Genomic DNA, 43,126 nt, shown 5'->3' with positions numbered 1-43,126 from the left:
CGTCAACGTCCTCTGGGCCCTCCTGCGCGACGGACGCTGCTATGAGCTCACGCCACCCGTCACCCTAGCCGCTTGACAAACAGCATTAGGAATCGTTACCACCGATTACGGGACAGAGCCGTTGACCGTACAGACCCCTCCCTCCCAAGGAGGCCGTCTACGAAAACATCATCAGGCGACGCGTCGACGAGCGGGAGTACATCGCCACCAACCCGGAGTTCGTCACCCTGCTCGGCATGGTGGCCGACCCCGCTTGGCGAGCACGACGGGCGCCTCGCCGATGGGTGAACCTCAGCCAGCACCGGCGCACGATCAACACTGTCTATGCAGAAGCCGAGCATCGGCTCAACATCCCCTCTCTCCGCGAGAAGCGTCACTCCCACACCTTCTCCAACGACGCCCTCTTCCGCTGGACCGACTCATTGGGTAGATCACTGATGCTGGTGATGACGCCGGAGGACCACAACGCCCTACGAGATGATTCCCAGTGGAACTGAGAAGCCCCAGGCCAGAGCCCTTCGGTCGGACAGAACTACTGGGACGGCCGCACCTCACGTCCGAACCGGCTCACCGCTGTTCAGATCCACTGGGCCCTCCACGCTCCGAAGCGTCCCGGCCGAAATGACAAGGCGCAGATCAGGGGCACCTCATCGACTCAGATCTCTTGGGAACGGACAGCAGCGCTGAAAGCCCCTGAAAAGTCCCTGGGGGACAGACGTTGCTGGCGCCTCTGTGTTGGTCCGGGTCGATGGGGCATAGTCCTGTTGCTCCACCCCTGCTGCCGGATGTGTTGTTCACTCCGGTGGGCAACGGCATGGACTGCTTGGCGGACGTCTTCGAGTGCCTGCCGGACGGTGCGACACCGCGGGGCGCTGCGGCCCCGAGCAGCACGCCGTGCTTCATGTCGAGGCACCCGCAGAAATGCTGCTCGAAGCCCTTCTCTCGCACGGTGAGGTTCCCCCAAGGACGGTGGGGGCGTCCCACCTTGGTTGTCAGAGCAGGTGCAGGTTGGGGGCCTGTGCGGCGTTCGCGTACTCAGGCAGTTCAACGACCGTTACGCCGACGTCTTCGAGGATCTCGGTGCCTTCGGCGCCGGCGACGAAGGTGTCAGGCTCGCTCCAGGCGGTGACGACGCGGCGGAGGCCGGTGTCCCGGATGAGCTGGGCGCAGGAGCGAGGGCGGGAGGCTCGCTTGGCACAGGGTTCCAGGGAGCTGTAGATCGTGGCGGTGGCGAGCCGGGCATCCTCGGCGGAGAGCTTGGCGAGGGCACCTTCCTCGGCGTGGTCGTGGGGATCGCTCTCGCGGGAGTAGCCGCGGGCGAGCTCGGTCCCGTCGGCCGCGACGATGACCGCCCCCACGCTGAAAGCGGTCGTCGAAGGCGGGCAGAGGGCGGCTAGCTCGCAGGCGAGGGCGAGCCAGTTCCGGTCTGCGGTGTTGGGCTTGCGGCCGGCGCCTGGGGCACCGGCTGAAGGGGTAGTACTCATCGAGGCTCCGTCGAGGTGTCCTTGGGGGCGTACCTCAGGAGTACCACGTCGCCGATCTGGCGGGCCTCCAGAAGTCGGAGGCGGGCGGCGGGGCCGCCGGGATAGCCCGCTGGGCCGAGCATCCGTACCGCATCCGGCTGGCCGACCAGGAGCGGGGCGATGACGAGCTGGAGTTCGTCGGCGAGCGCTGCTTCAAGGAGTTGTGTGTGGATGGTGCCGCCGCCTTCGACCATGAGTCGCTTGACGGCGTATGCGTCGCCGAGGATGTCGAGCGCGGCCGGCCACACGGCCTCGGCAGGGACGCCCTGAACGGTGGCCAGGTCACCGAGGTTGGCCCGAGCCTTCGCGGTGGCCGCGTCGCCGACGGCCAGGACGAGCTTGTCCCCGCCGTGGTGCCAGAACCGCCAGCCGGGGTCGAGATCGCCCGTACCGGTGATGGTGACCTTCAGCGGGTACTCCGGCTGACCGGCGGCGACCCGGGACGCCCTGCGTTCTTCCGAGTTGACGAGGAGGCGGGGGTTGTCGGCGCGGAGTGTTCCGGCGCCGACGAGGATGGCGTCGACGCCGGCTCGTACGGAGTCGACGCGCTCGAAGTCCTCCTTGTTGGACAGCAGGAGTCGGTCCTCGCCCGGGCGGGTGTCGAGGTGGCCGTCGATCGATACAGCTGCGGACAGCAGGACGTACGGGCGAGACACGCTATCTCCAGAAGGTGTGCACAGGTGGGTCAGGCGGGATGCAGGACGATGCGGTCGAGCGAGGCTCGGAACTCGGCGACGCTGTCCTCGCCGGCTGCGGGGGCCAGTGCCTGGTCGAGCCGGTCGAGCTGACCGAAGATCCGTGCGGAACCGGTCTCGGCGGCGATCCCTACGGCCTGCCCACCGATTCGGGCAGCCAGGGTCATGTTGCCTGTGCCCGCATGGGCACGGGCAGCACGAGCGAGGTAGACACCGCGGTCCCGGCGGTATGTGGGCGGAAGCGCTGCGATGGCGCTGTCAAAGCCTGCTGCGGCCTGCTCATAGTCGCCGAGTGCGGCGAGGGAGCGGGCTCGGGAGGTGCTGATGTACGCCGTATCGAGCCAGGAACCCCAGACGCCATCGGCGCCCGCGCGTCCGAGAAGGGTGAGTGCGGTGTCGTAAGCCCTATGGGCTTCACCGCCTTCACCGAGTACGGCATGTGCATGGGCCTCGTGCAGAACGGCGATGACTTCGAGACGGCTCCCGGGCCGGGCGGTGCGTCGGGCGGCGGCGGCGAGACCGAGGGCGTCGGCAGGATGTCCGGTGTCGACCGCAAGCTGGGCCTTACGGCCGAGGATGTACGCGGTGAGATCAGTGTCGCCGGTGATGTGGGAAGCGTCGAGTGCTTTCGCGGTATGACCGTGGGCGGTGCGTTCGTCGCCGATGTCCTGGGCGAACCAGCCTGCCAGTTCTTCGTATCGCGTCTCCAAGGCGAGGAGCTCGACGGCGTCGGTGCCACGGGCGGCTCGGCGTCTTGTGGCAAGGGAGATGAGGTGTTGTTGCAGCGCGGGCAGCACGTGCCGGGGACCGATGAGGTTGTCGGTCTGGATCATCACCCGGCGGAGCTGCGCGAAGTGCTCGAAGGGAGACCCCATGTCCGCGAGTTCGGTGCCAGCCGCCGCCGTTGCGGCCGGGATGGCTGTCGCAGCCAGGCCAGCGAGCCCGGAGGCGAGAACAACACGGCGGGGCACGGGCACGAAGAGGATCCTTCCGTGGATTCGGACGGGGACGACGACCGTGTCCGTGTCGTCTCCAAGAGAGCCTGCCTGCCCGAGCGTGCTCACGGCCAGGGTCCCCAGGTTGCTGGCCCCATGGCCCCGTGTATTGGCCCCATGAGTCACTGTCTCGGCTCTGGACACAAGGACAGTGCCGTCCTGGGGAGCCTCGCGCTCCGCCCCGTCCCAGCAACGAACCAATGCACCAGCGGCATCGAGGACCTCGTCGAGGACGATGGCCGCGTGCCGCGGGACGGGACGCTCAGCGCGCTCGAAGCGCCCGAGATGGGAGCGGTCGATCAATGCCTTGCGAGCGAGGAGGCCGCGTGGTCGACCAAGGTCAGCCGGATTCCCAGGGGCGCCAGGTTCGACTCCGTGTGGTGCCAGACCTCAGCGACTTCCTTCTCACCGGCCCGCGATGACACCGACACAGGGGAGGTGACCTCCTTGGGCAGCGCCCGGGCTCCCGGCAGGGCTTCTGTGTCCCCGACGTCGTACACGAGCATGTAGGGCCCCCGGGGCTGGAAGATCAACAGCGGTTGGGCGCCGGGTCTGAGTACCCGCCGGTACTTCGACTTCCACTCCGAGGAGGACAGGACGTAACGCGCGCCCGGCCTCTGGATGTGGACCACCATCGCATTGAACGGGGCGTACCGTTTGAAGCGTCCGACGAACTCGAGCATCTGCACGTAGTCGGCGGACGAGCGATAGCGCTGGGCACCTCGGACGAGATCGTCGATCGACGCCTTGGCTAGGTCCGCCTGAGAGACCTCGACCTCCTCGTCCCAAGGAAGATCCAGCCCGTACTGCGCGATCACCGGTTCTTCGTGCTCCAGCGGAATTTCACGCAGCCGCTTCCAGGTCGCGAGCTGTTCTCCGGCCCAGCCGGGTTCGACCATGTGCGCGAAGGACAGCAGCCCGGTGACATGAGCGTCCAGCTCGGCCAGATCTCCGAACTTCTGATGATGGCAATGCTGCACGACACCGAACGACGCGGCTCCTCGCACATGCATGGTGATGCGGCGCTTGTACGCGCGCGTCAGGCGAGGAGTGGGGCCGTCGACGACGATGCCCAGTACGCTCCGGCGAGCACCGGGGCGAGCCACATAGGTCTTCTTCGCGTTGAGTCTCATGCCCAGCGGTTCCAGGGCCCTCTTCACCTCGGCGACGAGACGGTCCACGCGGTCGTGGGGCACGGGACCACGGCTGGAGAAGTACATGTCGTCGCTGTAGCGGGTGTAGCGCAACCCCAAGGACTCGGCCCGGTGCGAGACGACCTCGTCGACGTCGCGCATGACGATGTTCGACAGATACCCACTGGTGGGAGCGCCCTGCGGCAGGAAGCCCTCGCGGGTGTGCTTGTGGACCAGGGCGGGCCGGCGGACGGAGAAGTGCTGCCCGGTGGTCTCCAGGTACACGTCGCGGTGTCCGGTGCCACGGTTCGTCCAGGTCTGGTTCGACGCAGGCGGTGACACGGTGACCAGCCGGGCCGTGGTGTACGCACCGAGGGTGCGGCCGACACGGCGCAGGCCGATCTCCGGGCAGCCGTCGTCGTCCTCCACGAGTTCGATCCGGTACTCAGGTCCCGCCGTGCGGGGCCACGCGTCCTTCAGGGCCGCGTGGACATGCCGCTCCCGGATGCTCCCGAAGAAGTCGGCGATGTCCAGGCGGATCACGGTGTGGGCCCGCAGATGGACTGCCGCGCAGTCCACGACCGAGCGGCCCCGTCGATACGCGAACGCTGCCGGGTGTGGCTGGAACCTGGCTGGAAGAGTGCCCAGACGGGCCAGGATCTCCTGCTGCATCCACGACAACCGGGGGATGGGGGCGTGCAAGGTCCGAAGTCCGCCACGAGGTTTGGGTATCCGGTGCTCGGTGTACGGGTAGATCGAGCCGCTGACCACCGCCTGGAGGAACTCCGCGGGGCTGAGATCCGCGAAGTCGTCTGCCGTCGTCATCGAACCGCCCCGTCCCCCGTCGGTGAGACGCAGCCGACGAGCCTCACCTTGAGCTGTTCCACCGCCCCTGCACGGGCGGCCGCTGTATCCCTCCGCCACCCTGTGACAAGCACAGGGCTCGACCCCTAGCATCCGGTGTGATCAGCACCCAGACGTCAGGACCGGAGGGCCCATCGCAAGGGATGGGTTCCTGAGACCCGTCGACTGCGCTGAGGAAGATCGTAGCTGCCCGAAGTATCGAACCCACCGGTTCAGGTCACCTGACGGCGCACCGAACCTGCCGGTCCTGCTGCAGCGTTGGGCAGGAGGAAGGCCGTCAGTGGTCGTGGGCTCGGAGGGCTTCGTAGATACGCGTTGCCGGTCTTGTCGTCCGAGCAGCAAACCCCACCAGGCGTGGCCACACACTGTTCAAGGCGCGCCGACAACTCGGCCCGGACGGACTTGCCGCCGGGTGGGTGGGGACGCATTCCCACCGGTCGGAGAGAGCGGCGACGAGCAACAGGCCACGTCCGCCCGTGCGGTCGGCGTGACACGACCGACATCGGACGGTGCGAGGCCACTTCGGCGACAACCCTCCGTGAAGGCTGACGGATACTCAGACATCTCTGACGTACCGTCAACCACTCAAGATCATATTGCACGTGCGTTGCACAAGGTGCTGAAAAACAACAGTGACCAGTGGAGGGCTGTGAAGGTAGGTATCTGCAGGTCAGCTGGCATATTGAGGTGTCGTGCCCCTTGCCCCCGAGGGGCACGACATCGCGACGGTCAGATGTCCCGGAAGATCTCGATCTGCGCCCCCACGGAGTTGAGCCGCTCCGCCAGCTCTTCGTAACCGCGGTTGATCACATACACATTGCGCAGTACGGACGTTCCCTCCGCCGCCATCATGGCGAGCAGCACCACCACGGCGGGCCGCAGCGCGGGCGGGCACATCATCTCGGCGGCGCGCCACCGGGTCGGGCCCTCGACCAACACCCGGTGCGGGTCCAGGAGTTGCAGCCTGCCGCCCAGGCGGTTCAGGTCGGTGAGGTAGATGGCCCGGTTGTCGTAGACCCAGTCATGGATGAGGGTCTGGCCCTGGGCCGAGGCGGCGATGGCCGCGAAGAAGGGCACGTTGTCGATGTTGAGCCCGGGGAACGGCATGGGATGGATCTTGTCGATCGGCGCCTCCAGCTTGGAGGGCCGGACCGTGAGGTCGACCAGCCGGGTGCGGCCGTTGTCGGCGGTGTACTCCGTGGTGCGGTCACAGTCGACGCCCATTTCCTCCAGCACCGCGAGCTCGATCTCCAGGAACTCGATCGGTACCCGGCGGATCGTCAGCTCGGACTCCGTCACCACGGCGGCGGCCAGCAGGCTCATCGCCTCGACCGGGTCCTCGGAGGGGGAGTAGTCGACGTCCACGTCTATGTGCGGGGAGCCGTGCACGGTCAGGGTGGTGGTGCCGACGCCGTCGACGCGTATGCCCAGCGCCTCCAGGAAGAAGCACAGGTCCTGGACCATGTAGTTGGAGGATGCGTTGCGGATGACGGTCGTGCCGTCGTGCCGGGCGGCGGCCAGCAGCGCGTTCTCGGTCACGGTGTCCCCGCGCTCGGTCAGCACGATGGGACGGTCGGGCGTGACCGAGTGGTCTATCTGGGCGTGGTAGAGCCCCTCGGTCGCGGCGATCTCCAGGCCGAACCGGCGCAGTGCGATCATGTGCGGCTCGATGGTCCGCGTACCGAGGTCGCAGCCGCCCGCGTACGGGAGCTTGAACGAGTCCATCCGGTGCAGCAGCGGGCCGAGGAACATGATGATGGAACGGGTCCGGCGGGCGGCGTCCGCGTCGATGGCGGACATGTCGAGCCGGGCGGGCGGGACGATCTCCAGATCGGTCCCGTCGTTGATCCACCGGGTCCGCACGCCGATGGAGTTCAGCACCTCCAGGAGGCGGTAGACCTCCTCGATACGGGCCACCCGACGCAACACCGTGCGGCCCTTGTTGAGCAGTGTGGCGCAGAGCAGGGCCACGCACGCGTTCTTGCTCGTCTTGACGTCGATGGAGCCCGAGAGCCGACGACCGCCGACCACTCGCAGGTGCATGGGCCCGGCGTAGCCGAGCGACACGATCTCGCTGTCGAGTGCCTCACCGATGCGCGCGATCATCTCAAGGCTGATGTTCTGGTTGCCACGCTCGATGCGGTTCACGGCGCTCTGGCTGGTGGCGAGCGCCTCGGCGAGCTGACTCTGTGTCCATCCCCGGTGCTGACGGGCGTCACGTATGAGCTTGCCGATGCGTACGAGGTAATCGTCTGACATGGCGAAAGGTTATCTCAGATATGAGATGAGACCTGCGGTGGGGTGTGGCATTCGGGTGACGGCAGGGCGTGGAGGCACGGAAGTTGTGCGGCCGGTCGCGTGTGAAGAGTGCGGCGACCGGCGCACCGTGCGTTCCATGGTTCACCCGGACCGGCGTGACGGCGAGCGGTGTACGTCCGTCCGGGGAATGGGGGATGGGGGATGCGGAGTGGGGAGTCAGCCCTCGAAGCCGCCTTCGGTCAGGATCCTGTCGATACGGGCGCGATGCGCCTTCTCCCAGTCGTCGAGGGATTCGCCCGCTTCCTTCGCCAACTTCTGCCGGGCATCGAGGAGTACCTGCGCCCGGCGGGCACGGGGAGTGACCACGACGCCCTCCTCGTCGGCCACCACGATGTCGCCGGCGTCGATGGCCACACCGCCGCACCGCACCGGACCGTTGAGCGGTCCGACTGCCTTCTTGGCTCCGGGGATGGGGACGACCCCCCTGGCGAAGACGGGAAAGCCCATGTCGCGCACTTCGGCGAGGTCACGGATCACCCCGTCGGTCACGAACGCCGCGATCCCCCGCCGCTGTGCGACGGCGCAGACGTTTCCTCCGGCGAGTGCGTAGTCCACGTCCCCCGCTTCGACGACGACGACCGAGCCGGGCGCCGCGCGGTGGATGGCCGCGTGAAGCATCAGGTTGTCGCCCGGGGGGCACCGCACGGTGAACGCCGGACCGGCGACGCGTGGCATCGAGGGCCACAGGGGGCGGATACCGAGGTCCATGACCTGTTCTCGCCCGAGGAGATCGGCGAGGGTGGTCGGAGAGATGTCCTTGAACTCGATGACGTCGTTCATGTTCCTCCTTCGTCCGGGCACCCGTCCCGGCAGCGCCGGCGCGTCCATCGGAAGACCGGAGGGGGAGGAGTGCGGCGGCGAGACTACCGAATGGCGGGGCGGGGCAGGGCCGTGGCGGCGAGCGCCAGGACCAGGCCGATCGCGCCCAGGACCGCCGCGATCCACAGTGACGACGTGTAGTCCCCGCCCGCGGAGAGTGCCGCCCCCGCCAGCAGCGGTCCGCCCGCGTTGCCGATGTTGAACGCGGAAATATTGGCCGCCGATGCGAGGTTGTCGGCGCCCCGGGCCGCCTTCAGGACCCACGTCTGCAAGGGCGGGATCACCGCGGCCCCCACCAGGCCGAAGAGCAGGAAGCCGACGACCGCGGCGGGCTTGCTGTGCACGGCGGCGAGCAGGAGTGCGGAGACGGCCGCGACTCCGGCGAGCGCCCCGTACAGCGTGGGCAGCAGCGCCCGGTCCGCGAGCCGCCCGGCCAGCGAGGTGCCCACGACCATCCCCATGCCGATCAGGACCAGCATGAGGGGAACCGTACGGCCGTCGAAGCCGGTGACCCTGGTGAGCAGGGGCGTGATGTACGTCAGGACGGTGAGGAACGGCGCCCAGCCGAAGGCGGTCGCCGCCAGGGCGAGCCAGACCCTGCCACGCCGGAAGACCGCCAGCTCCCGGCGGAAGTCGGTTCCCCGGTCCCGGGGTATCGGCGGGACGAGGGCCGCGATCGCGGCCAGCAGCACCGCGCCGATCGCCGTCACCGCCCAGAACGCGGCCCGCCAGCCGAGCGCCTGGCCCAGTGCGGTCCCGCCGGGCACGCCGAGCACATTGGCGAGGCTCAGCCCCATGAAGACCGTGGCGATCGCGCTCGCCTTGCGCTCCGGCGCGACGAGGCCCGCCGCGACGACCGCGGCGGTGCCCACGTAGGCACCGCCCGCGAGGGCGGACAACACCCGTCCGGCGAGCAGCACTTCGTAACCGGGGGCGAGCGCGCTGAGCAGGCCGGCCGCCACGAAGAGACCGACCAGCCAGAGAAGCAGCCGCTTGCGGGGGGCCTTCGCGCCCAGAACGGTGAGGAGCGGGGCGCCCACCACCATGCCCAGGGCGTAGCCGGGGACGAGTAGGCCCGCCGTGGGCAGCGAGACGCCGAAGTCCGTGGCCACCTCGGGGAGCAGTCCGGCGATGACCACCTCCGTGGTTCCGACGGCGAAGGCTCCCAGGGCGAGGGCCGACAGCGACGCGGTGCCCGCTCTTCGAGCACGGGCACGGGCGCGGGCGCGGGTGGGAGCGGGGGGTGCGGGGGCTTCGGCCCGGGGCGGGGCAGCTGAGAGATCGTTCGTCACGTTTTCAGGCTCGCGCCGCCGGGCGCCGGGAACAGCCCCCGTCCTGGCAACGATCGGTAAGCCCGGTTTACCGATCGGCCGTCGTCGCCAGGTTCGCCGCTGGCGGTACCGCGGTCTCCGGCTTCGGTCCCGTGGCCAGTTCCGTGGCCGCCGCGACGAAGGCCCGCACCCGGGCCGTCTCGCCCGCCGTACGCCACACCAGCCCGTACTCCACCGGTTCCGCGTCGCTGAACGGCAGGTACACCACGCCTCTCGGTGCGTAGTGTGCCGCGACATCGGCGCCGACGGGCGAGATGCCCTGTCCCGCGCCGACCATGGCCAGGGTCTCCTGCATCGTCGCCGCGGACCTGCCACGTCTCACCGGCTGCCCGCTCGGGGTGTGCGTCGGCGCGAAGTGCTTCTGCCAGTAGTCCGGTACGTCGCCGGAGCACCCGAACACCCGGTCCCGCGCAAGGTCCTCCAGCGATACCGAATGCCGCTTGGCGAGCGTGTGATTGGCCGGGACGGCGAGCATCCGGTTCACCCGGAGCACGACCGGGCCACGGGTCAAATCGGACTCCGTGACCGGAAACTGGGTGACCAGGACATCGACCCGGCCGGTACGGAGCGGGCCGAGCAGATCGCTGAGCTGAGTCTCGTGGATCCGTACCTCCGTGTCCGGGTGGAGGCGGCCGAAGGCCCGTATCGCGTCCATCACGAACTCCCCGGCCGCGCTGCCCAGATATCCGACCGGCAGCACCCCCGCGACGCCCCGCGCTTCGGCCTGCGCCCGCGCCACCCCCTGCTCGACACGCCGATAGCCGGGCTCCACCTCTTCGTGCAGTCGACGGCCGAGCGGGGTGAGACGCACGGTGCGGCTGGTCCGTTCGAAGAGGGGGGCGCCGATGCGGCGCTCGAGACTCCGGATCGTCTGACTGACCCGGGCCCGCGAGACATGCAGCCGCTCGGCCGTGCGGCCGAAGTGCAGCTCCTCGGCGAGCACGAGGAAGCTCTCGATCTCCAGTCTTTCCAGCATTCGCCCGACGGTACCCGTCGGGCGGACCGACGCGCGGGCCCGTCCGACGGCAGAGAACGGCCCCGCCCGCGCATGACCGTGCGGCAGTGATGTACTAGAGTTATCTCGACATCGAGATATATGCCGAAGGCGCACCACGGTCCGCCACTCGGTAAGGGTTACCTAACTAAGCCTTACCTCAGCGGATGGTCGAGGAGCCGTAGGCGGCACCACGCGGCGCCCGCCGTAATGAGGCGCGGCGCGGAGTACGCGCACACTGATGAAGGAGACTGTCGTGTCGGCGAACAGCTTCGACGCCCGCAGCACGCTGCGCGTGGGCGACGAGTCGTACGAGATCTTCAGGCTGGACAAGGTCGAGGGCTCCGCGCGCCTCCCATACAGCCTGAAGGTGCTGCTGGAGAACCTGCTCCGCACCGAGGACGGCGCGAACATCACCGCCGACCACATCCGGGCGCTCGGCGGCTGGGACTCCCAGGCACAGCCCAGCCAGGAGATCCAGTTCACCCCGGCCCGCGTGATCATGCAGGACTTCACCGGTGTGCCGTGCGTCGTGGACCTCGCCACCATGCGCGAGGCCGTCAAGGAGCTGGGCGGCGACCCGGCCAAGATCAACCCGCTCGCCCCGGCCGAGCTGGTCATCGACCACTCCGTCATCGCCGACAAGTTCGGCACCAACGACGCGTTCGCGCAGAACGTCGAGCTGGAGTACGGCCGCAACAAGGAGCGCTACCAGTTCCTGCGCTGGGGCCAGACCGCCTTCGACGAGTTCAAGGTCGTCCCCCCGGGCACCGGCATCGTCCACCAGGTCAACATCGAGCACCTGGCCCGTACGGTCATGGTCCGGGGTGGTCAGGCGTACCCCGACACCCTCGTCGGCACCGACTCGCACACCACCATGGTCAACGGCCTCGGCGTGCTGGGCTGGGGCGTCGGCGGCATCGAGGCCGAGGCCGCGATGCTCGGCCAGCCGGTCTCCATGCTCATCCCGCGGGTCGTCGGCTTCAAGCTGACCGGCGAGCTCCCGGCCGGCACCACCGCCACCGACCTCGTGCTGACCATCACCGAGATGCTCCGCAAGCACGGTGTCGTCGGCAAGTTCGTCGAGTTCTACGGTGAGGGCGTCGCCGCCACCTCCCTCGCGAACCGCGCCACCATCGGCAACATGTCGCCGGAGTTCGGCTCCACCGCCGCGATCTTCCCGATCGACGACGAGACGCTGAAGTACCTGCGTCTGACCGGCCGTGACGAGCAGCAGGTCGCGCTCGTCGAGGCGTACGCCAAGGAGCAGGGCCTCTGGCTGGACCCGGCCGCCGAGCCGGACTTCTCCGAGAAGCTGGAGCTGGACCTGTCGACGGTCGTCCCGTCGATCGCCGGCCCGAAGCGCCCGCAGGACCGCATCATCCTCGCGAACGCCAAGCAGCAGTTCGCCCAGGACGTGCGCAACTACGTGTCCGAGGACGAGGAGTCGGGCAAGGAGTCCTTCCCGGCCTCCGACGCCCCGGCCTCCACCAACGGTGTCCCGTCGCGTCCGACCATGGTCACGGCTCCCGACGGCACGTCGTACGAGATCGACCACGGCGCCGTCACCGTCGCCGCGATCACCTCCTGCACCAACACCTCGAACCCGTACGTCATGGTCGCCGCGGCGCTCGTGGCGAAGAAGGCGGTCGAGAAGGGCCTGACCCGCAAGCCGTGGGTCAAGACCACCCTCGCCCCGGGCTCGAAGGTCGTCACCGACTACTTCGACAAGGCGGGCCTGACCCCGTACCTCGACAAGGTCGGCTTCAACCTCGTCGGCTACGGCTGCACCACCTGCATCGGCAACTCCGGCCCGCTGCCGGAGGAGGTCTCCAAGGCGGTCAACGAGCACGACCTGGCCGTGACCTCGGTGCTCTCCGGCAACCGCAACTTCGAGGGCCGGATCAACCCCGACGTCAAGATGAACTACCTGGCGTCCCCGCCGCTGGTCGTCGCGTACGCCATCGCCGGTTCGATGAAGGTGGACATCACCAAGGACGCCCTGGGCATCGACCAGGACGGCAAGCCGGTCTACCTCACCGACATCTGGCCGTCCGAGGCCGAGGTGAACGACGTCGTCGCCAACGCCATCGGCGAGGACATGTTCAACAAGTCCTACCAGGACGTCTTCGCGGGCGACGCCCAGTGGCAGGCGCTGGCCATCCCGACGGGCAACACCTTCGAGTGGGACCCGCAGTCCACCTACGTGCGCAAGCCCCCGTACTTCGAGGGCATGACGATGGAGACGACCCCGGTCGAGGACATCACCGGCGCCCGGGTGCTCGCCAAGCTCGGCGACTCGGTCACCACCGACCACATCTCCCCGGCCGGTGCGATCAAGGCCGACACCCCGGCCGGCCAGTACCTCACGGAGCACGGCGTCGAGCGCCGCGACTTCAACTCCTACGGCTCGCGCCGAGGCAACCACGAGGTCATGATTCGCGGCACCTTCGCGAACATCCGCCTGCGCAACCAGATCGCCCCGGGCACCGAGGGTGGCTTCACCCGCGACTTCACCCAGGACGGCGCGCCGGTGTCGTTCATCTACGACGCCTCGCAGAACTACCAGGCCGCGGGCACCCCGCTGGTCATCCTGGCGGGCAAGGAGTACGGTTCCGGCTCGTCCCGCGACTGGGCCGCCAAGGGCACCGCGCTCCTCGGCGTCAAGGCCGTCATCGCCGAGTCCTACGAGCGCATCCACCGCTCGAACCTCATCGGCATGGGCGTCCTCCCGCTCCAGTTCCCGGAGGGCGCGACCGTCGAGTCCCTCGGCCTGACCGGCGAGGAGACCTTCTCCTTCACCGGCGTGACCGAGCTGAACAACGGCACCACGCCGCGCACGGTCAAGGTCTCCACCGACACCGGTGTGGAGTTCGACGCGGTCGTCCGCATCGACACCCCCGGTGAGGCGGACTACTACCGCAACGGCGGCATCATGCAGTACGTGCTCCGCAACCTGATCCGCAAGTAGGCGTCAGGCAGTCGGCGGAGCCGAAGGGCCGCACTCCGGGTATCCCGGGGTGCGGCCCTTCGCGTCGCACGGCGCCCGGAGGCGCCCCTTCAGCGTGATGGCCCGCACGAACGTCGCCCGGCCCGCAGCCGGGAAAGCCAGGACCCGGGCCGTCGGCCGGCTCGGCGCCGCGCACGGGGACGAAGCCGGGGACCCTGCCGGCAAGGGGAGACGGGGCCGCCGTACCCGGGAACGACGTACCGGCCGCTCCGTGCCGGGCGCGCGGGATGCGATCGTGGACCGGGTGGTTTGCCAGTCACGCAGCACGAACAGCACAGAGACACGAACAGCACAGAGAGCGGATGACACCCATGGGCGAGCTGATCCTGATCCGGCACGGCGAGACCGAGTGGTCGCGGTCCGGGCAGCACACGAGCCACACGGATCTGCCCCTGACTCCCCTCGGCGAACGACAGGCCCGCGCGCTGGCCCCGCTGCTCGCGGACCGGCGGATCGCGCTCACCCTGGTCAGCCCCGCGGTACGCGCCCGGCGCACCGCGGAGCTCGCCGGGCTCGCCGCCCCCCGTGTCACCCCCGAACTGCGCGAATGGGACTACGGCGGCTACGAAGGGGTGACCACCGACGAGATCCGCCGCACCCGACCCGACTGGAATCTGTGGACGGACGGGGTCGCCCCCGGACCCGAGGCGCACCCCGGCGAGACACCCGCCGAGGTCGGTGCCCGAGCCGACCGGGTGCTGGCCGAAGTCGCCAAGGCGGCGAACCGCGACACGGACGGGGACATCGCGCTCGTCGCCCACTCCCACTTCCTGCGCGTACTCACCGCCCGTTACCTCGGCCTGACTCCGGCCGAGGGCACGCTCTTCCAGCTCGCCACGGGAGCGGTCTCGCGGCTCGGCACCGAGCACGGCAATCCGGTGATCACGGCGTGGAATGTGACATTGCCCGAGAGTCTGTTGCCCCGGGCCGTTCCGGACACCCCGGAGCGGGACTGACCGAACGGCGGGCTGCGCCGCTCCGCACGTCACCGGCCGCCCGGCACACGGACGGCCGGTGCCTCGGAGCGAGACGCCGGCCGACCGCGGGACCCGGAGCGGGCCGGGGGATCAGGAGAGCAACTCCACCTCCGCGAGGCTCCCTTCACCCGCGAACACCAGGCGGTAGTGCGCGTACGAGCCCGGAGCGCGCACCGAGAACACCCTCGTCTGCCTGTCCCAGGCGAACGACTGGGACGACCGCTTGTCGAGGTCCTTCCACGTCGTGCCGTCCGACGAGCCCTGCAGGACCCAGCCGGTCGGGGCCTTGGCCGCCGCGCTCGAAGTCAGCGTGTACTGGGCCGCGTTCGTGGCCGAGGGCACCGGCAGGTCCACCGAGCCGACCGTCGCCGAGGTGGCCGAGGTGTTGTCGAACAGGGCGCCCGCGCCCTTCAGTACGTCTGCCTTCGGCGTCGCCACGTTGTCGTCCGTGGTGATCGAGACCGGCGCGGCGTCCTTGCCCGTGCCCCACGACGAAGGATTCGCACCCATGTCGAAGTCCAGGACACCGCCCTTGGCCAGCAGGTCGTGCGGCAGTGAAGTCGAGGTCCACTTCTTGCCGTTGACCTTCAGGCCCTGCACGTAGATGTTCTTCGCGCTGTTCTTCGGCGCCCTGACGACCAGATCGCGGCCGTTCCCCAGGTGCACCGTGGCCTTCGTGAACAGCGGCGAGCCGATCGCGTACTCGCCGCTGCCCATCACGAGCGGATAGAAGCCGAGCGAGGAGAAGAGGTACCAGGCCGACTGCTCGCCGTTGTCCTCGTCACCGTGGTAGCCCTGTCCGATCTCGCTGCCCGTATAGAGGCGGCCGAGTACCTCACGGATCTTCTCCTGGGCCTTCCAGGGCTGCGAGGCCGCGTCGTACATGTAGGTCACATGGTGTGCGACCTGGTTGCTGTGGCCGTACTGCCCCATCCGTACGTCACGCGCCTCCGTCATCTCGTGGATGACACCGCCGTAGGAGCCGACGAACTCGGGGCCCGCCGTCTCCGGAGTGGTGAAGTAGGTGTCGAGCTTCTTCGCCAGGCCGGCACGCCCGCCGTAGAGATTCGCCAGGCCCCGGCTGTCCTGCGGGGCCGTGAAGGCGTAGCCCCAGCCGTTCGTCTCCGTGTAGTCGTAGCCCCAGACCCGGGGGTCGTACTGGTCCGCGGGGAGCCGCCAGTCGCCCTTGGCGTCCTTGCCCTGGAAGAAGCCCACCTTGCTGTCGAAGAGACCGACGTAGTTGCGGGCGCGGTTCAGGAAGTACTCGGACTCCTCCTTGTACCGCTCCTTCTTCGTCTTCTCGTAGAGCGCCCGGCCCATCTGCGCGATGCCGTAGTCGTTGAGGTAGCCCTCCAGTGACCAGGACAGGCCCTCGTGCGTGGAGGTGTCGGCGTAGCCGACGAACGGGGACGTCTGCATGCCCTTGCGGCCGACGCCCGAGGACGGCGGGACCACGGTGGCGTTCTTCAGCGCCGCCTCGTACGCCGCCTCGGCGTCGAACTTCACGCCCTTGACGTAGGCGTCCGCGAACGCGACGTCCGAGGAGGTGCCGGTCATCAGGTCGGAGTAGCCGGGAGACGACCAGCGGGAGATCCAGCCGCCGTCCTTGTACTGCTGGACGAAACCGTCCACCATCTCGCCGGCCTTGTCCGGCGTGAGGAGGGAGTAGGCGGGCCACGTCGTGCGGTAGGTGTCCCAGAAACCGTTGTTGACGTACACCTTGCCGTCGGCGATCTTCGCGCCCGTGTGGGTCGGGGTGTCGGAGCCGACCTGCGGGGAGAAGGGGCTGGCGTACTTGTCCTTGCCGTCGACCTTCTCGAAGCCCGAGTTCGGGTACAGGTAGAGGCGGTACAGGCTGGAGTAGAGGGTGGTCAGCTGGTCGGCCGTGGCGCCCTCGACCTCCACCTTGCCCAGGATGTCGTCCCAGGCCCGCTGCGCCCGGTCCTCGACCCGCCCGAAGGAGCGGGAGGCGGGGATCTCGGCCGCGAGATTCCGCTTCGCCTGGTCGACGCTGATCAGCGAGGTCGCCAGGCGCAGCTCGACCGTGCGGTCCTTGCCGGCGTCGAAGCGGAGGTAGCCCGTGACGTCGTCGCCCCCGCCGCCGGACAGCTTGCCGCTCGCCGTGACCGGGGCGTCGAAGACGCCGTGGACGAAGAGGCGGGTGGCGCCGGTCGAGCCGCCGCTCTTCACATCGGAGAAGCCGGTGAAGGAGCTGCTCTTCGGGTCGAGGGTGAGCCCGCCGTCGTTGGAGACGTTGTCGAAGACGATGCTCGCGTCGTCACCGGGGTAGGTGAATCGCATCCGGGCCGCGTGGTCGGACGGTGTCATCTCCGCCTTGAGGCCGTTGTCGAATGTCACACCGTAGTAGTGCGGCCTGGCCGTCTCGTTCTGGTGGTGGAACGGCAGGGCCCGCGCCTTGCGGGAGGCGTCCGGGGTGCCGGAGACCGCCGACGGCATCAGCTGGAAGGTCTGCCGGTCGCCCATCCAGGGGCTCGGCTCATGGCTGGCGCTGAAGGCCTGGAGGGTGGGCAGGTTGTCGTCGTTGTTGCCGCGCGCGTAGTCGTACAGCCAGCTGGTCGATCCGGCGTTGGTGACCGGGGTCCAGAAGTTGAAGCCGTTCGGGAGCGCAGTGGCGGGGAAGTTGTTGCCGCGCGAGAAGGAACCGCTGGAGTTGGTGCCGCGGACCGTCGACGCGTAGTCGGACAGGTGCGGGCGGCGCTTCTCGGGCGCCTTCGGGGCGATCTTGATGTCGTCGATCCAGCCCTGGAACTTGGACGGACCCTTGGGGGAGTCGTACGCCACCAGAATCCGGTCCACGGTCCTGCCCGCGGCGACCGTCCCGATGGCCGAGTCGACCTTGTTCCACTGATTGACGTAGAGCCGCTTGGCATCGGCCTGGCCCTGCGGGGTCAGCAGGCCGCCGTTGCTGTCGGTGGCCCGCAGGTCGCTGAGGTACGTGCCGTCCGTGAACGCCAGGTCCACCGAGACATGCGTCGCCGGGTAGGAGAGATCCGTCTCGCCCATCTGGGGATAGATCAGATAGGAGAGTGAGGTGTCACGGGTGACAGCCGTGTTCACATCGAAGATCTTGTTGTACGAGTAGGCCCGGCCGTCCGCCTTGTGCGTGCCGGCGTACCGCAGGGCCTTCCGGCCGGTGAAGCCCGCACCCGACTTGGCGGTGGGGGAGCCGGACGGGCCGCGGTCGATCTGGCTGCGCATCGATTCCGGCGCCGGGGCCGAGGTGTCGCCGTCGGAGAACTGGACGTCGGCGAGCTGGGTCGCGTCGGAGGCGCCGTTGTTCTTCGTGATCCGCAGACGGAAGTGCTGGTAGGCCGCGTCCGATGTGACATCGTACGACTTCGTCTGGAACCGCTCGGTGAAGCTCTGACCGGTCCGGGAGTCGAGGTCCTTCCAGTCCTTGCCGTCCGTGGAGCCCTGCAGGGTCCAGTCCTTCGGGTCGCGCTCGTCGTGATCGTTGGCCGAGGTCAGCGCGTAGGTCACGACCTTGACCGGTTCGACGAGGTCGAACTCGACCCAGCCGGTGGGTGCGAAGGTCAGCCACTTGGTGCCGGACTCCCCGTCGACCAGGTTCTCCTTCACCTCCCCGCCGCCGGTGTTCTCGCCACTTGCACGGACGTCCGTGACCTTGTCGGTGACATTGCCCGGTATTCCAGTGGAGAATCCGCCGTCGACACCCGATGACCGCTTCTTTCCGTCAGGGCCTGCTTCGACGGTGTTGCGCCAGTCCGGTTGCTTTTCGTCCGCTTCGAAGGACGAGCTGAATGTCCGTTCACCCGAGGCGCTTTGGCGCTTTTCGCCTGTCCCGGCCGACCGCGCGGCGGCCGCGGTGGGGGCTGTCACGACCAGAACGAGTGAAGCCGCGACCAGTGCGGCCGTACGGCTTTGTCTCCTGCGAGAACCATGTCGAGGCTGCATGCGGAGCCATTCCTCCCGAGGAAGTGCGCTTGGACAACGTTGTCAGGGAGATGCGCAAGGTCCAGTAGGGAGCCAAGTGGCGTGATGTGTCAAGGGTGTTGGGCGTGAATCGCCAGTCGAATCGACCGTAATGCGGAAATCGTTACACCTGGAGCGGGGCGCACGGGGTCCAGGTATCCGCGAGGTCTCAACTCGGGAAAGACTGCTGCTCAACCTTGCATTCGATCTTGCTCAGTTGGCTGCAAGTGGACTATACCTGTCGGCGTCTGCACAGCCGTTTCCGGCGCTGCGGACAAGGGGGACACGGGGGAACGGTCACGGGGGCACCACAAGTGCATCCGCTGCCCGATCTCCCGAAGCCCCCCACTGCACATGGCTAGCCTGAGATCAGCACTACCCAAGCGCAACTGACCGCGGTGGCGGGGCCCTTCGCCTGAGGCGAATTTCGACGGGCGACCGGTACACACCGCCTGAGTCCTGGAGAAGGCGAGGACTTGAGCATGGGATCCACCTCCGCCCACAAGAATGAGGGCCTCGGCCGTCGCGATGTGATCAAGCGATCTGCCGCGCTCGGCCTGCTCACCGTTCCGACGATGGGCTTCCTGTCGTCGTGTGCGAGCAGCGACAGTGGCAGTGACAAGAAGGTCGAGAAGGGCAAGGTCAGCAAGACGAACCCGCTCGGGGTCAACGAGACGGCCCCCCTCGAAGTGGTCATCTTCGACGGCGGCTTCGGCCAGCAGTACGCGATCGACGCGGAGAAGAAGTACAACGCGGCGTTCCCGAAGGCCCCGAAGGTCAAGCACGTCGCGACCCAGAAGATCCAGTCGCAGCTGCAGCCGCGCTTCAACGGCGGCACCCCGCCGGACCTGATCGACAACTCCGGTGCCGAGCAGATGGACATGGGTGTCCTGGTCGGCAAGAAGCAGCTGGCGGACCTGACGCCGCTGATGGACGCCCCGTCCATCGACGACCCGACCAAGAAGGTCCGCGACACGCTGCGCCCGGGTGTCCTGGAGATGGGCCAGTTCGACGGCGACCCGGTCTGGATCATGTACTACGCGTACACGGTCTACGGCGTCTGGTACTCGCAGACCGCGCTCGACAACCTCGACGCGCAGTACCCCGAGAACTGGGACGACATGCTCGCCCTCTGCGCGAAGGCGAAGAAGAAGGGCATCGCCGGCTGGACGTACGCCGGTAAGTACCCCTACTACCTGCCGTTCTCGCTCTACCCGTTCATCGCCAAGATCGGTGGCCGGGAGGTTCTCGACAAGATCGACAACCTGGAGCCGAACGCCTGGAAGGACCCCGCGGTCAAGGCCGCGTTCGAGGCGTACTACGAGCTGTACCAGAAGGGGTACATCCTCAAGGGCACCCCGGGCCTGACCCACATCCAGTCGCAGACCGAGTGGACCAAGGGCAAGGCACTCTTCATCCCCAACGGTTCGTGGGTGGAGAACGAGGCGGCGCCGACCACGCCCAAGGACTTCAAGATGATGGTCGCGCCGCCGTCCAGCCTGGACTCGTCCGACAAGATGCCGTTCGGCACCATCTGGGCCTCCGGCGGCGAGCCCTTCGTCGTCCCGGCCAACGCGAAGAACCCCGAGGGCGGCATGGAGCAGCTGCGCATCATGCTCTCCGAGGAGTCCTCCAAGAACTTCACCAAGCAGGTCAAGTCGCTCAGCGCCTTCAACGGCGGAACCGACGGTCTGACCCTGTCGACCGCCATGCAGTCCGGTGTCGACTCGCTGAAGAAGGCCGGCGACAACGTGGTGAACCCGCGTCTGCAGGACTGGTACGTGAAGCTCCAGAAGGAGCAGATCGGTGTCGCCGGTATCGGCGAGATGATGGCCGGCCGCGCGACCCCTGCGGAAGCCATCAAGAAGATCCAGGCCTTCGCCGACGCGGCGGCCAAGGACCAGTCCATCAAGCACTACAAGCACCAGTGAGCAACCGTCACCAGCGGCGGCACCCGCGGAAAGATCGGGGTCGGTAAACGATGCAGCACGGCAAGTACCGTTTCATCGTGGGGTTCTTGGTAGTCCCACTGGCGTTGTACGCGGTCTTCGTCATCTGGCCGTTCATCCAGTCCATCTACTACTCGTTCACGGACTGGACCGGCCTGAGCCCGGACTTCAAGATGGTCGGGTTCGACAACTACACGAGGATGCTGAAGGACGACATCTTCTGGAAGTCGTTGCAGCACAGCGTGTTGCTCGTGCTGCTGCTGCCGCTGGTGACGCTTGGCCTGGCGCTGTTCTTCGCCTTCATGCTCAATGTCGGAGGCCGGCGGCGCAAGAACGCCGCGGTCTCCGGCGTGCGCGGGTCGAGTTTCTACAAGATCGCCTATTTCTTCCCGCAGGTGCTGTCGATCGTCATCGTCGCCCTGCTGTTCCAGTTCGGGTTCAACCCCACCAGCGGGGTGCTGAATTCGACACTGAAGACGATCGGTCTGGGATCCATCCAGCCGGACTGGCTGGGCGATCCGAACCTCGCGCTCATCTGCGTCATGTCGGTCCTGGTCTGGTCGACGGTCGGTTTCTTCGTCGTCCTCTTCTCCGCCGGCATGGCGTCCATCCCGAAGGACTTCTACGAGGCGGCGCTCCTCGACGGCGCCAACCGCTTCACCACGTTCTTCCGGATCACCCTCCCGCTGCTCTGGGACACGGTGCAGTCGGGCTGGGTCTACATGGGCATCCTGGCCCTCGGCGTGGAGGCGTTCACCGCCGTACAGGTCATGACGGTGGGCCCCGGCGGCCCCGACTACTCGACGACGGTTCTGCCGCTGTACGTGTACCAGACCGCCTTCCGCGACGGACAGGCCGGATACGCGACGACGATCGGTGTCGGACTGCTCATCGTCACCATGGCCTTCGCCGCCATCGTGATGCGACTGGGCCGGCGCGAGCGGCTGGAGTTCTGATGCCGCGACTGACGGGAGACGGCGCCCGGACCTCCAGCAGGCACCACAAGCACCACAGGTCGGCCTCCGTGTCCGGCTCGACAGTACGAGGTGAGTACACGTGAAGACCACTGACACCCCTCCCGCGGCCCCGGCGGCGGAACCGGCCCCGGTGGCCAAAGTGCCCGCTCCCGCGGTCAAGGAGAAGAGCAGCGAGGGCCAGGTCCTCAACGTCTTCTCGCACGGTGTGCTGATCATCTGGGCGATCCTGGTCGTCATGCCGCTGCTCTGGGCGGTCATGTCGTCGTTCAAGTCCGACGACTCGATCCTGTCGACGCCGTTGGCGCTCCCCGACAAGCTGCACTTCGACAACTGGTCGCGCGCCTGGAGCCAGGCGCACATGAGCGATTACTTCTTCAACACCATCGTGGTGGTGGGCTGCTCGCTCGTCGGCACCCTGCTGCTCGGGTCGATGGCGGCGTACGTACTGGCGCGGTTCGACTTCCCCGGGAACCGCTTCTTCTACTACCTGTTCATCGGTGGGATGAGCTTCCCGATCATCCTGGCGCTGGTCCCGCTGTTCTTCGTCATGAACAACATGGCCCTGCTGAACACGCGACATGGACTGATCATGGTCTACATCGCGTACTCGCTGCCGTTCACCGTCTTCTTCCTCACCTCGTTCTTCCGGACGCTGCCGACCTCGGTGGCGGAGGCGGCGATGCTCGACGGGGCCTCGCACACCCGGACGTTCTTCCAGGTGATGCTGCCGATGGCGAAACCCGGCCTGATCAGCGTTGGTATCTTCAACTTCCTCGGGCAGTGGAACCAGTACATGCTGCCGACCGTGCTGAATACCGACCCGGACCACCGGGTGCTCTCCCAGGGGCTGGTCGAACTCGCCAACAGCCAGGGGTACAAGGGCGACTGGTCCGGTCTCTTCGCCGGTCTGGTGATGGCGATGCTGCCGGTCCTCGCCGCCTACATCGTCTTCCAGCGTCAGGTCGTCGCCGGGCTCACCGCGGGTGCGGTGAAGTAGCGCCCGTCACCTCCGTACGGAAATCGAACCGCCCGCCGGCCACGCGCCGGCGGGCGGTTCGCCATGTGCGGAAGACTGCCCAGGTGAGGGCCCGGTGCTCATCCGAGGCTTCGCATGCTCAAGGTCTTGACGGGGAGTACCCCAAAACGGTCAGCTTAGAGTTCACATGTTGGAGAAGACGGTAGGAGTGAGAGAGTCGATGGAGACTCCGGGGTCGCAGACATCTCTGCATCGCGCCAACCTTGAGCGAGTGGTGCGCGCGGTGCGCATGGCCGGTTCGCTCACGCAGGCGGAGATCGCACGGAGCACCGGCCTGTCAGCGGCCACCGTCTCCAACATCGTTCGCGAACTGAAGGACGGCGGCACGGTCGAGGTGACCCCCACCTCGGCGGGCGGCCGCCGGGCCCGGAGCGTCTCGCTCAGCGGCGACGCCGGCATCGTGGTCGGTGTCGACTTCGGTCATACGCATCTGAGGGTCGCGGTCGGCAATCTCGCCCACCAGGTGCTCGCCGAGGAGTCCGAGCCGCTGGACGTCGACGCCTCGTCGGCCGAGGGGTTCGGCCGGGCCGAGCGGCTGGTCAAGCGGCTCATCGAGGCGACCGGGATCAGCCCGGAGAAGGTGATCGGGGTGGGCCTCGGAGTTCCCGGCCCGATCGACGTCGAGTCCGGCACGCTGGGCTCCACGTCGATCCTGCCGGGCTGGACGGGCATCAACCCCAGCGAGGAGCTCGCGGGCCGGCTCGGAGTGCCGGTGTACGTCGACAACGACGCCAATCTCGGGGCGCTCGGCGAACTGGTGTGGGGGAGCGGCCGGGGGGTCAGGGACCTCGCCTACATCAAGGTCGCCAGCGGGGTCGGGGCCGGCCTGGTGATCGACGGGCGCATCTACCGGGGGCCGGGCGGCACGGCCGGTGAGATCGGGCACATCACGCTCGACGAATCGGGCCCGGTGTGCCGCTGCGGCAACCGGGGGTGCCTGGAGACGTTCACGGCCGCGCGCTACGTGCTGCCGCTGCTCCAGCCCAGTCACGGGCCCGATCTCACCATGGAACGGGTGGTCCAGCTGGCCCGTGAGGGCGATCCGGGCTGCCGTCGGGTGATCGGGGACGTAGGGCGGCACATCGGCAGTGGGGTGGCCAATCTCTGCAATCTGCTCAACCCCAGCCGGGTGGTGCTCGGCGGTTCGCTCGCCGAGGCGGGCGAGTTGGTGCTCGCACCGATCCGCGACTCGGTCTCCCGCTACGCCATCCCGAGTGCCGCCCGGCAGCTCTCGGTGCTGCCCGGAGCGCTCGGCGGCCGGGCCGAGGTGCTGGGCGCGCTGGCACTGGTGCTGAGCGAGATGGGGGATTCAACCCTTTTGGAAAGCACCCTGTCGACAGCCACTCCTGCCTTCACTTAGATAACGGATGGCACCGTTGTCATCTCGTTAAGGATTTACTCCTTGACGCTGACGTCGCAGCCGAGTTGACTTCCTGCCACCTCGGCCGCACCGCCGCGGCCTCGTCAGGGAGGCAACCCCACATGAACGCAACGACGCGACGCATTGTCATAGGCACGGCCGCTGTTTCCATGGCCGTCTCCCTCGCAGCCTGCGGCAAAGCGGGCGACGACAACAAGGGTGGCAGCAGCGGCGACAGCAAGGCCGTCGGCCTGCTGCTGCCGGAGAACAAGACCACCCGTTACGAGACCTTCGACCGCCCCATCATCGAGGCGAAGATCACGCAGCTGTGCGGCGACTGCAAGGTCAAGTACAGCAACGCGGCGGGGGAGAGCGATACCCAGAAGAAGCAGTTCGACGCGCTCATCACCCAGGGTGTGAAGGTCATCATTCTGGACTCCGTCAACTACGAGGCCACCAAGTCCTGGGTGGAGCAGGCGGCCAAGAAGGGCGTCAAGGTCGTCGCGTACGACCGCCTCGCCGAGGGCCCGGTCTCCGCGTACGTGTCGTACGACAACGAGAAGATCGGCCGCCTTCAGGGGGAGGCCATGGTCAAGGCGCTCGGCGCCAAGGCCAAGGAGAGCAACGTTGTCATGATCAACGGCTCGCCGCTCGACCCGAACGCCCCGTTCTTCAAGAAGGGTGCCCACAGCGTCCTGGACACCCAGGTCAAGAAGGTCGTCTACGAGCAGGACATCCCGGACTGGTCGCCGGACGAGGCCAACAAGAAGATGGGCGCGGCCATCGACTCCCTGGGCAAGAACGGCTTCCAGGGCGTCTATTCCGCCAACGACGGCATGGCCGGCGGCATCATCACGGCCCTGAACAAGCAGGGCGTCAAGGTCCCGGTCGGCGGTCAGGACTCCGAGCTCGCCGGGCTGCAGCGCATCCTCAAGGGCGACCAGGCCTTCACGATCTACAAGCAGATCAAGCCGGAGGCGGAGACCACCGCCGAGATCGCGGTCAAGCTCCTCAAGGGCGAGAAGTTCGACGAGTTGACCCCGACCAAGGTCGACAGTGTCTCCGGCGCGGTCAAGGGCATCCCGGCCAAGCTGTACGACGCGCAGGTCGTGACCAAGGAGAACGTCGCCGACACGATCATCGCCGACAAGGTCTACAAGGCCTCGGAGATCTGCACGCCCGAGTACAAGGCGGCTTGCGAAGCAGCCGGTATCAAGTAGCGCCCTCGGGCCGTGCCTCCAGGCCCCCTTGCCGGTCCGGCGCCCGCTCCGTCAACGCCCCGCAGGCGGGGGCGGGCGCCGGACCTCTCTCGCACACCCCTGTGCTCAGCACCACCATCCCCGCCGGTCAGGCGGCGAAGGAGATGATTCACGTGTCCGCTACGCCCGTGCTGGCGTTGCGCGGAATCTCCAAGCGGTTCGGCGCCGTCCAGGCGCTCACGGACGTGGACCTGGAGATTCACCCCGGCGAGGTCGTCGCCCTGGTCGGCGACAACGGCGCCGGCAAGTCGACCCTCGTCAAGACCATTTCGGGTGTCCACCCGATCGATGAAGGCGTCATCGAGTGGGAGGGCGAGGCGGTCCGGATCAACCGGCCGAACAACGCCCAGGATCTCGGAATCGCCACCGTCTACCAGGACTTGGCGCTCTGCGACAACCTCGATGTCGTCGCCAACCTCTTCCTCGGCAGCGAACTGCGCAAGGCCTCCGTCCTCGACGAGATCGCGATGGAGAAGCGTGCCAAGGAATTGCTGGACACCCTCTCCATCCGGATCCCCAGCGTCCGCATCCCGGTCGCCGCGCTCTCGGGCGGTCAGCGCCAAGTCGTGGCCATCGCACGTGCGTTGATCGGTGACCCCAAGATCGTCATCCTGGACGAACCGACCGCGGCACTCGGCGTCGAGCAGACCGCCCAGGTCCTCGACCTGGTCGAGCGGCTGCGCGAGCGGGGCCACGGCGTCATCCTCATCAGCCACAACATGGCCGACGTGCGCGCCGTCGCGGACCGGGTGGCGGTGCTCCGTCTGGGCCGCAACAACGGTGTCTTCGATGTGGCGGGCACCTCCCACGAAGAGATCATCGCCGCGATCACCGGCGCCACGGACAATGCCGTCACGCGTCGCCAAGCACGCACGGCCACGAAGGAGGACGCGAAGTGAGCGACCTCGCCAAGACCCCCGGGACCTCCACCGAGAAGCCCGCCCCGCAGCCACCGGCCGCCGAGCAGTCGGCAGCCCCCGTACCCGCCGTCGACCCGCGTCTGCTCGTCCGCGAGGAGGGCTTCAAGGGCTACTGGTCGGAGTTCACCCGCAAGGTGCGCGGCGGTGAGCTCGGCTCGCTGCCCGTCTTCGTCGGCCTGATCGTCATCGCGGTCGTCTTCCAGTTCCAGAACAGCAACTTCCTCTCCGCGAGCTCCGTCGCCAACATCGCCGTCTACAGTTCCGGCATCGGCATCATGGCGGTCGGCATCGTGTTCGTGCTGCTGCTCGGCGAGATCGACCTCTCGGTCGGCTCCGTCGCGGGGGTCGGCGCGGCCGTCTGGGCCGTACTCAACGTCAGCCACGGCTGGAACGAGTGGCTCGCGATCATCGTCGCCGTTCTCTCCGGAATGGCTCTCGGCGCGCTGCACGGCTTCTTCTTCGCCAAGATCGGCGTACCGGCGTTCGTCGTCACCCTGGCGGGTTTCCTCGGCTGGAGCGGTCTGCAGGACTGGATGATGGGCGGGGAAGGCTCGATCAACACGCCGTCCGGCAGTGTCGTCGAGAACCTGACCAACTACTTCTTCGAGGACAAGGCCGCCGGCTACGGACTCGCCCTGGTCGCCGTCCTCGCGTACGGCGCCTCGCTCCTGGTGGACAGCAGGCGCCGCAAGGCGGCCGGTCTGCCCGCCCGGCCGACCGGCGAGGTCGTGCTGCGCACCGCGGTCGTCGCGATCCTGTGCTTCGTCGTCGCGTACGTCCTGAACGAGCCCGCGGGCGCCCGTGGCCTGCCGCTCGCCCTGGTGCTCTTCCTCGCCGTCCTGGTCGTCGCGGACTTCGTCGCCCGGCGCACGAGCTTCGGCCGCCAGGTCTTCGCCGTCGGTGGCAACCCGGAGGCCGCGCGCCGCGCCGGTATCAACGTGGACCGGGTCCGGATCACCGTCTTCGCCCTGTCCGGCACGCTGGGCGCCTTCGGCGGCCTCTTCATCGCCAGCCTCTCCGGCGGCGCCACGAAGAGCGTCGGCGGCGGCAATACGCTGATGCTGGTCATCGCCGCCGCCGTCATCGGTGGCACCAGCCTCTTCGGAGGCCGGGGCAAGGTCTGGTCCGCGCTGCTCGGCATGATCGTGATCCAGTCGATCCAGCAGGGCCTGAACATGATCGGTATGGCCAATGCCATCCAGTACATGATCACCGGCGCGGTGCTGCTGGCCGCCGTGGTCATCGACTCGGTCTCCCGTCGCACCCAGAAAACCGCAGGTCGCGCCTGACATCGCGGTCGCCCCACCCAGTGCCCGGCGCCCCGATCGAGGCGCCGGGCACTGTCGGCCGCGGGGCAGGGTCGGGGCAGCACACCCCTGCCCGATGTCTGCCGGGACGGGCGGAACACTAGACTCATCGGATCGGCATGCTCGACCAGCTCAACGCAAGGAGGAACGGGTGGCTCTGCTGACCCGCATCGGTGGACCGCGTGACCTGGACCGGCTCGCTCCCGAGCAGCTGGACCAGCTCGCCGAAGAGATCCGGACCTTCCTCGTCGACGCCGTTTCGAAGACCGGCGGCCACCTCGGCCCCAACCTGGGTGTGGTCGAGCTGACCATCGCCCTGCACCGGGTCTTCGACTCGCCGAAGGACAAGGTGCTGTTCGACACCGGTCACCAGAGCTATGTGCACAAGCTCCTCACCGGCCGCCAGGACTTCTCCAGGCTCAAGAGCAAGGGCGGCCTCTCCGGCTATCCCTCCCGCGCGGAGTCCGAGCACGACGTCATCGAGAACTCGCACGCCTCCACCGTGCTCGGCTGGGCCGACGGCCTGGCCAAGGCCAACGAGGTGCTGGGCAAGGACGACCACGTCGTCGCGGTCATCGGTGACGGCGCGCTCACCGGCGGTATGGCCTGGGAGGCGCTGAACAACATCGCCGCCGCCAAGGACCGCCCGCTCGTCATCGTCGTCAACGACAACGAGCGCTCCTACGCCCCGACCATCGGCGGCCTCGCCAACCACCTTGCGACGCTGCGCACCACCGACGGCTACGAGCGCTTCCTGGCTCGTGGCAAGGACATCCTGGAGCGCACCCCCGTCGTCGGGAGGCCGCTGTACGAGACGCTGCACGGCGCCAAGAAGGGGCTGAAGGACTTCATCGCCCCGCAGGGCATGTTCGAGGACCTCGGCCTGAAGTACGTCGGCCCGATCGACGGCCACGACATCGAGGCCCTGGAGTCCGCGCTCCAGCGCGCCAAGCGCTTCGGCGGGCCCGTCATCGTGCACTGCCTCACGGAGAAGGGCCGCGGCTACACCCCCGCCCTGCTCGACGAGGCCGACCGCTTCCACGCCGTCGGTAAGATCCACCCCGACACCGGCCTCCCGGTCGCCACCTCGGGCCTCGACTGGACCTCCGTCTTCGGCGAGGAGATGGTCAAGCTCGGCAAGGAGCGCAAGGACATCGTCGCGATCACCGCGGCCATGCTCCAGCCGGTCGGTCTGACCAAGTTCGAGAAGGCGTTCCCGGACCGGATCTACGACGTCGGCATCGCCGAACAGCACGGCGCGGTCTCCGCGGCAGGTCTGGCCACCGGCGGACTGCACCCCGTCTTCGCGGTGTACGCCACCTTCCTCAACCGCGCCTTCGACCAGGTCCTGATGGATGTCGCGCTGCACAAGTGCGGTGTGACCTTCGTCCTGGACCGGGCCGGCGTCACCGGCACCGACGGCGCCTCGCACAACGGCATGTGGGACATGTCGATCCTGCAGTGCGTGCCCACGCTCCGGATCGCCGCCCCGCGCGACGCCGACCAGGTCCGCGCCCAGCTGCGCGAGGCCGTCGAGGTCGACGACGCGCCGACCGTGGTCCGGTTCTCCAAGGGCGCGGTCGGCCCGGCGGTCAAGGCCGTCGGCCGGGTCGGCGGCATGGACGTCCTGCGCGAGCCCGGCACCACCCGGCCGGACGTCCTGCTCGTCTCCGTCGGCGCGCTCGCCCCGATGTGCCTGGAGATCGCCGATCTGCTGGACGCCCAGGGCATCACTACGACGGTCGTCGACCCGCGCTGGGTCAAGCCGGTCGACGAGGCCATGGCCCCGCTCGCCGAGCAGCACCGGGTCGTCGTCACGGTCGAGGACAACAGCAGGGCCGGCGGTGTCGGCTCCGCCGTCGCCCAGGCACTGCGCGACGCCGGGGTCGACGTCCCGCTGCGCGACTTCGGCATCCCGCCCCGCTTTCTCGACCACGCCTCCCGCAAGGAGGTCATGGCAGAGATCGGGCTGACCGCGCCGGACATCGCCCGCCAGGTCACCGGCCTCGTCGCCAAGCTGGACGGCCGCTACGAGACGGGCGCGGACAGTGCGGCCGTGATCGAACCCGTCCGCGACTGACCCGCGGAGCACAGGTCCGTACGAGCGACCAGCGTTACGGCCGATGGGCCGGCCGGCCACCCTGTCAGGGTGGTCCGACCGGCCCATTCGTGTGAAATCTCCGGATACCGGCCCTTCGCCGCCGGGGCGGTCCCAATCATGGCGTTCACGACGAGTGCGTGGAGGTACGCCGGTGACTGCCCAGCAGGACACACCACCCAGCAGGAACGGACTGTTCCGGACCAAGACGGTCGAGCAGTCCATCCGCGACACCGAGGAGCCGGAGCACGCACTCAGGAAGTCCCTCTCCGCGCTGGACCTCACGGTCTTCGGGGTGGGTGTCATCATCGGCACCGGCATCTTCGTGCTCACCGGCAAGGTGGCCAAGGAGACCGCGGGTCCCGCCACCGCCCTCGCCTTCGTGGTCGCCGGCATCGTCTGTGCCCTGGCCGCGCTCTGCTACGCCGAGTTCGCCTCCACCGTCCCCGTCGCCGGCTCCGCCTACACCTTCTCGTACGCCTCGCTCGGCGAACTCGTCGCCTGGATCATCGGCTGGGACCTGGTGCTGGAGTTCGCCCTCGGCACGGCAGTCGTGGCGGTCGGCTGGTCCGGCTACGTCCGCTCGCTGATGGACAACTTCGGCTGGACCATGCCCGAAGTGCTCTCCGGAACGGATGTGGCGAAAGGATTCGGGTTCGACATCCTGGCCTTCGTGCTGGTGCTCGTGCTGACCGTCGTGCTGGTGCTCGGCATGAAGCTCTCCGCCCGGGTCACGACGATCGTGGTCGCCATCAAGATCGCCGTGGTCCTGATCGTCATCATCGCCGGACTCTTCTTCGTCAAGGCCGCGAACTACTCGCCCTTCATCCCCGAGGCGCAGCCGCAGCCCTCCGGTTCCGGCCTCACCGCGCCGCTGGTCCAGCTGATGTTCGGCTACGCCCCGACGAACTTCGGCGTCATGGGCATCTTCACCGCCGCCTCCGTCGTCTTCTTCGCCTTCATCGGCTTCGACGTGGTGGCCACCGCCGCCGAGGAGACGAAGGTTCCGCAACGTGACATGCCACGTGGCATCCTCGCCTCGCTCCTCATCTGCACCGTGCTCTACGTGGCCGTGTCGCTGGTGGTCACGGGCATGGAGCACTACAGCGACCTGTCGGTCGAGGCTCCGCTGGCCGATGCCTTCAAGGCCGTCGGCCACCCGGTCTACGCCGGGTTCATCAGCTTCGGCGCCGCCATCGGCCTCACCACGGTCTGTCTGATCCTGCTGCTGGGCCAGACCCGGGTGTTCTTCGCGATAAGCCGCGACGGACTGCTCCCGCGGTTCTTCTCCGTGGCCCACCCGCGCTTTCGCACCCCGTACCGTCCGACCATCCTGCTCGGCGTGGTCATCGCGATCGTCGCGGGCTTCACGAGCATCAACGAACTGGCGACGCTCGTGAACATCGGCACGCTCTTCGCCTTCGTCGTCGTCGCCCTGGGCGTTATCGTGCTGCGTCGGACCCGCCCCGATCTGCACCGCGCGTTCCGCACCCCGTGGGTGCCGCTGCTCCCGATCCTCTCGGTGGCGGCCTCGGTCTGGCTGATGCTGAATCTGCCGGCCGAGACCTGGCTGCGGTTCGCCGTCTGGATGATCATCGGCGTCATCATCTACTTCACGTACGGGCGCGGGCACAGCCGGATCAACGCCCCGGCAGGCCGGGACTAAGGGCTGCGCGACGGAGGCGGCGGCCGCACCGTACGGGGGCCCACGCACCGCGCCCCGCACCGCGCCACCCGCCGACGCAGTTCGCGGTCGGCGGTGACGACGACACAGGCGCGGTCCCCCTGGGCCCCGGTCAGTTCCACGATCAGGTCGTCGCCGCTCCCGGACGCCGATTCCACCCGCACCCCGGGCACCGATCCGATGCCGCGAGCCGTGCCCTCGACGACCAGCACCAGCTCGACGGGGCCGGGGTACCCCGGCAGACCGGCCGCGGCGAACGGGACCAGTGAGTCCCGCAGCCGTTCGGCCGCGCCACGCCGGTCCCGCCACCAGCCGTCGGGCACGGACCCGACCACATTGGCCGCGTCCACGATCACCAGGGTCCGTTCGCTCAGCATGCCGGAAGCGTGCCACGCACCGGCCGGCGCCGCTCCGTCAGCCGCCGGTGGCGGGGGACTTCTTCGCCGACTCCGGGATCGTGCCGTCGTTGCGGATGGCCTTCCACAACTCACCGGCCTGTGGCTGGGCCGCCACCACCCGGTTCGGGTCCTGCTTGTCGTACGCCACCGGAAGCATGATCGTTTCCATGGTGTTCGGGTCCACGCCGTTCATCGACCGGCCGAAATCCGCGAGGGACGTCAACGAGGCGAGCCCGGAGTCGGTGGTCAGCGACTTGGTGGCGGAGTTGGCGATCTTGTACGACTTGGTCGGACTGCCCAGCAGATTCTGCGACTTGACCTCGCTCAGCAGGGCCAGCAGGAACTGCTGCTGCAGACCGATCCGGCCGAGGTCGCCGCCGTCCCCGATGCCGTGCCGGGTCCGGACGTACGCCAGCGACTGGGTGCCGTCGAGCTTGTGCGTCCCCTTGGTGAGGTGGAGACCGGAGGACTTGTCGTCGATGTCCTGCGGTACGTCGACGGTGACGCCGCCTATCGCGTCGACCAGATCCTTGAACCCGGCGAAGTCGATCTCCAGGTAGTGGTCGATCCGCACCTTGGACATCTTCTCGACAGTCTTGACCACACAGGCCGGACCGACCTGGGAATAGACGGAGTTGAACATCACGCGGTTCGCGGACGGCACCGACGAGCCGTCGGCCTTCGTGCACTCGGGCCGGGTCACCAGGGTGTCGCGGGGTATGGACACGGCGACGGCCTTGGTGCGGCCCTCGGGTATGTGCACCACCATCGCGGTGTCGGACCGGGCACCGCTGACGTCGCCGCCGCCGCCCAGTTCCTTGTTCTCGGCGCCGGCCCGCGAGTCCGAGCCGAGAACCAGCAGGTTCTGACCACTGGTCGGCAGCTTCTCGGGCCGGTCGTCGCCGAGCGCCTTGTCGATGTCGACGCCCTTGATGTTCCCGTCGAGGCGGCTGTACAGCCAGTAGAGGGTGCCGCCGGCGGCGAGCACCAGAACGAGCAGGCTGATCAGTACGATGCGGCCGGTACGGCGCCTAGGGCGTCCGCCCCCGGCGTCCTGACCGCGTCTCTTCTTACGGGAATCGGCCCGCCCTGAGGGGCGCGGACCGGGGGGAACCACGTCATGGCTCATCCTGCGAGTCCCTTGATCTCGTGGCCGCGGAAGGGCCGATGGGGCTGGGGACTCGGGTGGGGCCGGTCCACGCATGTGGGGGGCTGAGCGTGCACTATAGACAGGTTTTCGAATTTTATGTAATCCTTCGCGCGATCTTCAATTCCGGAATCGAATTGTTATTCCTTCCGTGGTAGGGCGGTTGTCCGGCGGGCACCTCGATGCCGGGGGAGCGCTGGTCCCCGGTGTGAACCGGGAAACTATGATGGGTGGGTTCGGCCCTTTGCGTGCCGGAGAGCCGAAATGGCCTCCGATGCCGGGGTCGAGGAACCATGGGGAAGGACGACTTCACGTCATGCCGGTCAGATCCAGGCGCGCTGCCCGGGGAAGGGCCCCGATTCCGGGCGCCGACATCCACGACGCAGGCAGGGAGCGAGCGGCGCGGGCGACTGCCGACGGCCGCTGGCTCGTGCTCGGCAAGGACGGCAGGCTCACCGCCTACGCGCTCTGCGACGAGGGACTGCTCCGCTGGACGGAGACCCGTCCCGGTGGCCCGGACTGGAAGGGCCCGGACCTCTTCCCGGTGGCCGGCCTGAGCCGGCTGTCGGTGACTCAGGGCCTCGACGGCTTCGTGCACTTCACCGGGCGTCGCACGGTGCGCAAGGACGCGGGACCGGTCGTCGACCTCGTGCACGCCACCCAGTTCCAGTCCGGACGCCCCGTCACCGCGTGGCACTCCCTCGGCAATCCGCACAAGGACCGCGAGAAGGCGGCCCGGCTCGGGACGCCGGCGGCCGCCGTCAACGCCGAAGGGCTGTTGCACGTCTTCGTCCGCAACGCCGACGGCAGGCTCGCGCTGCGGCGTGAGAAGTCGGGCGGCAAGTGGGAGGGGTGGCAGGACCTCAAGGGCGGCCGGCTCCAGGACGGGGCGGCCGTGGCCCCGACCTCCTCCGGACGCGTCGAGGTGCTCGTCCCGGGGGAGGGGCGGGCGATGCGCTGGAGCCAGAACGAGTCCGGCGGCGCCTTCACGCAGGACCAGGACATCCCGTTCGCCCAGGTCCCGGGCACTGCCTCGGCCCTGGAGACCGCACCGGACAGGGTGACGTACTACTGGGCCGACGAGGCCACCGGCGGTGTCGTCGCGCACCGCCCCGGCACCTGGGCGATCCCGCTCAACAGCTCGGCCGCGAACGGTCCCGTGGCGGTGCTGCGCGCCATGCTGGACGGCTACGACTGCACCGTACTGGCCCATCGCGACCCCGAGGGCCAGATCATGCTCACCGCCTGCGGTACGGAGAACGAGGGGGCGGGCGTGTGGTGGTCGCCGACGGGCGAGTGCTGTACGGGCGGACCGGCGCTCGCGTACGACGCGTACGGCCGCGTGGTGCTCGCGCTGATAGGTGAGGACGGCGCTCTGCACGTCGCCCGGCAGAGCCGTGAGCCGGGCCTGGCGCTGGAGCGCTCGGTGCGGGTCTGAGAGCCTGTCGGGCGGCCTCTGATCGGGCGGCCACGCCCTGGCACGCACTCCCCCAAGGCCTTGAGGGCCAGGGGGGACCCCCTCCCGCGTTGCCGAAATGCCCTGGTAGCTCCATCCCCGAGCTCTCAGCTTCGTTCGAGCAGGGGAGACCCCATCCGAGGACATCCCGGCGCCTTGGAATCGCACGCACCAGACCGCGTCCGCTGTCCGATCGAAGGCCGCCCGACAGGCTCTGAGCCGCGAGAATCGCGCGGACCGGGGGCACCCACCACGGTGGGTGCCCCGTTCACGTCTGCGGGCGGATTCATGGCTCAGGAGGCGGACTTCAGCCCGAGCGACAGGTAATTGCTGTCCGTGTAGTACGGGTTGAAGGTCACCGAGCGGCCCTCCGCGGTGGTGACGGTCCGCTTCGGATAGACGTGGATGTGCTTGCGCTGCATGATCTCGTCGCCGAACCGCCCCAGCCGCAGCCGGTGCGCCTCGCCCGTCACCGTCAGATTCCCCGGAATGCTGAGCGACAGGTCCCAGATGGTGTCGACATCGACCATCCGGTCCGCGTACTGATGGAGATCGAGGGTGAAGACGGCCCCGCCGTCCGAGAACGCGCACGGGATGGTGATGTAGGAGTCCGCGTCCTTCCGGCTCTGCGCGATCACCTGCGCGCCGTGACCGGCGAGGTCGACCTGCGGACCGCCGGGCACCGAGGGGGCCCCAGAACGTAGCACCGGACGCTGAGATGCGAGCCGTTCGTCTCCACCGACAGCACCTCCGCATGAGCGGGGAACTCACGCGAGACGATCTGGAGGAAGCCCCCGTCCTCGGAACGCCCGAACGTGCGGAACCGCACCGGGCCGGCCTCGGCCGGGGAGGAGATCAGCGCATTCGCCGACTGCTGGAGTTCGTCGACCTTCACCCGGCGCATGACACCGTCGTCCTCGCGGCGCAGCAGCACGTTCCGCGTTCCGGAGCCCAGCCGCAGCTGCGCCGGTACGCAGGCGTACAGACGCCCGTCGGTCGTCTGCTCGGCCTGCGCCGCCAGCAATGCCTGCCGCCCGTCAGCCGCGTTGACGCACAGCACGGTGAGCCGGCTGCCCGGCGCCCGCGCCGGATCGACCGCGAACTCCAGGTCCCCCGCGGCGGTGGCCCGGCACAGCGCCTCGGGCCGGTAGGCGCGCGCCGTGAGCAGGCGCGAGAGGTACGACTCGTACGCCTGCGCCTGCGACTCGTTGCTGTAGTGCCGGGACTTCTCCACCGCGTTCGCTCCCAGCCGTACGCGTAGTTCGGCGTCGCTCAGCAGCCGGTCCAGGCGCTCGGCGAACGCGTCCGCGTCGCCCACGGGCGAGAGTGCGCCGTCCACCCCGTCGGAGATGATCTCGGACGGGCCGTGCGGACCGGCCGTGCTGAGTACCGGCACACCGCAGGTCATGGCCTCCACGATGGTCAGGCCGAACGTCTCGTCCGTCGAGGTCGAGGTGTGCAGCGCCGCCTTGGCCAGCTCCTCACGCAACTGCCTCGTGTGCCCCATGAGGAGGATGCGTTCGTTCGCCCCGAGATCGTCGATGAGCTTGCGCAGTTTCGCCTTCTCGTCGCCGCTCCCGTAGATCCGCAGGGTCCAGTCCGGGTGGTTCCCGCCGAGCTGCGCGAAGGCGTTCACGAGCAGGTCGAACCGCTGCGCCGTAGGCGTCCCGGTGCGTCTGGGCGCCCTTCGCCGCCACGGTGACGAACCCGTCCAGCCGCGGAATCGCGGCGTCCAGCATCTTCCGCGAGGCCGCGGTCTGGTGGTGGTAGTGCGTGTGCGCCTGACCCAGCGTGATGTACTGCCCGGTCCCCAGAGCGGTCAGCAGGGACACCGTGTTGGGGGCGGTGGCGATGACGACATCGGCGTCGCAGCTCTGGAGATAGGCGGCGGCCCGTTCGTCCATCAGCCGGCTGTAGCGGTTCTTGTCGTCGGCCTTGAAGCCCGTGCAGTGCTGCGACGCCGTCGCGTGCAGCGGGTTCGCCAGGTCCGGTGAGCCGCCGCGGGTGTCCACGAGTGTGCGCAGGGTGACGCCCGGCCCGAAGCGGAGCGGCGGAACGTCGTGGTACTGGAACAGGCTCACCAGCTCGACCTCGTGCTGCCGGGCCGCGAGCGCATCGGCGAGCGTCTGGGTGGCGACGGACGTACCGGCCTGTCCATAGGCGCTGTACATCAGAAAAGCGATCTTCACGCGGGTCCTCCTGGATCCGTGGCCGTGGCGGCTTCAGCTCCGAATTCCGTGGGCGCCGGTCTTCGGGACGGGGTTCAGGCGGGCCGGCTTCCGGAGTCGTCGAGCACTTGCGACAGGGCGGTTTCGAATGCCGAGCCGGGCGTCGGGGCGGGGCGCGGCCGGCGCACATCGATCACCTGGCCGGTCATGCCGGAGAGCAGGACGTCGAGCGAGCTGCGCGCGACCTCCCGCGAGGCGGGCAGCGAACCGGTGGGCTCCTGCCCGAACACCCCGGTCCGCGCCGGCGTCACGGTCCGCTCCGGATTCATGCAGTTGACCCGGACACCGTCCTCGGTCCACTCCTCCGCCAGCGCCTGGGTGAGGTTCACCATCGCCGCCTTGACCGAGGAGTGTGACCGAGAAGCCCACGCAGAGCCGGGGCTCCGGACCCGGTCCTACGGCGATCCCCTCCGGTTCACGGAAGTCCAGCCCCGGCGCGACGGTCACCTTGCGGCGTCCCGCCGCCCGCCCGCTGCGTACGTCGATCGCCGAAACATAGGTGTTGCCCCCGGAGGAGGGCGGGTTGTCGCCCGTCGCGTCCGTGTAGGGCCGCCCGGTCAGCTGGTAGATGTGATCCCTGTACAGGGCGCAGCCCTGGAACGTCTCGCCGTCCCGCAGCGGGACGTCCACCACGCGGTGCAGCGGCGCGTACCGTCCGGCGAGGAAGTCCGCCACACGGTGGACCGCGTAATGATGGGTCCGGCCGATCCAGTGGCTGACCAGGACGCGGCGGCGTGTCGGATCCAGGGTCGGATGGACCTTGTGGCTGCCGGGCAGCGGGCGATGGTGCCGTATTCGGGGCGACGCGCTGTCGAGCACCGCACCGTCGTGGAACGGAACCCGGGCGACGGCACGTCCGTACCCGGTCCGGGTGTCCACGTCGGACTCCACCCACAGCAGTACGTTCCCGCCCGAGGACTCCACCCCGAACGAGATCCCGTGACCGAACCCCCGCAGGTGCATGTGCCCGGTCTCCTCCCCCGAGGGGGAGAGTGCCGTTACGCACATATCGCCCGCCAGCCGCCGGGCCCGGCCGCCGAGGGGCCGCTTCTCGCCGGGAAGCCGGACGGCGGCCGGTACGACCTGGAGCGCGTACATCTCGCCGGCCGCACCGCCGTACGAGATCGACTGCGGCCCGAGACATGGTGCAGCGGGCTCGGCGGCAGCAGCTTCGAGGCCGTGCCGATGTCGAACAGTCCGACGGATCCGGCGGGCGGCACGTCGTCGCCCGCACTGTCACCCAAGGATCCGCCCAGCAGGACGCCACCGGCCGCCGCCACCGCGGTCCCCCCGCCCGCCAGGAGCAGCGCTCTGCGACCGATGTGACTCCTGGTGCCCGCCATGCCTGACCGTGACCGCCGTCTCTGCTCGGGCAGGGGACGTCGTCCGCCTCTGGGGTGAGGTCGGACATTCTGTCACCGCCTCGTCGAGCCCGGACGACCCGGGCAACACGGACGGAGGGTACGGCCCGCGCGCCGGGCCGTACCCTCCGTCGTCGAGCTCGCGGTGTTACGCCGGAACGCTCGCCACGCCCTGCGCCAGGAACTTCTTGCCGTTCACCCGCTCCGAGACGCCCTCACGGTCCAGGTACGGCGTGATGCCGCCCAGGTGGAAGGGCCAGCCCGCGCCGGTGATCAGGCAGAGGTCGATGTCCTGGGCCTCGGCGACGACGCCCTCGTCCAGCATCAGACCGATCTCCTGCGCGACCGCGTCCAGGACGCGGTCGCGGACCTGCTCCTCGGACAGGGTGACGTCGCCCTGCTTGAGAAGGGCCGCGACCTCCGGGTCCAGCTCCGGCTTACCGGAGTCGTAGACGTAGAAGCCGCGCTTGCCGGCCTTGACGACCGCCGCCAGGTTCTCGGAGACGGTGAACCGGTCCGGGAAGGCGCGGTTCAGGGTCTCGGAGACATGCAGACCGATGGCCGGGCCGACCAGCTCCAGCAGCACCAGCGGGGACATCGGCAGACCGAGCGGCTCGATGGCCTTCTCGGCGACCTCGACCGGGGTGCCCTCGTCGATGATGTTCTGGATCTCGCCCATGAAGCGGGTGAGGATGCGGTTGACGACGAACGCCGGAGCGTCCTTCACCAGCACCGCGGTCTTCTTCAGCTTCCGCGCCACACCGAACGCCGTGGCCAGCGAGGCGTCGTCGGTCTGCTCGCCGCGGACGATCTCCAGCAGCGGCAGGATGGCGACCGGGTTGAAGAAGTGGAAGCCGACGACCCGCTCCGGGTGCCGCAGCTTGGACGCCATCTCGGTGACCGAGAGGGACGAGGTGTTGGTGGCGAGGATCGCGTGCGCCGGTGCGACCGCCTCGACCTCCGCGAACACCTGCTGCTTGACGCCGATCTCCTCGAAGACGGCCTCGATGATGAAGTCGGCGTCGGAGAAGCCCTCCGCCTTGTCCAGCACACCGGAGACCAGGGCCTTGAGACGGTTGGCCTTGTCCCGGTTGATACGGCCCTTGCCGAGCAGCTTCTCGATCTCGGCGTGGACATAGCCCACACCCTTGTCGACGCGCTCCTGGTCGATGTCGGTCAGCACGACCGGCACCTCCAGACGGCGCAGGAACAGCAGCGCCAGCTGCGAGGCCATCAGGCCGGCACCGACGACGCCGACCTTGGTGACCGGGCGGGCCAGGGACTTGTCCGGAGCGCCGGCCGGGCGCTTGGCGCGCTTCTGGACCAGGTTGAAGGAGTAGATCCCCGAGCGCAGCTCGCCACCCATGATCAGGTCCGCGAGGGCCTCGTCCTCGGCGTCGAAGCCGGCGCCCAGGTCGCCGTTCTTCGCCGCGGCGATGATCTCCAGCGCGCGGTACGCGGCCGGGGCCGCGCCGTGCACCTTGGAGTCGGCGATGGCCTTGCCGCGGGCGACGGCCCGGTCCCACGCGTCACCGCGGTCGACCTCGGCGCGCTCCACGGTGACCGTGCCGTTCAGCACGTTCGCGGTCCAGATCAGCGACTGCTCCAGGAAGTCCGCACCCTCGAAGAGGGCGTCGGCGATCCCGAGCTCGAAGACCTGCTTGCCCTTGAGCTGGCGGTTCTGGTTCAGCGAGTTCTCGATGATGACGGAGACCGCGCGGTCGGCACCGATCAGGTTCGGCAGCAGTGCGCAGCCGCCCCAGCCCGGAACCAGACCGAGGAAGACCTCGGGCAGCGAGAACGCGGGCAGCGCCTTGGAGACGGTGCGGTAGGTGCAGTGCAGACCGACCTCGACGCCGCCGCCCATCGCCGCGCCGTTGTAGTACGCGAACGTCGGGACCGCGAGGCCGGAGAGGCGGCGGAAGACGTCATGGCCGCCCTTGCCGATGGCCAGCGCGTCGGCGTGGTTCTTCAGCAGCTCGACGCCCTTGAGGTCGGCGCCGACCGCGAAGATGAACGGCTTGCCGGTGATGCCGACACCGACGACCGCACCCTCGGCCGCCTCCTTCTCGACCTGGTCGACGGCGGCGTTCAGGTTCGCCAGCGACTGCGGTCCGAAGGTGGTCGGCTTGGTGTGGTCCAGGCCGTTGTCCAGCGTGATGAGGGCGAAGCGGCCCGCACCGGCCGGCAGGTCGAGGTGGCGTACGTGCGCCTGCGTGACGACCTCGCCGGGGAACAGCTCGGCCGCCCCCTTCAGAAGCTCAGTGGTGGAGCTCATGCCTGACCCTCGCTTCGCTCGGCCCAGCATTCGCTCAGGCTGCAGCTCTTGTCGGTTCGCTCGCTGCGCTCGCTCACTTGTTGCCTCCGTCTGCCGTGTCGAAGTGCGGGTTCTCCCAGACGACCGTGGCGCCCATGCCGAAGCCGACACACATGGTGGTCAGGCCGTAGCGGACCTCCGGCTGCTCCTCGAACTGGCGGGCCAGCTGCGTCATCAGACGCACACCCGAGGAGGCCAGCGGGTGACCGTAGGCGATGGCGCCGCCGTACTGGTTGACGCGTGCGTCGTCGTCGGCGATGCCGTAGTGGTCGAGGAAGGCGAGGACCTGGACGGCGAACGCCTCGTTGATCTCGAACAGACCGATGTCGTCGATGGTCAGCCCGGCCTTGGCGAGGGCCTTCTCGGTCGACGGGATCGGGCCGTAGCCCATGACCTCCGGCTCGACGCCCGCGAAGGCGTAGGAGACGAGGCGCATCTTGACCGGGAGGCCCAGCTCGCGGGCGACGTCCTCGGCGGCGAGCAGCGAGGCGGTGGCGCCGTCGTTGAGTCCCGCGGCGTTACCGGCGGTGACCCGTCCGTGGGCGCGGAACGGGGTCTTCAGGCCCGCGAGGGACTCCAGGGTCGTGCCCGGTCGCATCGGCTCGTCGGCGGTGACCAGGCCCCAGCCGGTCTCACCGGCCTCGGCGTTCGTGCGGCGCACGGAGATCGGCACCAGGTCCTGCTGGATCTTGCCGTTGGCGTACGCCTTGGCGGCCTTCTCCTGCGAGCGGACCGCGTACTCGTCGGCGCGGAGCTTGGTGATCTGCGGGTAGCGGTCGTGCAGGTTCTCCGCCGTCATGCCCATGAACAGGGCGGACTCGTCGACCAGCTTCTCCGACACGAAGCGCGGGTTCGGGTCCACGCCCTCGCCCATCGGGTGGCGGCCCATGTGCTCGACACCACCGGCGACGACGACGTCGTACGCGCCGAAGGCGATGGAGCCGGCCGTCGAGGTGACGGCGGTCAGGGCGCCCGCACACATGCGGTCGATGGAGTATCCGGGGACGGACTGCGGCAGACCGGCCAGGATTCCGGCAGTGCGGCCCAGCGTCAGACCCTGGTCACCGATCTGCGTGGTCGCGGCGATGGCGACCTCGTCGATCCGTGCGGGGTCCAGGTCCGGGTTGCGGCGCAGCAGCTCCCGGATGGCCTTCACGACGAGATCGTCGGCTCGGGTCTCGTGGTAGATGCCCTTCGGGCCCGCTTTGCCGAACGGGGTGCGGACGCCGTCGACGAAGACGACGTCCCGGATGGTACGAGGCACGGTGGCTCTCCTCCAGGGTGCGGGATGGCACTGCTGCGGGGCACGCCCAGGGGCGCGCCGCTCCCCTCATGCTACTTGCGGGTAACCACACTGCCCACCCCTTGCGGCGGGAGCGGCGAAGGTCACATGCGGACGGGTGGGTGCGTCAGCCGTTTCGCCCCAAAAGTCGGACGGGCCGGAGGTGCCCTGCGCGTGCCGACGGGACGGGCCGCGGGACCGGTCGCCGGCGATGCCGGGAGCGACGATCGCCGGACGGGGCGGAGGAACAGCCCGTCCGGCGATCAAGGACGCGATGCCGCCGGAGGTCGCGCAACCTGGCGTGAATACGACCCTCGTCGGCGAGCCCTCAGGCCGCCGACATCAGTGCGCGGACCAGGAGTGGGGTCACGTGTTCGATCTGCCAGCGCCGCGCCCCGTACCCGGTGAGCGCCATCTCGACGGCGTCCGGGGTCGGATGCTTGGGCGGCTCCCAGCAGACCCGGCGCACCGTGTCCGGGGTGATGAGGTTCTCCTGCGGCATGTGCAGCCGCTCGGCGAGCTCCGACACCGCGGTCCGGGCGGCCGAGAGCCGGGCCGCGGCCGCCGGGTCCTTGTCGGCCCAGGCGCGGGGCGGCGGCGGACCGGCGATCGTCTGACCGGGCTGGGGGAGTTCCGAGTCCGGCAGTGCCTTGGCCCGGTCGACGGCCGCCTGCCACTGCTCCAGCTGCCGCCGTCCCATGCGGTGGCCGAAGCCGGGCAGGGCGGTCAGCGCATGGAGGTTCGGCGGGAGTGCGAGTGCGGCCTCGACGATCGCGGCATCGCCCAGGACCTTGCCGGGGGAGACGTCCCGGCGCCGGGCGATCTCGTCACGGGCGGTCCACAGCTCCCGTACCACCGCCATCTGGCGCCGGCGGCGGACCTTGTGCATGCCGGAGGTGCGGCGCCACGGGTCCTTGCGCGGGGGTGCGGGCGGCGCCGAGGCGATCGCGTCGAACTCCTCCCGCGCCCACTCCAGCTTGCCCTGCCGGTCGAGCTCGTCCTCCAGGGCGTTGCGCAGGTCGATCAGCAGCTCGACGTCGAGCGCCGCGTAGCGCAGCCACGGGTCGGGCAGCGGGCGGGTGGACCAGTCGACGGCGGAGTGGCCCTTCTCCAGGGAGTAGCCGAGCACGCTCTCGACCATGGCCCCGAGGCCGACCCGCGGGAAGCCGGCGAGGCGCCCGGCCAGCTCCGTGTCGAAGAGCCCGGTGGGGGTCATCCCTATTTCGCGCAGACACGGCAGGTCCTGGGTGGCGGCGTGCAGGATCCACTCGCTGCCGCGCAGGGCGTTTCCGAGCCCCGACAGGTCGGGGCAGCCGACCGGGTCGATCAGTGCGCTGCCCGCGCCGTTGCGGCGCAGCTGCACGAGGTAGGCACGCTGGCCGTAGCGGTAGCCGGAGGCGCGCTCCGCGTCGACGGCCACCGGGCCGGAGCCCGCGGCGAAGGCGGCGATCACCCGGGCGAGGGCGTCGTCGGAGGCCACCACCGGGGGAATGCCCTCGCGCGGTTCGAGCAAGGGGATCGGCGCCGGGGCGACGTCGTCCGGGGGAGCGCCCCCGGTGGTTCGCAGTGAAGTGTCTGCTGCGGTCTCTTGGGCGTCGGTCACGTGTCAAGGGTATCCGTGTAAGTGCGGCGCGCCGGGCGCGTAAAGTAACGAGTGCGCGGCGGGGTGGATGTATAAAACCCGGACGCGCGGGAGCCCGGGGCACGCAGGGGGGGGGGGGGGTGGGTTTTTG

General features: G+C 68.8%; 28 protein-coding genes and 3 pseudogenes. 14 read left to right on the top strand and 17 right to left on the bottom strand.

The genetic code is table 11. The annotated features are described in order from the left end of the window. Positions 1 to 236: 236 nt before the first annotated feature. Positions 237 to 497, top strand: coding sequence for a hypothetical protein (locus ABZ826_RS17175; RefSeq protein WP_361448087.1), 261 nt, complete (start codon positions 237 to 239; stop codon positions 495 to 497). A gap of 495 nt (positions 498 to 992) precedes the next feature. Here the strand turns inward: ABZ826_RS17175 and ABZ826_RS17170 are convergent. The 7 genes and pseudogenes from ABZ826_RS17170 to ABZ826_RS17140 all read right to left on the bottom strand — a co-directional run bounded on the left by ABZ826_RS17170 (position 993) and on the right by ABZ826_RS17140 (position 10,655). Then, a pseudogene (locus ABZ826_RS17170) lies at positions 993 to 2,179 on the bottom strand (dihydrofolate reductase family protein). 29 nt (positions 2,180 to 2,208) lie between these two features. Continuing rightward, positions 2,209 to 3,195 (bottom strand): DNA-binding protein, encoded by a 987-nt coding sequence (locus ABZ826_RS17165; RefSeq protein WP_361448084.1) that lies wholly within the window; start codon positions 3,193 to 3,195, stop codon positions 2,209 to 2,211. Positions 3,196 to 3,512: 317 nt separating this feature from the next. Then, positions 3,513 to 5,171, bottom strand: a complete 1,659-nt coding sequence (locus tag ABZ826_RS17160) for a reverse transcriptase family protein (RefSeq protein ID WP_361448081.1) — start codon at positions 5,169 to 5,171, stop codon at positions 3,513 to 3,515. Positions 5,172 to 5,939: 768 nt separating this feature from the next. Further along, positions 5,940 to 7,469, bottom strand: coding sequence for a UDP-N-acetylglucosamine 1-carboxyvinyltransferase (locus ABZ826_RS17155; RefSeq protein ID WP_361448078.1), 1,530 nt, complete (start codon positions 7,467 to 7,469; stop codon positions 5,940 to 5,942). A 216-nt stretch (positions 7,470 to 7,685) separates the two neighbouring features. Further along, complete coding sequence (locus tag ABZ826_RS17150; RefSeq protein WP_361448075.1) at positions 7,686 to 8,309, bottom strand: RraA family protein; 624 nt, start codon at positions 8,307 to 8,309, stop codon at positions 7,686 to 7,688. An 83-nt stretch (positions 8,310 to 8,392) separates the two neighbouring features. Further along, complete coding sequence (locus ABZ826_RS17145; protein ID WP_361448072.1) at positions 8,393 to 9,640, bottom strand: MFS transporter; 1,248 nt, start codon at positions 9,638 to 9,640, stop codon at positions 8,393 to 8,395. Positions 9,641 to 9,707: 67 nt separating this feature from the next. Continuing rightward, positions 9,708 to 10,655 carry a LysR family transcriptional regulator gene (locus ABZ826_RS17140; protein WP_361448069.1) on the bottom strand — a complete coding sequence of 316 codons (948 nt, stop codon included), beginning with the start codon at positions 10,653 to 10,655 and terminating at the stop codon, positions 9,708 to 9,710. A 274-nt stretch (positions 10,656 to 10,929) separates the two neighbouring features. Between ABZ826_RS17140 and acnA the strand changes: the two genes are divergently transcribed. Beyond that, on the top strand, positions 10,930 to 13,644 hold the full coding sequence (acnA, locus tag ABZ826_RS17135) for an aconitate hydratase AcnA (protein ID WP_361448066.1): 2,715 nt from the start codon (positions 10,930 to 10,932) through the stop codon (positions 13,642 to 13,644). A 350-nt stretch (positions 13,645 to 13,994) separates the two neighbouring features. Further along, entirely contained in the window at positions 13,995 to 14,639 is a 645-nt protein-coding gene (locus ABZ826_RS17130) for a histidine phosphatase family protein (RefSeq protein ID WP_361448063.1), read from the top strand. Positions 14,640 to 14,750: 111 nt separating this feature from the next. Here ABZ826_RS17130 and ABZ826_RS17125 read toward each other — a convergent pair whose 3' ends face one another. Continuing rightward, on the bottom strand, positions 14,751 to 18,596 hold the full coding sequence (locus ABZ826_RS17125; RefSeq protein WP_361448061.1) for a GH92 family glycosyl hydrolase: 3,846 nt from the start codon (positions 18,594 to 18,596) through the stop codon (positions 14,751 to 14,753). 500 nt (positions 18,597 to 19,096) lie between these two features. On the opposite strand from ABZ826_RS17125, the gene ngcE reads away from it, so the two are divergent. From ngcE to ABZ826_RS17080, 9 genes are all read left to right on the top strand, one after another. Further along, entirely contained in the window at positions 19,097 to 20,545 is a 1,449-nt protein-coding gene (ngcE, locus tag ABZ826_RS17120; protein WP_351074965.1) for an N-acetylglucosamine/diacetylchitobiose ABC transporter substrate-binding protein, read from the top strand. Between the two features lie 50 nt (positions 20,546 to 20,595). Continuing rightward, positions 20,596 to 21,519: a sugar ABC transporter permease gene (locus ABZ826_RS17115; protein ID WP_361448057.1), complete on the top strand. Its 924-nt coding sequence runs from the start codon at positions 20,596 to 20,598 to the stop codon at positions 21,517 to 21,519. Between the two features lie 100 nt (positions 21,520 to 21,619). Beyond that, positions 21,620 to 22,537: a carbohydrate ABC transporter permease gene (locus tag ABZ826_RS17110; protein ID WP_361448054.1), complete on the top strand. Its 918-nt coding sequence runs from the start codon at positions 21,620 to 21,622 to the stop codon at positions 22,535 to 22,537. A 199-nt stretch (positions 22,538 to 22,736) separates the two neighbouring features. Continuing rightward, a complete protein-coding gene (locus tag ABZ826_RS17105) occupies positions 22,737 to 23,936 on the top strand; it encodes an ROK family transcriptional regulator (protein WP_361448051.1) in 1,200 nt (399 codons plus the stop codon). A gap of 122 nt (positions 23,937 to 24,058) precedes the next feature. Continuing rightward, on the top strand, positions 24,059 to 25,156 hold the full coding sequence (locus ABZ826_RS17100) for a substrate-binding domain-containing protein (protein ID WP_361448048.1): 1,098 nt from the start codon (positions 24,059 to 24,061) through the stop codon (positions 25,154 to 25,156). 143 nt (positions 25,157 to 25,299) lie between these two features. Continuing rightward, positions 25,300 to 26,094, top strand: a complete 795-nt coding sequence (locus ABZ826_RS17095) for an ATP-binding cassette domain-containing protein (protein ID WP_361448045.1) — start codon at positions 25,300 to 25,302, stop codon at positions 26,092 to 26,094. Then, positions 26,091 to 27,404 (top strand): sugar ABC transporter permease, encoded by a 1,314-nt coding sequence (locus tag ABZ826_RS17090; RefSeq protein ID WP_361448042.1) that lies wholly within the window; start codon positions 26,091 to 26,093, stop codon positions 27,402 to 27,404. The genes ABZ826_RS17095 and ABZ826_RS17090 overlap by 4 nt, the downstream gene beginning before the upstream one ends. A gap of 169 nt (positions 27,405 to 27,573) precedes the next feature. Next, positions 27,574 to 29,502: a 1-deoxy-D-xylulose-5-phosphate synthase gene (gene dxs / locus ABZ826_RS17085; RefSeq protein WP_361448039.1), complete on the top strand. Its 1,929-nt coding sequence runs from the start codon at positions 27,574 to 27,576 to the stop codon at positions 29,500 to 29,502. Between the two features lie 172 nt (positions 29,503 to 29,674). Further along, positions 29,675 to 31,186 carry an amino acid permease gene (locus tag ABZ826_RS17080; protein WP_361448036.1) on the top strand — a complete coding sequence of 504 codons (1,512 nt, stop codon included), beginning with the start codon at positions 29,675 to 29,677 and terminating at the stop codon, positions 31,184 to 31,186. On the opposite strand, the gene ABZ826_RS17075 is transcribed toward ABZ826_RS17080, so the two are convergent. Continuing rightward, positions 31,183 to 31,581 (bottom strand): NTP pyrophosphohydrolase, encoded by a 399-nt coding sequence (locus ABZ826_RS17075; protein WP_361448033.1) that lies wholly within the window; start codon positions 31,579 to 31,581, stop codon positions 31,183 to 31,185. The genes ABZ826_RS17080 and ABZ826_RS17075 overlap by 4 nt on opposite strands. Before the next feature lie 37 nt (positions 31,582 to 31,618). Next, positions 31,619 to 32,731 carry an LCP family protein gene (locus ABZ826_RS17070; protein ID WP_361448030.1) on the bottom strand — a complete coding sequence of 371 codons (1,113 nt, stop codon included), beginning with the start codon at positions 32,729 to 32,731 and terminating at the stop codon, positions 31,619 to 31,621. A 334-nt stretch (positions 32,732 to 33,065) separates the two neighbouring features. Here ABZ826_RS17070 and ABZ826_RS17065 point away from each other — a divergent pair, with 334 nt between their 5' ends. After that, positions 33,066 to 34,187 (top strand): hypothetical protein, encoded by a 1,122-nt coding sequence (locus tag ABZ826_RS17065; RefSeq protein ID WP_361448027.1) that lies wholly within the window; start codon positions 33,066 to 33,068, stop codon positions 34,185 to 34,187. Between the two features lie 311 nt (positions 34,188 to 34,498). On the opposite strand, the gene ABZ826_RS17060 is transcribed toward ABZ826_RS17065, so the two are convergent. The 4 genes and pseudogenes from ABZ826_RS17060 to ABZ826_RS17045 form a co-directional block, all read right to left on the bottom strand. Continuing rightward, positions 34,499 to 34,843, bottom strand: coding sequence for a hypothetical protein (locus ABZ826_RS17060; protein WP_361448024.1), 345 nt, complete (start codon positions 34,841 to 34,843; stop codon positions 34,499 to 34,501). Then, positions 34,840 to 35,841, bottom strand: a complete 1,002-nt coding sequence (locus tag ABZ826_RS17055; RefSeq protein ID WP_361448021.1) for a glycosyltransferase — start codon at positions 35,839 to 35,841, stop codon at positions 34,840 to 34,842. Before ABZ826_RS17055 ends, ABZ826_RS17060 begins: the two co-directional genes overlap by 4 nt. A 627-nt stretch (positions 35,842 to 36,468) precedes the next feature. Then, positions 36,469 to 36,786 (bottom strand): annotated as a pseudogene (locus ABZ826_RS17050) (SDR family oxidoreductase); the annotation flags it as partial. A 250-nt stretch (positions 36,787 to 37,036) separates the two neighbouring features. After that, positions 37,037 to 37,396, bottom strand: a pseudogene (locus ABZ826_RS17045) (signaling protein); the annotation flags it as partial. On the opposite strand from ABZ826_RS17045, the gene ABZ826_RS17040 reads away from it, so the two are divergent. Further along, a complete protein-coding gene (locus ABZ826_RS17040) occupies positions 37,373 to 37,759 on the top strand; it encodes a hypothetical protein (RefSeq protein WP_361448019.1) in 387 nt (128 codons plus the stop codon). The pseudogene ABZ826_RS17045 and the gene ABZ826_RS17040 sit on opposite strands and share 24 nt — an antisense overlap. A gap of 183 nt (positions 37,760 to 37,942) precedes the next feature. On the opposite strand, the gene ABZ826_RS17035 is transcribed toward ABZ826_RS17040, so the two are convergent. The 3 genes from ABZ826_RS17035 to ABZ826_RS17025 all read right to left on the bottom strand — a co-directional run bounded on the left by ABZ826_RS17035 (position 37,943) and on the right by ABZ826_RS17025 (position 42,996). Continuing rightward, positions 37,943 to 40,072, bottom strand: coding sequence for a 3-hydroxyacyl-CoA dehydrogenase NAD-binding domain-containing protein (locus tag ABZ826_RS17035; RefSeq protein ID WP_361448016.1), 2,130 nt, complete (start codon positions 40,070 to 40,072; stop codon positions 37,943 to 37,945). Positions 40,073 to 40,145: 73 nt separating this feature from the next. Next, positions 40,146 to 41,375 carry an acetyl-CoA C-acyltransferase gene (locus ABZ826_RS17030; RefSeq protein ID WP_361448013.1) on the bottom strand — a complete coding sequence of 410 codons (1,230 nt, stop codon included), beginning with the start codon at positions 41,373 to 41,375 and terminating at the stop codon, positions 40,146 to 40,148. A 346-nt stretch (positions 41,376 to 41,721) separates the two neighbouring features. Next, positions 41,722 to 42,996, bottom strand: a complete 1,275-nt coding sequence (locus ABZ826_RS17025) for a ribonuclease D (protein ID WP_361448010.1) — start codon at positions 42,994 to 42,996, stop codon at positions 41,722 to 41,724. Positions 42,997 to 43,126 lie beyond the last annotated feature (130 nt).

Origin of the sequence: Streptomyces sp. NPDC047515 (assembly GCF_040643055.1) — a bacterium.
Taxonomy (GTDB): domain Bacteria; phylum Actinomycetota; class Actinomycetes; order Streptomycetales; family Streptomycetaceae; genus Streptomyces.
The sequence above is the reverse complement of the archived record's forward strand: the minus strand, read 5'-3'. Positions and strand labels throughout refer to the sequence as shown.

Coding starts and splice junctions, on each gene's coding strand:
- ABZ826_RS17175 (WP_361448087.1), top strand. CDS start 237: ATGGTGGCCGACCCCGCTTGGCGAGCACGACGGGCGCCTCGCCGATGG.
- ABZ826_RS17160 (WP_361448081.1), bottom strand. CDS start 5,171: ATGACGACGGCAGACGACTTCGCGGATCTCAGCCCCGCGGAGTTCCTC.
- ABZ826_RS17155 (WP_361448078.1), bottom strand. CDS start 7,469: ATGTCAGACGATTACCTCGTACGCATCGGCAAGCTCATACGTGACGCC.
- ABZ826_RS17150 (WP_361448075.1), bottom strand. CDS start 8,309: ATGAACGACGTCATCGAGTTCAAGGACATCTCTCCGACCACCCTCGCC.
- ABZ826_RS17140 (WP_361448069.1), bottom strand. CDS start 10,655: ATGCTGGAAAGACTGGAGATCGAGAGCTTCCTCGTGCTCGCCGAGGAG.
- ABZ826_RS17130 (WP_361448063.1), top strand. CDS start 13,995: ATGGGCGAGCTGATCCTGATCCGGCACGGCGAGACCGAGTGGTCGCGG.
- ABZ826_RS17125 (WP_361448061.1), bottom strand. CDS start 18,596: ATGCAGCCTCGACATGGTTCTCGCAGGAGACAAAGCCGTACGGCCGCA.
- ngcE (WP_351074965.1), top strand. CDS start 19,097: ATGGGATCCACCTCCGCCCACAAGAATGAGGGCCTCGGCCGTCGCGAT.
- ABZ826_RS17115 (WP_361448057.1), top strand. CDS start 20,596: ATGCAGCACGGCAAGTACCGTTTCATCGTGGGGTTCTTGGTAGTCCCA.
- ABZ826_RS17105 (WP_361448051.1), top strand. CDS start 22,737: ATGGAGACTCCGGGGTCGCAGACATCTCTGCATCGCGCCAACCTTGAG.
- ABZ826_RS17100 (WP_361448048.1), top strand. CDS start 24,059: ATGAACGCAACGACGCGACGCATTGTCATAGGCACGGCCGCTGTTTCC.
- ABZ826_RS17095 (WP_361448045.1), top strand. CDS start 25,300: ATGATTCACGTGTCCGCTACGCCCGTGCTGGCGTTGCGCGGAATCTCC.
- ABZ826_RS17075 (WP_361448033.1), bottom strand. CDS start 31,581: ATGCTGAGCGAACGGACCCTGGTGATCGTGGACGCGGCCAATGTGGTC.
- ABZ826_RS17070 (WP_361448030.1), bottom strand. CDS start 32,731: ATGAGCCATGACGTGGTTCCCCCCGGTCCGCGCCCCTCAGGGCGGGCC.
- ABZ826_RS17065 (WP_361448027.1), top strand. CDS start 33,066: ATGCCGGTCAGATCCAGGCGCGCTGCCCGGGGAAGGGCCCCGATTCCG.
- ABZ826_RS17035 (WP_361448016.1), bottom strand. CDS start 40,072: ATGAGCTCCACCACTGAGCTTCTGAAGGGGGCGGCCGAGCTGTTCCCC.